Source organism: uncultured Parabacteroides sp. (genome assembly GCF_947855115.1).
Lineage (GTDB): Bacteria > Bacteroidota > Bacteroidia > Bacteroidales > Tannerellaceae > Parabacteroides.
Genome location: NZ_CANTZW010000013.1, coordinates 57,672 through 114,155, shown reverse-complemented (window position 1 = coordinate 114,155; position 56,484 = coordinate 57,672). Strand labels below are relative to the sequence as shown.

Annotated in this window: 41 protein-coding genes (1 of these 41 cut by a window edge); 12 read left to right on the top strand and 29 right to left on the bottom strand. The window is 47.5% G+C overall.

The genetic code is table 11. The features are described from left to right. Window positions 1–723: 723 nt before the first annotated feature. From Q0110_RS09995 to Q0110_RS09980, 4 genes are all read right to left on the bottom strand, one after another. Window positions 724–2,922, bottom strand: coding sequence for a glycoside hydrolase family 3 C-terminal domain-containing protein (locus Q0110_RS09995; RefSeq protein ID WP_297906003.1), 2,199 nt, complete (start codon window positions 2,920–2,922; stop codon window positions 724–726). 22 nt (window positions 2,923–2,944) lie between these two features. Beyond that, a complete protein-coding gene (locus Q0110_RS09990) occupies window positions 2,945–5,518 on the bottom strand; it encodes a sugar-binding domain-containing protein (RefSeq protein WP_297906006.1) in 2,574 nt (857 codons plus the stop codon). 158 nt (window positions 5,519–5,676) lie between these two features. Next, on the bottom strand, window positions 5,677–8,523 hold the full coding sequence (locus Q0110_RS09985) for a TIM-barrel domain-containing protein (protein WP_297906002.1): 2,847 nt from the start codon (window positions 8,521–8,523) through the stop codon (window positions 5,677–5,679). Window positions 8,524–8,754: 231 nt separating this feature from the next. Beyond that, window positions 8,755–12,858: a two-component regulator propeller domain-containing protein gene (locus tag Q0110_RS09980; RefSeq protein WP_297906001.1), complete on the bottom strand. Its 4,104-nt coding sequence runs from the start codon at window positions 12,856–12,858 to the stop codon at window positions 8,755–8,757. Between the two features lie 241 nt (window positions 12,859–13,099). Between Q0110_RS09980 and Q0110_RS09975 the strand changes: the two genes are divergently transcribed. From Q0110_RS09975 to Q0110_RS09965, 3 genes are all read left to right on the top strand, one after another. Next, window positions 13,100–14,035: a bifunctional riboflavin kinase/FAD synthetase gene (locus Q0110_RS09975; RefSeq protein WP_297906000.1), complete on the top strand. Its 936-nt coding sequence runs from the start codon at window positions 13,100–13,102 to the stop codon at window positions 14,033–14,035. 129 nt (window positions 14,036–14,164) lie between these two features. Next, entirely contained in the window at window positions 14,165–15,220 is a 1,056-nt protein-coding gene (locus tag Q0110_RS09970; RefSeq protein ID WP_297905999.1) for a M20 family metallo-hydrolase, read from the top strand. Between the two features lie 7 nt (window positions 15,221–15,227). Then, window positions 15,228–16,511: a polysaccharide biosynthesis C-terminal domain-containing protein gene (locus Q0110_RS09965; protein WP_297905998.1), complete on the top strand. Its 1,284-nt coding sequence runs from the start codon at window positions 15,228–15,230 to the stop codon at window positions 16,509–16,511. On the opposite strand, the gene Q0110_RS09960 is transcribed toward Q0110_RS09965, so the two are convergent. The 8 genes from Q0110_RS09960 to Q0110_RS09925 all read right to left on the bottom strand — a co-directional run bounded on the left by Q0110_RS09960 (window position 16,506) and on the right by Q0110_RS09925 (window position 26,293). Continuing rightward, window positions 16,506–16,955 (bottom strand): VTT domain-containing protein, encoded by a 450-nt coding sequence (locus Q0110_RS09960; RefSeq protein ID WP_297905997.1) that lies wholly within the window; start codon window positions 16,953–16,955, stop codon window positions 16,506–16,508. The two genes, Q0110_RS09965 and Q0110_RS09960, sit on opposite strands and share 6 nt — an antisense overlap. Then, window positions 16,940–17,956 carry a hypothetical protein gene (locus Q0110_RS09955; RefSeq protein ID WP_297905996.1) on the bottom strand — a complete coding sequence of 339 codons (1,017 nt, stop codon included), beginning with the start codon at window positions 17,954–17,956 and terminating at the stop codon, window positions 16,940–16,942. The genes Q0110_RS09960 and Q0110_RS09955 overlap by 16 nt, the downstream gene beginning before the upstream one ends. Window positions 17,957–18,039: 83 nt before the next feature. Further along, window positions 18,040–19,311 carry a phosphoribosylamine--glycine ligase gene (purD, locus tag Q0110_RS09950; RefSeq protein ID WP_297905995.1) on the bottom strand — a complete coding sequence of 424 codons (1,272 nt, stop codon included), beginning with the start codon at window positions 19,309–19,311 and terminating at the stop codon, window positions 18,040–18,042. Between the two features lie 35 nt (window positions 19,312–19,346). Then, complete coding sequence (locus Q0110_RS09945) at window positions 19,347–21,548, bottom strand: S9 family peptidase (RefSeq protein ID WP_297906005.1); 2,202 nt, start codon at window positions 21,546–21,548, stop codon at window positions 19,347–19,349. Next, window positions 21,529–23,076: a THUMP domain-containing protein gene (locus Q0110_RS09940; protein ID WP_297905994.1), complete on the bottom strand. Its 1,548-nt coding sequence runs from the start codon at window positions 23,074–23,076 to the stop codon at window positions 21,529–21,531. The genes Q0110_RS09945 and Q0110_RS09940 overlap by 20 nt, the downstream gene beginning before the upstream one ends. A 135-nt stretch (window positions 23,077–23,211) precedes the next feature. After that, window positions 23,212–24,111: a serine acetyltransferase gene (locus Q0110_RS09935; RefSeq protein WP_297905993.1), complete on the bottom strand. Its 900-nt coding sequence runs from the start codon at window positions 24,109–24,111 to the stop codon at window positions 23,212–23,214. A 480-nt stretch (window positions 24,112–24,591) separates the two neighbouring features. Then, window positions 24,592–25,800 (bottom strand): hypothetical protein, encoded by a 1,209-nt coding sequence (locus Q0110_RS09930; RefSeq protein WP_297905992.1) that lies wholly within the window; start codon window positions 25,798–25,800, stop codon window positions 24,592–24,594. Between the two features lie 13 nt (window positions 25,801–25,813). Next, entirely contained in the window at window positions 25,814–26,293 is a 480-nt protein-coding gene (locus Q0110_RS09925; RefSeq protein WP_297905991.1) for a pyridoxamine 5'-phosphate oxidase family protein, read from the bottom strand. 116 nt (window positions 26,294–26,409) lie between these two features. Between Q0110_RS09925 and Q0110_RS09920 the strand changes: the two genes are divergently transcribed. The 5 genes from Q0110_RS09920 to Q0110_RS09900 all read left to right on the top strand — a co-directional run bounded on the left by Q0110_RS09920 (window position 26,410) and on the right by Q0110_RS09900 (window position 30,592). Further along, complete coding sequence (locus tag Q0110_RS09920; RefSeq protein WP_297905990.1) at window positions 26,410–27,219, top strand: head GIN domain-containing protein; 810 nt, start codon at window positions 26,410–26,412, stop codon at window positions 27,217–27,219. A 20-nt stretch (window positions 27,220–27,239) separates the two neighbouring features. Then, complete coding sequence (locus tag Q0110_RS09915; RefSeq protein WP_297905989.1) at window positions 27,240–28,064, top strand: head GIN domain-containing protein; 825 nt, start codon at window positions 27,240–27,242, stop codon at window positions 28,062–28,064. A gap of 157 nt (window positions 28,065–28,221) precedes the next feature. Then, entirely contained in the window at window positions 28,222–29,010 is a 789-nt protein-coding gene (locus Q0110_RS09910) for a head GIN domain-containing protein (RefSeq protein WP_297905988.1), read from the top strand. Next, the gene (locus tag Q0110_RS09905) at window positions 29,007–29,771 is read left to right on the top strand and encodes a head GIN domain-containing protein (RefSeq protein ID WP_297905987.1); all 765 of its coding nucleotides are present in this window, start codon (window positions 29,007–29,009) and stop codon (window positions 29,769–29,771) included. Before Q0110_RS09910 ends, Q0110_RS09905 begins: the two co-directional genes overlap by 4 nt. Window positions 29,772–29,791: 20 nt before the next feature. Beyond that, on the top strand, window positions 29,792–30,592 hold the full coding sequence (locus Q0110_RS09900) for a head GIN domain-containing protein (protein ID WP_297905986.1): 801 nt from the start codon (window positions 29,792–29,794) through the stop codon (window positions 30,590–30,592). Window positions 30,593–30,594: 2 nt separating this feature from the next. On the opposite strand, the gene Q0110_RS09895 is transcribed toward Q0110_RS09900, so the two are convergent. The 9 genes from Q0110_RS09895 to Q0110_RS09855 all read right to left on the bottom strand — a co-directional run bounded on the left by Q0110_RS09895 (window position 30,595) and on the right by Q0110_RS09855 (window position 40,744). Further along, window positions 30,595–31,602, bottom strand: coding sequence for an NAD(P)-dependent oxidoreductase (locus Q0110_RS09895; RefSeq protein ID WP_297905985.1), 1,008 nt, complete (start codon window positions 31,600–31,602; stop codon window positions 30,595–30,597). A 5-nt stretch (window positions 31,603–31,607) separates the two neighbouring features. Next, window positions 31,608–31,814, bottom strand: coding sequence for a hypothetical protein (locus tag Q0110_RS09890; protein ID WP_297905984.1), 207 nt, complete (start codon window positions 31,812–31,814; stop codon window positions 31,608–31,610). Between the two features lie 26 nt (window positions 31,815–31,840). Beyond that, window positions 31,841–32,602 (bottom strand): metal ABC transporter ATP-binding protein, encoded by a 762-nt coding sequence (locus Q0110_RS09885; RefSeq protein ID WP_297905983.1) that lies wholly within the window; start codon window positions 32,600–32,602, stop codon window positions 31,841–31,843. Further along, complete coding sequence (locus tag Q0110_RS09880; RefSeq protein WP_297905982.1) at window positions 32,586–33,470, bottom strand: zinc ABC transporter substrate-binding protein; 885 nt, start codon at window positions 33,468–33,470, stop codon at window positions 32,586–32,588. The genes Q0110_RS09885 and Q0110_RS09880 overlap by 17 nt, the downstream gene beginning before the upstream one ends. A 70-nt stretch (window positions 33,471–33,540) precedes the next feature. Then, window positions 33,541–34,374, bottom strand: a complete 834-nt coding sequence (locus Q0110_RS09875) for an FkbM family methyltransferase (protein WP_297905981.1) — start codon at window positions 34,372–34,374, stop codon at window positions 33,541–33,543. A 125-nt stretch (window positions 34,375–34,499) separates the two neighbouring features. Next, window positions 34,500–35,789: a S28 family serine protease gene (locus Q0110_RS09870; RefSeq protein ID WP_297905980.1), complete on the bottom strand. Its 1,290-nt coding sequence runs from the start codon at window positions 35,787–35,789 to the stop codon at window positions 34,500–34,502. 6 nt (window positions 35,790–35,795) lie between these two features. Further along, window positions 35,796–36,746 (bottom strand): tRNA epoxyqueuosine(34) reductase QueG, encoded by a 951-nt coding sequence (queG, locus tag Q0110_RS09865; RefSeq protein WP_297905979.1) that lies wholly within the window; start codon window positions 36,744–36,746, stop codon window positions 35,796–35,798. Window positions 36,747–36,868: 122 nt separating this feature from the next. Then, the gene (locus Q0110_RS09860) at window positions 36,869–37,480 is read right to left on the bottom strand and encodes a polysaccharide deacetylase family protein (RefSeq protein ID WP_297905978.1); all 612 of its coding nucleotides are present in this window, start codon (window positions 37,478–37,480) and stop codon (window positions 36,869–36,871) included. Between the two features lie 6 nt (window positions 37,481–37,486). Further along, a complete protein-coding gene (locus Q0110_RS09855) occupies window positions 37,487–40,744 on the bottom strand; it encodes a DUF2723 domain-containing protein (protein ID WP_297905977.1) in 3,258 nt (1,085 codons plus the stop codon). A gap of 195 nt (window positions 40,745–40,939) precedes the next feature. On the opposite strand from Q0110_RS09855, the gene Q0110_RS09850 reads away from it, so the two are divergent. From Q0110_RS09850 to Q0110_RS09840, 3 genes are all read left to right on the top strand, one after another. Beyond that, a complete protein-coding gene (locus tag Q0110_RS09850; RefSeq protein WP_297905976.1) occupies window positions 40,940–41,239 on the top strand; it encodes a GNAT family N-acetyltransferase in 300 nt (99 codons plus the stop codon). A 16-nt stretch (window positions 41,240–41,255) separates the two neighbouring features. Next, on the top strand, window positions 41,256–41,480 hold the full coding sequence (locus tag Q0110_RS09845) for a (4Fe-4S)-binding protein (RefSeq protein WP_297905975.1): 225 nt from the start codon (window positions 41,256–41,258) through the stop codon (window positions 41,478–41,480). Between the two features lie 145 nt (window positions 41,481–41,625). Further along, a complete protein-coding gene (locus Q0110_RS09840) occupies window positions 41,626–44,448 on the top strand; it encodes a M16 family metallopeptidase (protein WP_297905974.1) in 2,823 nt (940 codons plus the stop codon). Window positions 44,449–44,587: 139 nt separating this feature from the next. Here Q0110_RS09840 and Q0110_RS09835 read toward each other — a convergent pair whose 3' ends face one another. The 3 genes from Q0110_RS09835 to Q0110_RS09825 all read right to left on the bottom strand — a co-directional run bounded on the left by Q0110_RS09835 (window position 44,588) and on the right by Q0110_RS09825 (window position 47,159). Continuing rightward, the gene (locus tag Q0110_RS09835; protein WP_297905973.1) at window positions 44,588–45,484 is read right to left on the bottom strand and encodes a YitT family protein; all 897 of its coding nucleotides are present in this window, start codon (window positions 45,482–45,484) and stop codon (window positions 44,588–44,590) included. A gap of 560 nt (window positions 45,485–46,044) precedes the next feature. Further along, the gene (locus tag Q0110_RS09830; protein ID WP_297905972.1) at window positions 46,045–46,191 is read right to left on the bottom strand and encodes a hypothetical protein; all 147 of its coding nucleotides are present in this window, start codon (window positions 46,189–46,191) and stop codon (window positions 46,045–46,047) included. Further along, window positions 46,188–47,159, bottom strand: coding sequence for an aldo/keto reductase (locus Q0110_RS09825; RefSeq protein WP_297905971.1), 972 nt, complete (start codon window positions 47,157–47,159; stop codon window positions 46,188–46,190). Before Q0110_RS09825 ends, Q0110_RS09830 begins: the two co-directional genes overlap by 4 nt. Before the next feature lie 173 nt (window positions 47,160–47,332). Here Q0110_RS09825 and Q0110_RS09820 point away from each other — a divergent pair, with 173 nt between their 5' ends. Beyond that, entirely contained in the window at window positions 47,333–48,238 is a 906-nt protein-coding gene (locus Q0110_RS09820) for a helix-turn-helix domain-containing protein (protein ID WP_297905970.1), read from the top strand. A gap of 256 nt (window positions 48,239–48,494) precedes the next feature. Here the strand turns inward: Q0110_RS09820 and Q0110_RS09815 are convergent, their stop codons facing one another. The 5 genes from Q0110_RS09815 to bglX (Q0110_RS09795) form a co-directional block, all read right to left on the bottom strand. Continuing rightward, complete coding sequence (locus tag Q0110_RS09815; RefSeq protein ID WP_297905969.1) at window positions 48,495–49,286, bottom strand: prolyl oligopeptidase family serine peptidase; 792 nt, start codon at window positions 49,284–49,286, stop codon at window positions 48,495–48,497. A 151-nt stretch (window positions 49,287–49,437) separates the two neighbouring features. Beyond that, window positions 49,438–49,929 (bottom strand): transposase, encoded by a 492-nt coding sequence (locus Q0110_RS09810; RefSeq protein ID WP_297905968.1) that lies wholly within the window; start codon window positions 49,927–49,929, stop codon window positions 49,438–49,440. A 174-nt stretch (window positions 49,930–50,103) separates the two neighbouring features. Continuing rightward, window positions 50,104–51,897 carry a family 43 glycosylhydrolase gene (locus Q0110_RS09805; protein ID WP_297905967.1) on the bottom strand — a complete coding sequence of 598 codons (1,794 nt, stop codon included), beginning with the start codon at window positions 51,895–51,897 and terminating at the stop codon, window positions 50,104–50,106. Between the two features lie 256 nt (window positions 51,898–52,153). Then, window positions 52,154–54,430, bottom strand: a complete 2,277-nt coding sequence (gene bglX, locus Q0110_RS09800) for a beta-glucosidase BglX (protein WP_297905966.1) — start codon at window positions 54,428–54,430, stop codon at window positions 52,154–52,156. Between the two features lie 14 nt (window positions 54,431–54,444). Continuing rightward, window positions 54,445–56,484: the 3' portion of a beta-glucosidase BglX gene (gene bglX / locus Q0110_RS09795; protein WP_297905965.1), read on the bottom strand. It continues 210 nt past the right edge of the window; 2,040 of the gene's 2,250 nt are visible here — the last part of the coding sequence; its start codon lies off the right edge, out of view — the gene reads right to left on this strand; the stop codon is at window positions 54,445–54,447.

Below are 56,484 nucleotides of genomic sequence, written 5' to 3'. Positions count from 1 at the left end.
GACATAGTCTTATCAGAACCAAGTACAAGATTACAAATAAGTATCCAAATATAAACAAACATCGTTACATATCACAAATGTACAAAAAAATGTAAACCATTAATGCATATCCTTGAAATCTAGTTAATTTAATTTGTGTGAGAAAAGGATGATCTCATTAACTTTCCTATTTATATATAATATATTGATAAAGATTGGAATGGTCGCTTTTATTAATTATCCTATAGGGTGGCCACATTGACATGCCTAAGAGAGACTTATTGTATATTTCCATATACACTTTTACTACCTGATCAGGTTTCTGGAGAAACACGTATGTGTTTTTCAAAAAACATGTACGACCTTTTCGGAAAACATGTACGACCTTTTCGGAAAACATGTACGACCTTTTCGGAAAACATGTACGTGTTTTCCGGGAAATATAATCTTGTTTTTTGCAATTGATTTTCAATAGTTTACAATTCTATTTCGTTTATATGCTTATTGTTTGGAATTTTTGGGGGAATATAATGAAAATGACCTAGCGGTTATTTTTGAATATCTGGTTGAGAGATATAGCGTGCTGCGTCTCCTTTGTCTGATAGTGATTTAAGGGAAGAGACGGGGCACGCCCCGTCTCTACAAATAGGAGATTATTTTATAAATGGATGATTAATAAATGAGTGGTTATTTCATAAATGGATAGTTATTTTATAAATGAGCGGTTATTTTATAAATGGGTGGTTATTTTATTTCGATGTTAACCTTTTGTTTGATGTCCGAGGCGGAGGCTCCTAGTTGGAGGATGAATTCGCCGGGTTCTACGACGAATTGGCCTTGGGACTCGCTATAGAAGGCTAAAGAGGATACGGGGATGTCTAATGTGACTTGCTGGCTCTCGCCGGGTTTGAGGAAGACCTTTTTGAAGCCTTTTAATTCCTTGACCGGACGTAGTACGGAGCAAACCGGATCACTGACATACAATTGGGCAACCTCGGCACCTTCACGGTCTCCGGTATTGGTTAAGGTGAAAGTCGCTTGGATCGTGTCCGCTTGATCGTAAGTCTTTTTATCCGTATTCAGGTTGGAATAGCTGAATGTCGTGTAGGATAAGCCGTAACCGAACGGATAAACGACCGGGAGACCTTTCGTGTCGAACCAACGGTAACCTACCAAGATATCTTCCTCATAATTCACCTTCAAATCCCTACCGGGGAAGTTTCCCAACGCATGCGCCGGAGATTGATCCAAGCTCACAGGAGTGGTGAACGGCATCTTACCGCTCGGGTTCACTTTGCCGGATAATACATCCACCAAGGCATTTCCTCCTTCCATACCGTTGAACCAAGCCCAAACGATAGCGGGGGAACAAATATCCACGGCAGCCATATTCAGCGGCGAACCGGCGATCATGACCACGATCGTACGAGGATTCGCCTTTACCACCTCTTGAATCAACTCTACCTGCCCATATGGGATGTCCATGTTCAGGCGGTCGAACGACTCGGTATCATAATCATGGTTCAAGCCACAAACCAAAAGAGCCACGTCACTCGTACGGGCCATTTCTACCGCCTCTTTCAATAACGCGTCGCTTTCCTGTGTCTTGGAAGAGAAAGTACCGGAGCTCTGTCCGTTATTACTTCCTTCGATGAAGGTAGAGAGTTTCTCATAACCTTGAGCAAAACGGATATCCACCTTATCCCCCCATTTCGCACGAAGGGCCTCCAGCGGAGTTACCTCGTAAACCGCCTTGATCTCGGAGCTCAAGCCACCATTGGAATGCTTGCGGGTAGCGTTATCGCCAATTACCGCCAGGCTCTTGATAGAGGAGAAATCCAACGGGAGAAGATTATCCTGGTTTTTCAACAGTACGATGGCTTCGGCAGCCGCGTCGTAAGTGGCCTGCTGATGCTCCTTCGTGTTCATGGAACCGGGGCCGAAACGCTTCTCCGGGTCCAAGACATTCGTCTTGATCATCACACGTAATACATCGCCTACCTTCTCGTCCACCAAGCTCATAGGAACCTTACCGGACTTAACGGCCTCGATCAAGGGATTGGCATAATACCAATCCTCATACTTGTCGATCAATGTACCCATTTCCAGATCCAAACCGGCTTCCATGGAAGGAACCGTGCTATGGGCGGCTCCCCAGTCGGTTACGTATACACCATCGAATCCCCATTCATCACGAAGGATCTTACGAACCAAGTAGTTATTCTCCGCGCAGAATTCCCCGCGGAATTTATTATAAGCGGCCATTACCGTCAAAGCGCCTCCCTCCTGTACCGCCGCCTTGAAAGCGGGCAGATAAATCTCACGCAAGGCACGCTCGCTACAGTCCACATCAATGGTCGTACGATTCGTCTCTTGGTTGTTCACGGCGAAATGCTTTACGCTACAAGCCACGTCACGGCTCTGCAAACCCTTGATATAAGCGACCGCCAATACGGAGTTCATATAAGGGTCCTCGCTCATATACTCAAAGTTACGGCCACAAAGCGGAGAGCGAATGATATTCACGCCCGGGCCCAGCAATACGTCCTTCTTACGCCAACGGGCCTCCTCGCCCAACACCTCGCCCCGGCGATAAGCCAACTCCGGATTCCAAGCGGCGGCAAAAGCCGTGCCGGTAGGAAAATAAGAAGCGGAATCGTTCGTCCAACCCGCATACGCCCAGTCATGGCGATTAATCTCCGCACGTACCCCGTGAGGCCCGTCGCTCAAGCTCCACTCTGGAATACCCAGACGCTCCACTCCGGCAACATAGAATTTTGAGTTGCCGTGCAACAACCCGACCTTTTCCTCCAAGGTCATTTTCTTAATCAGTTTCTCGATACGTTTCTCCATTTGTACCTTCTCTTTATCCGTGACCTGCGAGCTCGCGGTAGCCGCGCTCAAGAAAAGCCCGCAAGCAATCACACTCATTATCTTTTTCATTTCTTTTATATTTACAGGTTCTTTATTGAGCTTGAATCGTTATTGTCGCCTCGGGCAACCCCTCGGCTACAGCTTTTAAATGGATGTCGCCTTTTCCACCCTTGCTCCGGATCACGGCCAAGGCTTTTCCGTAGTAAGCTTGCCGTTTCGGTTTCCGCAGGCTGTTCGGGTCATTCGGATTTCCGTTGTCCGTTCCGGCGATCTCACCCGGTCCCTCTACGGAGAAACGGATCAATGGGGTAGCGTCGGGAACCAGATTACCGTCGATATCACATACATCTACAGTAATAAACGATAAGTCCGAACCATCGGCCTGGATGACGCTACGATCCGGGGTCAAGACCAAGCGGGCCGGTTCGCCTGCCGTATGGATCTCTTTCACCAAGACCTCCTTACCCTTCAAGCGAGACACGGCTTTCAAGGTTCCGGGCGTGAAAGGCACACGCCAAGAGACATGGTAGGTACTATCCGTTTTCTGCCGTACGCCCAGGCTCTTCCCGTTTAGGTATAATTCTACCTCATCGGCATTGTTATAATACGCCCAGATATCCACCGGTTCGCCTTCTTCCCAATTCCAATGCGGGAAAAGGTGCAATACGGGCTCATCCGTCCATTCGCTCTTATACATATAATAGATATCTTTCGGGAATCCCGCCAGATCCACGATACCGAAGAAACTGCTCCGGCTTGGCCACCAATACGGGGTAGGTTCTCCCAAGTAATCGAAACCCGTCCAGACGAACAGGCCCGATACATGCGGAAGCGTCTTCACGAGATGCCAAGTCTTCTCGTGCGTAGAACCCCAAGGTACGTGGCAATTATCGTAAGAGGAACAAACATGCTCGGGAGCCTCGAAAGGCTTGTCCCACGATTCCGGACGGATATAAATATGATCGGAGGGCATCTCATAATAACCACGGGTCATCAAGGCCGAGGTAGATTCGCTCACGATCAGTTTCTTCCCGGGGAAATTCCGGAGGAACGGCTCGAAATATCGCTCATGGTAGTTGAAGCCCAGCACATCCAAGGCATCCGAGCGAAACAAATGGTTCTCCGGGTTCACCTCGTTATTGCCGGCGGTAACGACCCGGGAGGTATCCAGACGCTTCACGATAGCCGCCAAATGACGGGTGATCAAGGATTGGCGGCTAAGGGTAGTATCCTTCAGCAAAGCGGGATCAATGGCATGACCGGCATTCAAGATCAAGTTCGCCGCTTGCAGATCCAGTTCCGTAGCGTCGGCATGGCTCCATTGCTCAAGTACCTCATTACCGATACTCCACATGAAAATAGAGGCATGATTCCGGTCGCGTAAAATCTCGTCCGTCAAATCCCGCTCGTGCCACTCATCGAAATACCGGGCGTAATCATACGGAGACTTGCGGCGTTCCCACATATCGAAAGATTCATCTTGTACCAAAAAGCCCATACGGTCGCAAAGATCCAGCAACTCGGGGGCCGGGGCGTTATGGCTGGTACGGATCGCGTTCACGCCCATCTCCTTCATGATCTGTAGCTGACGTTCGATAGCCCGTGTATTCACGGCGGCGCCCAGACAGCCCAGATCATGATGTAGGCAAACGCCTTTTATCTTCAAGGGCTTATCATTCAAATAAAAGCCGGTAGCGGAATCCCAACGGAACGTACGCAGCCCGAATACCGTCTCGTAACGGTCTACTACCCTACCGGCCACTTTCACTTCCGTGACAGCCGTATAGAGCGTGGGAGAATCGGGACTCCAAAGTTCAGGGTACGGGATCGAGAACCGATGATCCACAGATGCTCCCCCATACGGATGCCGGATGCCCTCGTATACGGAATCCGGACGCTCTTGTATACGTCCATCGTATGCCCCCGTACACGGTATCCGCAAACAAGCATTTACGGGCGGTGTAATCGAACGTCTCGCGTTGTCGTAAATAGAGGTGGATATCTCGGCCTCCACATCTTCCGTCCCATTATTTCGTACTCTTACCTCCAAGGCGAAGGTAGCCTCCTCCGACGAGATCTTCATATCATGCACGAAAGTGCCCCAGTTGTCCACATGCACCGGATTCACCTTAACCAGCCATACGTTGCGGTAAATACCGGAGCCGGAATACCAGCGGGAATTCGGCTGCTCGCTATTATCTGCCTTCACGACAATTACGTTCGGCTGGCTTCCATATCTCAAATAAGGTGTCAAGTCATAACGGAACGATACATAACCATTCGGACGGAATCCCAGCGAATGTCCGTTGATCCAGACCTCGCTATTCCGGTAAACCCCGTCGAAATCAACATAGATAACCTTACCTCGATCCGTTTCCGGAAGGGTAAATGTCTTTCGGTACCAACCTATCCCACCCGGTAGCGCGCCACCGCCCGGGGTAGACGGGTTATCGAGAGAGAAATCTCCCTCTATGCTCCAATCATGGGGTAAGGATAAGATACGCCAAGTGGAATCATCGCTGTCCGGGGATGAATAATCCTGAACGCTATCCGACAAGGCAAATTTCCAGTTGTCATTCCATGAGCTACGTTCACGTACCTGTTCCCCTACAGAGGAACAGGCCGTGAACAATAAGCCCAGAAGCCAAACGAATGGCCAATTCATCAGTGGTCTCATTAGCGATTATATAGTTTAATTGATACTACCTACCCAGTTGTAGAGACGGGGCGTGCCCCGTCTCAGCACAGACTGTCAGCACAGACTGATAGGTATTATTTACTGATAGGTATTATTTACTGATGGATATTATTTAAAGTTACCATTTAGAGGGGTTGAGACGGGGCACGCCCCGTCTCTACAACTAGAGGTTTGCCTTGGTAAGATATTGTCACGTTCTTGCCTGCGGGGTTCTCCGGCGTGATGAGACGTACCGTGATCTGGCGTTCGCGGATCATGCCCGGATAGTTACCCTCTTGGGCACCGATCGTGAGCGTTCGCCTCGCGTCATCATAAACAAACGGGATGGTAGCGTAATTTCCTTTCTCGTAATCGTAGGTCACGCCATTATCCTCATATAAGGTGAAGGAGCCGTCGGCACCGGCGTAAACAGAGACGGTCAGGTCTTTCTGCTCCTCTTTCGTAGACTGGATTACCTTTCCGGTCGGGACGATAGAACCGGCTCTCACGAACAAAGGCATACGCTCGTAAGGAGCATCCACGTTCATTGTCGTCCCGCCTTGTATACGCTTGCCGTTGTAGAAATCGTACCAAATGCCTGCCGGGAAGTACACCTCACGGTTACGAGCCTTATACTCATACACCGGACATGCCATGAAGGCCGGGCCAAACATGAACTGGTCGTCTATATCGTAAGTATTCTTATCGTTCGAATAATCCATTACCAAGGCACGCATGATCGTATAATCCTCAAAATACGTCTTCGAGGCCAAGCTATAGATATACGGCATCAGTTGATAACGCAAGTCCGTATAATATTTCATCGATTGGTAAGTAGGTGTTCCCTCCGGGGCGATATTATAAATCTCACGGCAGGGATATTGTCCATGGCTACGGAACAACGGGCAAAAAGCCCCGAATTGATACCAACGGTTGTTTAACTCCCGCCATTCCTTCAGATCCTCGCTACCTTCCTTGGCACTCATATAACGGTTCTCCACGCTGAAGCCACCGATATCCATCGTCCAATAAGGAATACCGGACATGGCGAAGTTCAAGCCGGCGCTGATCTGCGCTTTCATATCCTCCCAGCGAGTACCGATATCGCCACTCCATGTAGCGGTAGAGTAACGTTGCTGGCCGGCAAAACCGGAGCGGGTCAACAAGAATACACGGTCATCCGGATTTACGCTACGTTGCCCGTCGTAAATCGCCTCGGCGTTCTCCAAGGCATAAGCGTTGAAGTATTTCGTGGAAGGGCCCAGATAAGTCGGTCCGCAAAGCGACTTACGGTATTCGATATCCGTATTATCCTGTACGTTCGGCTCGGAAGCGTCCATCCACCAAGCGTCGATACCCAAGGAATACAGGTGCTCGTTCATCTGTTCCCAGAAAAGCTTGCGGGCTTCCGGGTTGTACGCATCATAGAAAGAACCGATATAACCCGGATAAATCCAGTCGCGGATACTGTCCTTGATCGCCTGCTGGTACATGGCGCCCAGCGCATCCAATTCCTTATAATGCTCTGTCGTATAATAGAACTTCGGCCATACGGAGATCATGATACGGGCATCCTTATCGTGGATTTCCTGGATCATGCCTTTCGGGTCCGGGAAGCGTTCCTTATCAAACTCATGGCTACCCCATGCGTCTACCGGCCAATAGCTCCAGTCTTGAACGATCACATCCAAGGGAACCTGCCGTTCGCGGTATTCGTTCAAGGCGGTCAACAACTCCTCTTGTGTCTTATAACGCTCGCGGCTCAACCAGAATCCCATCGCCCATTTCGGCATGATCTGGCTCTTGCCCGTGACCGTGCGGTAACCGCTGATCACCTTATCCATAGAAGACTCTCCATTGATGAAGTAGTAATCGATATCATCCCCCATCTCCGACCAGAAAGCCAACTGCTCTTGCTCCTCCTCCGGTAACGGAGACAGAACCTTCAAACCGATATAGGAGACATCGCCATCCGGCAACCACTCGATCCGGATCGGGTAACGTTTACCCTTTTCCAGATGGGCCGTAGCCTTGTAATCATTCGGGTTCCAGGCCGCACGCCAACGTTCGGGAATAATCTCTTGGTCATCCACAAATACCTTGGTATAACCGGCGTAATGCAACTTGAAATGGTAAGTACCGGTCTCCTTTGCCTCGATCTCGCCCTCCCAAGTGGCAGAAGCGCTCGGTTTCGGGAAACCTGCCGGCAACTTCTTGATGGTTTTCAGATTCTCATAATCTACCTTATCCTCATCCCGTTTGATCAAAACGGAATTCCTTGTCTTATCCTTATAGTAAGTAGCGGTCAACGCCCCTTCCTTACCATCTTTTCCGTATAGACCAAAGACATCGCCCAAATCAACATACGGACGCTTGTCTCCGAAACGGCTCAAGGAATAGTTATGCCAAAGCACGCCGTAGCCTTTTGAGGAAACGATAAACGGCACGCTCACCTTCGTGTTATATTGGAAAAGCTCCTCATTCTTACCTTTGTAGTTGAACTCATCGCTCTGATGCTGTCCCAGGCCGTAAAGTCCTTCTTCGTCCTCGCTCTCAAATACCTGACGCAAGGTATAGCCTTTGGTTCCTTCCACCTCGATTGGCGTAAACTCCTTGCCTCCGTTTGCTTTCTCACGGAGGATCGTGCGTCCGTTGGCATCGGTAAAGCGAACTTCTCCGGTTTCCCGGGAAAGACGGGCTTGTGTAGTCCGCGTACTTACGATGATCGTATCACCCGAGGTCGTTATCTGAAACGATGGGACGGGCAACGATCTCGTATCCTCGATCAAGTTTATTTGGTTGGAGAACTTACCATCCGGGGAAGCGATTACCCGGATAATATTATCGGAGATTACCTCCAGTTTAACAGCTTTCGCCTGTCCGGAACGGATATCGGCTACCAAACCGTTCTCTACCTTCCGGTAAGCGGAATCAGTCATACAGGAAGTCAGCAGGGAAAGCCCTAACGTGAATACCGCGATGTGTTGTTTCATATTCTATAGATTCTTTAATATTTCCGATTAGCGATGAGTCCGAACAGGTTTTTCCATACAAGAAAAAATGGTTCTTCATTCGTTGGCAAAATTAAAGGGTTCACCGCAGACAGGAAGCTACAAATGTTTTGAGTTACGGGGAGAACCGTAAAAAGACAGGGGGAAGAATGTTTATTTTAAGGGGATATTTTGTTATATCCCCTGATTATGTGACGCTTATTAAGTAAAAGCTTACTTATGATAGTCTGAGGGTAACCTTCCGAACTCATCCTTAAAATACTTCCGGAATAGCTTCACGTCATTGAAACCACACTCCAGAGCGACCTCGTTCACCCGCATCTGGCTCTTCTCCAACAACTGTGCCGCATGCTTTAAGCGAACCGTACGGATCAACTCCACCGGAGTCTTACCCGTGATGGAAAGACATTTCTTGTAGAAGTTCACACGACTCATGCCCATTTCCCGGCTCAACCGCTCTACGGACAACTCCGGATTGGCGATCTGCTCCTCGATATAGGCGATGGCCTTACGCATCAACTCCTCGTCTATGGAGCTAGCTTGTACCTCTGTCAGGGCGATACCCATGGTAGAAGACTGCATAAAGGCTTTTTGCATCTTCTTCCTCATCTCAATCAAATGCCGTATCTTCAAGAGAAGCATCTCCATATTGAAAGGTTTGCCGATATAATCATCCGCACCGGCTTCCAGACCGACTAGTTGGCTGTCTTTAGCCGACTTTGCCGTCAGCAGGATCACCGGGATATGGGAAGTCCGGATGTCTCCCTTTATCCGGCGGCACAAGGTGATGCCATCGGTGACAGGCATCATCACATCGCTGATAACCATATCCGGCAGTTCCTCTAGAACGAGCTTCCACGCATCTTCCCCATCCACCGCCGTAAGAACCGAATAAACATTACTCAAACTTAATCTCATGAATTCCCGGAAGTCCGTGTTATCGTCTACGACCAGCAATGTTGGTCTTCCCACCGGAGACGTATCTTTATCAATCCCCCTTTCCTCAACCGGAGATCGCACATCGCCTTCGGCAACTCCTTCCGGGGCAGAAATGATATCTTGATTATCCAAGGGGATCACCGGTAGCGTAACCGTAAAGGTACTGCCCGCTCCCGGTTCGCTTTTCACGGTTATCGTCCCATGGTGCATCCGTACGAATTCCCGGCATAGGTGCAGGCCGATACCCGTACCGACCGCGGGATTGTCTTTATCCGGGGAAACCACCTGATAAAAGCGGTCGAATATAGCTTCTTGTTTATCTACCGGGATGCCGATACCGCTATCCGATACCTCGATAACCAGTTTGTTCTGGCCTTCCTCCTCCAATCGTAAGCTAAGCGTCACCGAGATGGTACCACCCTCCGGCGTAAACTTAAAAGCGTTACTCAGTAAATTAGAGACAATTTTAAAAACCTTATCCGTGTCAAACTTCATCGAGAGAGACGTGAAGACCGAAGAGAAAGAGAAATGAATCCGCTTTTGCTCCGAAAGCTCCTTGAAAGAATAAGCCACATCACGCACGAACGGGACGATATCGCCGGTAGACAGAACCAAGCTATCCCCTTGCACATCGATCTTGCGGAAATCTAATAGCTGGTTCACCAATTTAAGCAACCGATCAGCGTTCCGATAAATCAATCCCAATATTTGTTGAGACTCCGGGTTTTTCTCCGTTTTCATCAGTTTCTCCAATGGGGTTATGATCAATGTAAGCGGCGTGCGGAACTCGTGGCTCACGTTCGTAAAGAAACGAAGCTTCATCTCGTCTACCGCATGCTGCTGGCGTACCGCGGCCCGTTCTTGCTCTTCCTCCAGCTTCTTTTGCTGAATACGGAAAACAAAACGTATCGCGCCCCACACCAGTAATATACCGGCTATGATATACAACGCTATCGCCCATCCAGTAGCCCAAAACGGGGGCAGGATCGTGACCCGCAAGCTCACGGCCTCCTTGCTCCAGATACGGTCGTTATTCATCGCCCTTACCTTGAAAGTATACGTACCCGGATTTAAGTTCGTATAGGTGATACGCCGCCCCAAGGCATCCACGACAGTCCATTCCGGATCAAAGCCCTCCATCTTGTACGCATATTTATTCTTCAAGGGAAGGAAATAGCAGCAAGAAGAGATGGTAAAGGAGAAATTACGTTCCGTATAATCCAGTTCTAACAGATTGGTACAGGTGATATCTTTATCCAAAATCACATGCCCGTCATACGCCTCTCCCGCCATAACCGGGACATTATTCACCATAAGCCCGGTAATCACCGCCGGTGGAGCATAGCTATTGTAACGTATCCGGGCAGGATCAACGAAAGTAAGACCGTTTGTCCCGCCAAACGCCAACTCTCCCGTTTCCAGCCGGCAAGCGCTATTCACGTTAAATACACGTCCTTGAACTCCTTCATTCTCATCATAGCTATTCCAGTCGAACTTATAATTATTGTCCGTGTCTCGGTTCGGGATGATATTCAACAAGCCATTCTTCGTTCCAACCCAGATCGTATGGTATTTATCCTCAAGGACAGACATGATATTGTTATCCGGCAATCCGGAGGAATGGTCTAGCAGGTACATCTTATCATTTAGCCTATCATATATATGTAACCCGTGATTGCTCCCGATCCAGACCAACTGGCGGCTATCGCAAAATACGACATTGATGATCTGGTCTTCGAACACGGAACGTCCGTCTTTCGTACCGTTAAAAGAAGTAACAGTCCCAGTCTCCGGATCGATCCAGTTCACTCCCAAAGAAGTTCCAACGACAATATTCCCCTCCTCATCCCCGGAAAGACTATAGACGATATCCGAGTTAATCGCGTTCTCCTTATCCCCCATACGGTAATACGTCCATTTCCCGGTAGATTGATCCAAGCAATCCAGCCCGCCTTCCAACGTGCCGATCCACAAGCGGTTCTTGGCATCCACATACAAGCTATACACGCTATTATTGGATAAACCATCCTTACTGCCCGGAACATCCCGATAATGCTTGAAACGCTTCCCGTCAAAGCAAGTCAGCCCGTCCATATAAGTACCCAGCCATAACTTGCCATCCAGATCCTTCGCCATACTAATCACGACATTGCCGGAGATAGCGTTCTCGCTTTCCCGACCCGCCCGGTAACGGACATATTCCTCGGTTTGCCGATCGTAACGTAACAGGCCGTTCCCACTCGTACCGATCCACAGATCTCCCTCCTTATCTTCTACGATACAATTAAAGTCATTATTAAATACATCCCGCATCAGTTCCAAAGGATACCGGATGGTCTGGAACTTAAAAATACTTTCATGATAATAGTTGATACCGTTCTTATAAGTGCCGGCCCACATGATTCCCGTATCATCCCGGTACAAGCAAATCACGCTATTCTGGCTCAAACTTGTTTGGTTAAACGGGTTATTCCGTATATAGCGCATCCGGTCCAAGCGTTTATCCAAGATATTGATACCGCCATGATCGGTAGCGATCCAGATATCGCCGTTTATATCTTCTGCCACGTCGCGCACCATGATAGAAGATAAAGCCACCGGGGTATCTGTCGTATAATGCTTCCATTCCTTGCTCTTGGGATTCAGGCGAAAAACTCCTTTACTATGCCCGGGATTTAAGAAAAACCACAGTTCCCCATCACTATCGGCAAATATATAAAACAGTTGGGCATAAGCGTATTGGGCCAGGTATTCATCCCGATAGACAGATTCCCCGGATGCCTTATCTATTCCTTCTACCACTCCCGAGGAATGGACCACATACAGACGATCGCCCACATCGCTCATATCGCAAACCCGGCCATCCTCTTTCCTCAGCGGGTAAGTGTAAACTTTCCCTCTCGCCTGGTCGTAACGACAAAACTCATTCGTATATGTCGCGAAATAGAGTAACTTATCATTGTCTACAAACACCTTGGCGGGAGAACTTTCCAGACGCAAACTATCTAGTACCTCCTTCTCCGGGACAAAGCGGTCGTTGCCAGGATCATATACGCAAAGTTGGTTTGTATTATAGGTTATCCAGATATGTCCGTCGGCGGTTTCTTGAAGCTCGGAGACATGTTCTTCCCTAAAAGGCAACCCGCTTTCTTTGTATTTATAATGCTTAAACTCATACCCATCAAAACGGTTTACCCCCGAGGTAGTACCCAGCCACATGAATCCCTTCCGGTCTTTCAATATACAAGTGATCTCATTGGAGGACAGGCCGTCTTGTACCCCCAAGCGATTGAATAGAATATCTTCCGTCGCAAGTCCGATCCCTGATACCCCGAAAAACAGGAGAATTATGATAAAGAGTAGAGTTTTCGTTCTCATATTTAGCAAATATAGATATTTCCCAAGAACAAACCAAACCAACCACATATCTAATTCCACGGCAAGCGGGATGCAGTGCCATCGCACCGTACGTACAGCGCTACTGCGACAAGCGTACAATAACGCTGCACGTGCGGGCTACAGTAAACTTACACGTAAAGTATCCATATATAAGAACATGATTATTAAAAATTATCCCGTACATTTGTCATCCGATTGGAATTGAAATGAATAAGGCGCAATGATTGTTGTAAGAGATTTTGACAGACTGATAGGAAAAGAACTGGTGGCTACGATCGGATTTTTCGATGGAGTACATATAGGACACCGTTTCTTGATCGATGAGATGAAGGAGATAGCCAAAGCACGTAACCTGCCGTCGGCCGTGATTACCTTCCCGGAACATCCCCGGGCCGTACTGCATGCGGATTACCAACCGAAACTACTAAATTCTTTCGAGGAGAAGTTACAGCAATTAGAGACTACCGGAGTAGATTTTTGCGTCGTGTTGGATTTCACGATCGAGTTGTCACGGCTTTCGGCCAAGGAATTCATCACCTCTATATTAGCGAAAAGCTTGCACGTAAAAACCTTATTGATCGGATATGACCATCGTTTCGGGCACGATCGGACGGATGGTTTCGAGCAATATGTGGTTTATGGAGCCGAATGCGGTATCGAGGTGCTGAAAGCATCTCCCTATGATGAAGGGAATACGGCCGTCAGCTCTTCCGAGATCCGGAAATTACTACAAGCCGGCGATGTAGCGAAAGCCGCTTATTTATTAACTTATCCGTATCAGTTGCAAGGGCATATCGTCAGTGGCTATAAAGTGGGACGTACGTTGGGATTTCCCACGGCGAACATACAGGTAGATGGGCCTTTTAAAGTCATTCCGGGTATTGGCGTATACGCCGTATGGGTGGAAGTGGAAGGCAGACGATATAAGGGGATGCTTTATATCGGTGACCGCCCGACCCTAAATAATGGAACGAACATATCCATGGAAGTCAATATCCTGGACTTCTCCGGAGATATCTACAATGACAGTATTCGTGTCTCATTCGTCCAATACATACGCGGAGATATCAAATTCGATTCCTTAGAGGCGTTGAAAGCCCAACTGGAGAAAGACAGATGCACCGTAAATAATTTACTGTCCGCTGTAGAGACGTAGCGTGCCGCGTCTCCCACTATCCGATAGTAACTAAATACCCTATTTCAAGAAAGAGACACGGCACGCTACGTCTCTACAACAGAAATGACGATAAAGACAACGAGAACTATAAAATCCCCAAGATAGAATATGGAAAGATATTATGAAGCGATCGATTTATTAAAAGGCATGATCTCCCGTCCGTCTTTCAGCCGAGACGAGACTGCCGTAGCGGACTTCCTGCAAGCAGAATGGCAAAAGGCCGGGCATAAGGTATTTCGTAAAGGCAACAACCTATGGATCATCGCCCCGGATTTTGATTTCGGTAAACCGACTCTTTTGCTTAACTCCCATATAGACACCGTCAAGCCCGCCTCCGGTTGGACTAAAGATCCGTTCACTCCTGAAGAAACCGATGATGACAAGCTATACGGCCTCGGAAGCAACGACGCAGGCGCAAGCGTAGTCTCCCTTTATGAGGCTTTCTGTATCTTAAGCCAAAAGAAACAGCCCTACAACCTAATCTTCTTAGCCTCCTGCGAAGAAGAGGTATCCGGGAAAAACGGTATCGAAAGCGCATTGACCGAACTTCCTCCCATAGCCTTCGCCATCGTAGGGGAACCCACGGGTATGCAACCCGCCGTAGCCGAGAAGGGGCTTATGGTACTGGATTGTACCTCTACCGGAAAGGCCGGGCACGCCGCCCGTAACGAAGGTATCAACGCCATCACGTTGGCCATGAAGGAGATCGAATGGTTCAGTACCTATCAATTCCCGGAAAAAAGCGATTTCCTCGGACCGGTGAAGATGACCGTCACGATCATCCACGCAGGGACACAGCATAATGTTGTTCCCGACAAATGCGAGTTTACCGTGGATATCCGTACCAACGAGTTCTATACGAACGAGCGGCTGTTTGAGTTGATCCAGGAAAAGGTGCATTGCGAGATCAAAGCCCGCAGCTTCCGTCTCAGCTCCACCCGCACGGAGCTGGATCATCCATTTGTCCAACGGGCTATCTTAATGGGCAAAGAACCTTTTGGCTCTCCTACGCTCAGCGATCAGGCGCTCATGCGTTTCCCTTCCGTAAAGATAGGACCGGGAAATTCGGCACGCTCTCATTCTGCCGACGAATTTATCCGAGGCATGGAAATCCGGGAGGCGATCGATACATATGTACGATTATTAGAGGGTTTACAACTGTAATAGTTTTATGCTGAAAAAGATACTGGGAACAATCGGGACACGCTATCTGATAGCCCTTCTTAACCTGGCGCTAATCTTTATCAACGCAAAGGCACTAGGCATACAGGGAGTCGGTATGGTTGGCTTGATTGTCGCATCGGTAAATATCGCCGTAATTTTCAACGGGATACTTAGCGGGGGCACGATCGTTTATTTCATGAACCGCTATTCCATGCGGACGATCTTTCTTCCGGCATACCTTTGGACTTTCGTAGGCTCTGCCATCGCTTGTGTGTTCATGTATTTCACAGGACTTTTACCGACTGCTTATTGGCTGGATATCTATCTGTTGGCGATATTAAACTCGATCGTCGCCGCCAATGCCCGGTTTCTATTGGGAAAAGACAATATCAAGGGGTTTAACCTGACCTTTATCCTACAGGGAGGATTGCTGTTTTTCATCCTCCTCTATCTTTATTATGGGGCAGGCCGGCAAGGGGTACAATCCTATGTGTGGGGACTATATACCACGAATGGCATCGCTTTAGCGGCCAGCTTGGTCATGCTTGTACCTTATCTTTTCAAAGAGACTCCTCGACCGGCAGGAAAACCTCTCTATAAGATATTAAAGGAAATGTTTGCCTATGGCCTATGGGCAGGCGCAGACGGATTAGCGGAGACTTGTACCACCCGTTTGAACTATTTTCTTATAGAACGTTTCAGTGGGTTGGGAGGCGTAGGCTTGCTCGACGCGGGAACAAAAATATCCGAAAGCGTATGGCATATCAGCCGCAGCGTAAGTTTCATAGAATATAGTAATGTAGCCAAGACCACGAACGTGGCCGAGCAAAAGCATATTACCCTGCAACTCTTAAAATTAACTTTCTGCGCCATGACATTTGTAATGGGATGTATTTTACTCATTCCGGAATGGGTATACACAGACTACCTTTTCAGCGCCGAGTTCAAGGGGATACGGAATGTTATAATAGGTTTATCGGCAGGTATTGTCACATTAGGCTGTAACAGCATTGTCGGCCATTATTTCATAGGTAGCGGCAAAATACGATATAGCGCCGCAAGTTCCTGTGTCGGGTTGGTCACATTATTAATAGCCGGATCTATCTTGATTCCTCTTTATGGTATAACCGGGTCTGCTGTCAGTACCAGCATCGCCTTCACGACCATGCTGATCTTTTCCTTGAGCGTATTTATGCGGCAAACCTCAACTACGTTCACGGAGCTTATCCCCAATCGCAAAGACTGGGAATATCTACGACTCAAGTATAAGGAGCGGAGAAAGGTATCATAACATAGACTGCACCTTATAGACAAACTCCATCCAAACCCAATAACGAATCGCTTTTCCCAGGAACATAGAGATCGCGACGATCCATATATTAGCCCGCAGGAAACCCAAAGCGACAGCGATAAAATCACCGATACCGGGAAGGAAAACGAAAAATCCCATCCAAGAGCCTTTTCCTTTGATCCAATCTTGCACCTTCTGTAGTTTCACCGGGTCTAGCTTCAGGTATTTCTCGATCCACTCTACCTTTCCCAACATTCCCAACCAATAGCAGCTCATCCCTCCCAAGAAATTACCAAGCGTAGCGGCGATCATGCAAGGCCAATAGGCCGAACCCGCCAGCAAAACACCTGTCAACACGACCTCGCTGCTGAATGGCAAGATCGTAGCCGCTAAGAAAGAGGCGATAAACACCCCAATATACCCGTAGGCTATAAGAAATTCCATATACGTATAATTAATAGTGCGATAAACATAGCTATCGAGAAATGGAAAAGCCCAAAGATATATTTCCCCCGGTTCACCGTAAAGAAATGGGCGATCAGGATAGACGCCGGTACACAGGCCATTTCCAGAAATTCCTCGGACGATTGCTCATAGATAAAGAACAATCCAAACGACCAAATGGCCATAGCGATCAAAAAAGAAAGAAACTGACGGGTACGCAAATTATCCTCATACTCATGCGTAATGATGTTTAGCGAGGCGACAACCGTTAATCCCGCCACTAAAAAAATCGGTATCCAATCTATGATCCCCGCTCCCAGTAAGGTAAGGAAACGGATCTTGAACAATGAAGCGAAAGGTATGGTAAACGCAGTGAAATCCCGTACCCAAACGCACCAGCCGAAAACAAACCAATAAACGGTCAGGATCCCTAGCAGGGAAGCGACAAACGTACGGACATTCAAAGTCCTGAAATTATACATCCCCAACCAAAACAAGGGCAGGAACCAAAGGATGTGTATCCACAACAGGCTCCCGACACTGATAATCAAGGATGCGTTATAAGCTTTATCCGTAGCGTCCGGGGCATGATAAGAGGTAAACAATTGGTAAAGGGCCAATATCAGGCAAAATACCCCGACCGAGGTCGATTTCAACGGGAAAAAATCCGGATTTGTACTTGTCAACAAGGCATAGAGAAGAAAAGGAAGCAATGTTTTCTCACGGATCAACATCAAGGCATAGTTTGCCCGATGTACCAGGAACGCACCGCCAGCCATCAACAAAAAACCTATCAAATAAGTAAATAACTTACCCGGAAGAACCAGACAAAGAGCATTCCATAAAGGAGGAGCCGTTACCTCTCCATACACGGGATACCCTACCGAATCCACATATCCCACGATCCAACAGAAAATACAAGCGCAAAGCATGTACAAATGGGTCACAGGTGTCGCTATCGTATATTTACGTCCGTAATATGAAGTTGTTCTTCTCGCCATGAAATCTCTTTTATTTAGGGAGTTTTTACGAAAGTACTCTCGCAAGGCATCAAGAGTACTCTCGTTTATTCATGAAATCAGGGTTATAAATCAAACCCGATATCCCGGCGGAAATACTTCTTGTCGAAATCGATTTGCTTGGCTCCGGAGAAAGATCGGGCCAAGGCCTCTTCCTTATCGGCTCCATACGAGCTGACCGCGATCACACGGCCGCCATTGGTCAGGATCTGGCCGTCTGCCAATTTCGTACCAGCATGGAATATTATATTTTCCGAGGATATTTTATCCAAGCCCGTGATTACCTTATTTTTCTCGTAAGCCTCCGGATAACCGCCGCTTACCAGCATAACCGTAACCGCCGCACGAGGATCTTGCACCAACGTACGACTCGCTAAGTTACCTTCCGCCACACCTTCCAGCAAATCCACCAAGTCACTTTGGATACGAAGCATTACCACCTCTGTCTCCGGATCACCCATACGGCAATTGTATTCTATAACCATCGGCTCATTCTTTACGTTGATCAAGCCTAAGAAGATGAAACCTTTATAGTCGATATTCTCCGCTTTCAATCCTTCTATGGTAGGACGGATAATACGCTCGTCCACCTTCGCCATAAATGCCTCATCAGCGAAAGGAACCGGGGAAACGGCTCCCATACCCCCCGTATTCAAGCCCGTATTGCCCTCGCCGATACGCTTATAATCTTTCGCGACCGGAAGCACTTTATAATCGTTGCCGTCCGTCAAGACGAATACGGAGCATTCGATACCGTCCAAGAACTCCTCGATCACTACCGTCTTGCTCGCGTCGCCAAACATTCCGTCCAGCATATCCCCCAACTCTTTCTTGGCTTCCTCCAAGCTATCGATAATCAACACACCTTTACCGGCAGCCAATCCATCCGCTTTCAATACATAAGGAGCGGGAAGAGATTCCAAGAACGCATAGCCTTCCTCTAAATTCTCCGCGGAAATACTCTTATAACGGGCGGTCGGGATATTATGACGCATCATGAACGCCTTGGCGAAATCCTTGCTACCCTCTAGTTGGGCACCTTCCCGGCTCGGGCCGATCACAGGAATAGAGCTTAACGCCTCATCCTTCTTGAAATAATCATAAACACCCTTCACCAACGGATCCTCGGGACCTACCACGACCATATTCACCCGGTTCGCCAACGCAAAATCCTTGATAGCGGCAAAATCATCCGCTTTGATATCCACGTTCGTTCCTGCCAACGCTGTCCCCGCGTTACCGGGAGCGATAAATAACTTATCTACTTTCGGGCTTTGAGCGATCTTCCAAGCGATCGCATGCTCACGCCCGCCAGAGCCTAATAACAAGATATTCATACCTATTCTAATTTTCAATTTTCAATTCTCCATTTTCAATTCCCAAGGTAATCATCGAAATACCTCGTAATCTTCTCATGCAAATGCGGGCGGTCCTTACCGATCACATTATGCTCATGACGGGGATAAACGAAATAGTCCGGATAGGTATCAGCCTCTACGCAAGCCTTCAAGAAACCAAGACTATGTTGCCAAACCACCACCGGGTCGATATCCCCATGTATCATCAGCAGATGGCCTTTCAGGTTGCCGGCCTTCAGCTTCAGGTTCGCGTTCTTATAGCCTTCCAGATTATCCTGCGGGCGATCCATATAACGTTCGCCATACATGATCTCGTAATTGCTCCAGTCGATAACCGGCCCCCCGGCTACACCCACCTTAAAGATATCCGGATAAGTCAGCATCAAGTTCGTCGTCATAAAACCGCCATAACTCCAGCCATGCACCCCGATACGGTCGGCATCCACATAAGGCAAGGTTTTCAAGAACTCGACCCCCTTCACTTGGTCTGCCATCTCGTTGACACCTAAATTACGATGAATCACGCTCTCAAAAGCATGTCCGCGATTTGCCGATCCGCGGCTATCCACGGTAAACATCACATAACCTCTCTGCGCCATATAGAGATCCCAGCCGCGAGCCCCGTTTTGCCAGTCGCCCGTAACCAGTTGGGCATGCGGTCCTCCGTATACATAGACAATGGTTGGATATTTCTTGGTCTCATCCAAATCCGGCGGTAAGATCAACCGGTAATTCAAACGAGTCTTGCCATCGGCGGCAAGAATATGGCCGGTCTTGATCCGCGGCATCCGATACGACTTAAAAGGATCCGGAGCGGAAAGCAAAGTAGCTATCACCTTCGCGTCCTTTACACGGACCAAATCAATATCCCTTGGGGTAGAAGGCGAACTCACGTAATCAATCGCATATTCGCCGGAAGGACTAAGCGACCAACGATGTACACCTACTTTCCAGCTCAAGCAGCTCATGATATCATCCGTTCTCAAATCTACCTCCCAAATATAACGTTGCATCCCTGTCCCCTGCATACCCGGAGATACGGGATGAGGCGCCGTTCCCTCGAAAATCACCTTATTCCCGTCTTTGCTAAAGCCCAGCACCTTAGTAACCACCCATTCTCCACCGGTCAGTTTCCTCAATTCCTTTCCGGTCGTATCATACAGATATAAATGGTTGTAGCCATCCGCCTCACTCTGCCAGATAAACTTATCCGGATCGTTCGGCAAGAAAAGCACGGGATGCTGTGGCTCCACATAGCAACGATCCGTCTCGGTAAACAGGTCAGCCTCTTTCTTTCCTGTCTGAGCGGAATACCGAACCAAGCGCATCTCGTTCTGCTCACGATTCAACTCGGCGATATAAATACTCTTCTCATCCGGGCTCCAAGCGATATTCGTCAAATATTTCTCTTTCGGCAACCCCGTTTCCAACCAGACTGTCTGCCCGCTAGACACGTTATAAACCCCCACCGTGACCTCATGGCTTTTCATCCCGGCCATCGGATATTTGTGAGGAACCGGCGTGGCGCAACGGGTATCGATATTCACCAACGGATAAGCCGTCACCATACTCTCATCCATACGATAAAACGCCAAAGCCGAGCCCTTAGGAGACCAGAACGTACCCTTTGTAATCCCGAATTCCCGCTGATGAACAGCTTGTCCACATACGATCCCATCTTTCGTCTCGTGTGTGACAACCGTATTTTGTCCATCCGGGGACAGAATATGCACATTGTTTCCCTCCGTGAAAGCCAAGTTCCCCGTAGCCGGGCAAAAATCATAATTCGCCCAGTTATTCCTCAAAGCGTAATCCGCTACTACCTCATTTTTCTTATAATCATAATGAACGCGGTGTTGCTTACTCGTAAAAGCCAGCACCGAGCCACTTTCGTACGGAACCGAGAAACTAGGCAAGGAGCTAACCGTCCGCAAGTTCGCCGCCGCCAAAGCCCCGTTCAGTTTCTCCAACGAAAAAAGGACTTCTTCTTTTTTCCCCGGCTTAGCCCCCAGCACGCTATCACCTTTAACGTATAGATACTCCTCCCCGCACCAACGCAGCTGTTTCAAGTTGCGAGGCACGAAGCGGCTATACGTTTTTCCTCCCGGTATCAAGTCGTGCAAGGTTAATTGCTTATCTTGGGCGGTAATCGACATCGCGAATAAAATCAGGCAGAGGTTTATGAATAGAGAAGATCTAACTCTCATAATCATTATACCCTCTCCGTTTTATAGGTTTATTAAACGAACGCTTTCCGTCGCGTTTATGATCGCCGAAATTCTTCCTGCGATCATCCTCGTCCCGGTAACGCATTTTCACCGGGCGATCTCCTTTCGGCTTGATCGGCTTACGAACCGGGGTATCCCCGAATTTCTTGCGGACCGGACGCTCATCCCCCCGATCATCCTCAAAGACGCGTCTTCCCGGAAGGAAAGGCAGACGGTCATCCTCGTCCTCGCTGTGAGCGGCGGCGAAACGGCGTTCCGGACGATCCATACGCCCCGTATGGAAATTCGGGCGGTCATTCCCTCTGCGCTCGAAAGAATCGTCCGATCTGCGCGGGCGTTCCGGACGCTCGTCATTCCCGTTCAAAGCCTTCTTAAAGTCCTTATTGGTTCCCTCAAACAACTCATAGCAACGGTATTCGCACTCCAAGGAACCGTTCATCAACTTGATCTTCTCGCTCGGACGCAAGCCGATCTTGTCGAAACACTCGTCTTTATAACTCAATATCCAAGCCTTATACCCCACAAACACGTGCTTCAAACGCTCACCGATCATATTGTACAATCCGAGCAGGTCACGAGAGGATATACGCTCGCCATACGGCGGGTTCGTCACCAATATACCCGGCTGGGGAGCCTCCGTATATTGCTGGAACGGTTTTACCTTCAGGTCGATATACTTCATCAAGCCTGCGCTACGGATATTCTCCAAAGCAATGTCGATAGCGGCCTGGGAAATATCCGAGCCATAGCAATGGAAAGTGAACTCACGCTCCCTGCTTTCATCGTTGTAAATACGGTCGAACAAATCCTCGTCGTAGTCTACCCATTTCTGGAAAGCGAACTCCTTGCGATGGATACCCGGGGCGATATTCAAGGCGATCATGGCAGCCTCGATCAGCAACGTGCCGGAACCGCACATCGGGTCTACGAAATTAGAATCTCCCTTCCATCCGGTCTTCATGATCATACCGGCGGCAAGCACCTCATTCAACGGAGCTTCCGTTTGATCTACCCGGTAACCACGTTTATGCAACGACTCGCCGGAGCTATCGATAGACAAGGTACAATCATTGTGGGAAATATGAATATTGATATATAGATCCGGATTATTGACGCGGACAGACGGACGTTTCTTCAGCTTCTCGATGAAATAATCCACGATAGCGTCTTTGGTTCGGTAAGCGACAAATTTCGAGTGATTGAAATCCTCGGAATAGATCACCGAATCGATCGCGAAAGTCTTATCCAACGACAAATACTTCTCCCACTCTACTTTTTTCACCTCTTTATAAACGGTATCAGCATCTTTGGCCTTGAAATGATAAATCGGTTTCAGTATACGCAAGGCAGTACGACAGTGGAAATTCGCCTTATAAAGCAATTCCTTATCACCAGTAAAGGAAACCATACGACGACCTATTTGCAGGTCGTTGGCTCCTAAAGCTAATAACTCCTCGGCCAAGATTTCTTCCAACCCGTACAGGGTTTTGGCCACCATTTCAAATGTCTCGCTCATGTTAATTGAAAATTGAAAATTGAGAATTGAAAATTATTCTCAATCGTAGCATTACGCTGTTTATTATTAATTGTTCTCATTTCTCTCTCTAAACGTTTTTTAAATTCCTTTACCGGCCTACCCATTTGATAATTCTCAATTCTCAATTTTCAATTGCGTAACCGTGGCTCCTGCCGGTACATCTTCCGCGATCCAGACGTTACCACATATCGTAGCCCCTCTGCCGATCCGGATCTTACCGATCAAGGTGGAATTAGAATATACCGTCACATGGTCTTCCAAGATGGGATGACGGGCCACGCCACGGATAGCGTTACCGTTCTCATCGGGAGGAAGTTTCTCTCCCGCCAAGCTGACTCCCTGAAAGATACGTACATGATGGCCGATCAAGCTCGTCTCGCCGATCACCGTACCCGTTCCGTGGTCTATCGAGAAATGATGGCCGATCTCGGCGCCCGGATGGATATCGATACCGGTCTCGGAATGCGCCATCTCCGTAATCATGCGGGGGATATAAGGAACCCCGAGCTTATACAATTGATGGGCGATCCGGTAATTACCGATCGCCCGGAAACCGGGATAACAAAATATAACCTCACCTAGATTCTGAGCGGCGGGATCGCCATTGAAAGTCGCCTCCACATCCGTAGCCAGCAGTCCGCGGATCTCAGGAAGCGTAGAGATGAAAGCCTCCGAAATAGCCTCTGCCTCAGCGGAGATCTTCTCTTCCGCGCAAGTCGCGCAAGAGGTATCGGCAAAACAAAGCCCCGCATAAATCTGCTTGGATAATAAAGCATGAAGTGTCTCGACATTTACGCCCGTATGAAAACGGATCGTCTGCTTACTGATACGGGCATTCCCATAATAACCGGGAAACAGGATCGCACGGCATAGATCGATGATTTCCTTCAGCACCTCGCCCGAGGGCAGTGCCTCCTCATCTCTGTACGCATGGAACAATTGTTTATACGATGCCTCATCCGATAGCTTCTCCACCGTATCGCCCAATACGCTACTATGCCTCTGTATATCCATTATTTGCGGAATATTCTTTATAATGCGCAAAAATAGTATTTTATTTGAGAACGCCTCCACTAAGAGGCATCAAAAATACAACCAACAACTCATATTACCTTCTATAGCGCTAAATACCACGCCAACCTTTATCAACTCACGTCCATCCGCTCGATAGGGTATCTTTGTGGTTGCACCCCTAAGAATCGAAAGAGATTGATTTTATCGCTATCTGGCGAAATGCTCAATAAGAAAGCATGAGCAGTAGTACTAAAAAGGCCGACGAAGTATATATCCTATACCACTTGAAGTATATATCTAATAAGGTTACCCAAAACACGTACGTGTTTTTACAAATTCTCGTACGTGTTTCCGGAAAAACATGTACGTGTTTTTCCGGAAACATTATTAACTTTTTATCAATCTGATTATAAAGATTTTACCACTAAGTATATTGTAAGCTCTCAAGGTATTTTTTTCTATCGACAAAAGGTCTTATAGTCATGATTTTTGAAGCTCCAGAAAGGCTTTATATACGAGCGTATCGACTTCCTTATACAGTCGTTGTATTTCCTTTGTATCCAATCCATTTTGCTCCCACTCTGTCTTATGGGCGTCGAATAAATCGAAAATCCGGTTCTCTACCGTATGAAGCTGTTGGATATAACCGGTTTGACCATCATTCCATAACAATTGCCAATGCAGGTACTTTTGTCCGTTGCCACGATGTATGGAATAGACTTTCTTCTGTAATTGAACGGAATACCAATCCAACAGGGCTGTTTTATAAGATGCGTCGTAAGTAACCAAAGAGCTTTGATCCTTTCCCATTTTCACCCAAAGAGGAATAGCGACAGAGGTAGGAGGATATCCCAAGGCAGTCCACATCGTTGTCAGTTCCGGGTTCATGCCGGAGCTCACGCCTTGGATTACGATAGAGGCCGTACTTTCCAGGCGGGGGATGAAATCCTGCTCCACGAACCAACCCGTGCGATTGTTCGGGCTTTGCTCCTCGTTCATCAAATCGATATCCAGCAAGCTATTATAAAAAGAGCGGGAGGCCTGTTGGAAGATACGCTGAGGAGTAAACCCTTCGTTCCGCATCTCCTTAAAGATCTTTTTAGCGTTCTCATAACGTACATAGCCTTTACCCTCATCCGCACGACCCTCGAAAGAGAAGTTCGTATAAATCAAGTAGCCTTCCGGCGCAAGATTCGGATCATTCGCGTCTTTCTTATAATATCGCTTATTATTCGTCTCGAAATAAGCCGCGCCGCCATAAGCGTCGATCACGCCGAAATTAGCCTCCACCCGCATCGGACGAGGCAAGGTATCCAAAAAATGCTCGAAATCCTGTACGGTCTTACAAACCCTCAAGGCTTTCCGCATCAGGTTCCCTTCCTGATCCATCTTCTTTACGTTATCGTCTTTCAGGTTGTACGAGGCGGTATTCATGATAGAGAAACCCGTCTCGTTACTGCCGGTCCATACGGCGCCCTTAGGATCGTCGCTGTTTACCAGCCCCAAGAAACGGTAGCCCCCCTCGTCAAAATAACCGATGTGGTTATAGGGAGCGCCGGTATCCCGGTGTTTCCACATCAACGGACGGCCGTCGGGAGTAGCCTTTCCTGCGATAATAATTGAGGTACACGCTTTGTCGGCCACCGGAAAACAAAGGCACAGGGCGAATAAAAGGAGTAGTTTTTTCATATTGTTTATTGATTTAATAAGATTTCTTATGAGGAGCGCCAAATTCCTTGCAGCTAACCTTGTCTATAGCTACCGTCCAAATCTTCACGTTACGGACCGCCGGATCGCTATAACGGAAAGTCTTGTCGGAATATTGCCTCATGATGATGTCCAAAGCTTCCACCTTCTTGTCGAAATCCTCTTCGTAGGCAACCTTTCCCCAAGCGATCACGCTCTTCGAACGCATCCGGTAGCTGCAAGCCACTTCCGGATGCTGGAAAACCAAGGCGTGGTCTACGCTGAAGGTAATACAGACTTTCGGATTCCGTTCCAATATAGAGATGCTCCGTCCTTCCTGCGCCGAGTGCAAATAAATCACGCCGTCCTTATAGCCGAAATTCATCGGCAATACATAAGGTGTCCCGTCCGTATCCGCCATCCCCACAAAGCAGACATCACTCTGACGGATAATCGACTCTATCTGTTCCTTATCCGTATGTATAAGTGTCTTCATATTCCTCTCCGTTTAAATTTAACCTGACGCGAATTTAAAAAAATTTCGCCCGTTTCTGCAACCCTTCACCATCCACCTTCGTCTATTAAGACAAAGAACCTAAAAAAATAAACGCGATGAAAACAAGAGTATCACTTCTCATATTCTGCATACAGATGATCACTGTCTGCGGATTTGCGGCAGACAGACGTATCGAAGGGAACGGGAACCCGGAAACCCGAGTGATAAAAATCAGCGATTACGACGAGATCACGTTCATCGGTTCCGCCGATTTCGAGTACGAGCAATCGGATAAGGCTCCTTATCTATCCGTGACGATCGACGAGAACTTATTTGATTACCTCGTGGCCGAGGTCAAGGGAGGCACGTTAAAAATCTACCCGAGATCGACCAGGAAAGGTTTCAGCAATAACTCATACGACTTGAGGCCGACCGTATTCAAGATAAAATCCAACTCCAAGGAGCTAAAAGAGCTGAGCACGGTAGGTTCCGGAAATTTCGTCATCCGCAAACTGATGAAGATAAACAGGATGGAGATCAATATGGCCGGTAGCGGAAGCGTCGAGCTGAGAGGCCCCGTAAAAGGACACAAACTAGAATGCAACATGGCCGGCAGCGGAAATATTCTCGCCAAGGACATAGAGCTGGATAACCTGTCGTGTGGCCTCGCCAGCAGCGGGGAAATCAAAGTAGCAGGAACCGTAGACCGCGCCTCGTTCAACGTGGCGGGAAGCGGTGAGATAAAAGCCTCCGACTGCCAGGTGCGTAAGGCCGAATGCAATATCGCCAGCAGTGGAGAGATCAGGGTATACGCCACGCAAATACTAGAGGCCAATATCGTAGGCAGTGGCGAGATACATTACATAGGAGATCCGGAGATCAGCAAGTCTATCATGGGTTCCGGCTCAATCCACAAGATCAAATAAACATTAAATACATACAGGCAATGAAAACAAGATTATTAGTGGCGATAGCCTTCATTTTTTGTACGCTCGCGGCGGAGGCCAGCAAGGTGAAAGGCAATGGTAACCTGATCACGAAAGAAATATCGGTAGATAACTATAGCGAAATCGAGCTAGGCGGGAATATCGAATATTCCGGCAATAATCGCTGGGGGAATAAAGGCGACAAGCAATTCCCGATATTCAAATATACCCATGGGAGAAACGCTTCCCTGAAAATCACGATCGACGAGAACCTGCTCTCGTTCCTCTCGATCAAATCCAAGAACGGACGGTTGTCTATCCGCATACAGGAAGGTACCCGTATCAAGCCGACCCGGTACGTGATCGAGGGAAGCTCGAAAAACCTGAGGTTCATAAAAACATCCGGCCCGATGGATTTTGAGGCCCAGAACGCTTTTTCCGAGGATCAACTGGAAATCAAGATATCCGGTTCCAGCGACGTGATATTTCCACACAACGTGAAGTTACGATCAGGCGAGTTCTCGGTATCTGGCTCCGGCGACTTGGTTTTTGAGAACTTGAGCTGCAAGACCCTAACCAGCAAGGTTTCCGGTTCGGGAGACATCACTTTGAGAGGGAAAGCGGACGAAGCCCGGTATTCCGTATCCGGTAGCGGAGACATAAAAGCGTACGATCTATCTGCCAATAACCTGAGTTGTTCGGTACATGGTAGCGGAGATGCCCGTGTCTACGCCAAAGACAACATGGATTTGTCTGTATCCGGCAGTGGGGACATCCGGTATAAAGGCCCGGCGAAGGTGAGCAAATCAAAATCCGGCTCGGGCTCCATCCAAGACGCGAATTAATCACTATATACCTATTTATTTCAAGACACACGCATTATCAAATTCAAAAAAGCTACTAGATGTGACATCCGGTAGCTTTTTCTTGCTATTTTTGTAACCAACTCTTTATTTACAGAGTCTGAATTAAAAAAGTAGAATCACAAAAAAAACGATACGTATGAGAACTAAGGCTATCTTATTAATGGCATTTTTCCTAGGATGGGTCGCTACCGGCTGGGCCGTGGATCACGTAAAGGGCGATGGTAAACTAACCTCTAAAAAAATCTCTATCGCCGATTATAACGAGATTAAAGTGGATGGCGTAATCGATTTCAATTACGAGCAATCCGATGATCCCGCCACCGTGGAGGTCACCGTAGACCAGAACCTCCATCCTTATATCAATATCGAGGTGAAAGATCGTGTACTGACCATCGGTTTCAAAGGGGCTAAAGTAGATCATTTCACGAAGTTTATCGTAAAAACGAACTCAAAATGGCTCGCCGCCGCAAAAGTCTCCGGAAACGCCAACCTCATGGTAAACAGCCCGCTTACCGGAGACGAGACCGTTATCAAAGCGAACGCCAACAGCTTGGTGCAACTGAAAGAGACGGTTACGGTCGGCAAACTGGATTTGAACGTATCCGGTAGCGCGAACATGGTCGTCAGCCACCTGGAAGCCGACAAGATTGAATGTGACATCGACGGCTCCGGCTCCATAACGATCAAGAAAGGCAACGCGAAGGAAGGAGAGTACAGCATCGTCAGCAGCGGGGATATACATGCTTTCGGGCTAGCGGTTCCCCAGCTAAGTTGCAAGGTGACGGGCAGCGGATCGGCAGAAGTACACGCTACCGATAATTTGAAGGCCAACGTGATCGGTAAAGGAAGCATCCGCTATAAAGGCCCGACAGCAGTTCAACAACGAATAATCGGCAAAGGAACCGTAGAAGAAGTAAAAGAATGAGAACGGGAATATATTTATGCCTGCTAATGGCCTTCTCCATGGCAGGGTGTACCGCCCAAAAGGGCATCAACGGTGATAAGAATATCGTTACCCGCACTATTCCGGTAGATGATTTCGAGGAGATATACCTTGGGGCCAATATTGAAAAGGCGAAAGGTATCAACCCGTTCAACAAGAAAAACCGTACGGCCTGCAATTATACCCAAACGGATGGCGCCTCCTCCCTGGAGATCACCATGGACAAGAATTTATTCGACTTGCTGGATATAAAGAATAAAGACCATAAACTAATCATCAAGCCCAAATCCGGCAAGAAAATCTGCCCGACCCATATGGTACTGGAGGCAAGCTCCAAGAACCTGAAGGAAGTGGAAGTCAGCGGCTGCGTAGACTTTATCTCCGATCAACCGCTACAATTGGCAAACACGTCTTTTCATATCAATGGCATAAGCGACGTAAAACTAGCCGACTTATCCTGCGACACCTTCAAGGTGGATATATCCGGCATCGGGAATATCTATCTGAATGGAAACATCAAGGATGGTAAATATTCCGTATCCGGCGTTGGGCATGTATATGCGTATGATTGCCCTGTCGAGAACTTGAAATGCGACGTATTCGGCGTTGGGGGGATGGAAGTGAACGTTACCGGAGAACTGGATGCCAACACTTCCGGCGTAGGTAGCATTAAATATAAAGGAAATCCGGAGCATACGCGGAAATCCGCGTCCGGTGTCGGTAAAATCAAGCACGTAGATTAACCTTTAAACAATACAATTAAATGAAAAAGATATCATTCTTATTCCTTATAAGCGGCTTATTCCTACTAAACGGCTGCATTCCCACACAAACCATAAAAGGAGATGGTAATATCACCACGGAAAACATCCCGATATCTACGTATGATTGCCTGGAAGTAGAAGGAGAAGGCATCGTCGTGAATTATACGCAATCCGACGCGCCTGAAGGCTTGCAAGTAAAAACGGACCGGAATATTTTCGAGAAGTATGAATTCAATGTAGAAGATCATAAACTCAAGATCCATCCGAAAAAAGAGTTCAGGAAACATACGAATTTCCGTCCGACCGAATTCATGGTTACGGCCAACTCCCGTAACCTGGCGACACTAGAGGCGGCCGGAAATAACCATATAAACATAAATTCGCCCTTACACGCCGAAAGCTTCAAGGCTGGATTAGCCGGTAGCGGGATCATCCAGTTACACGACACGGCCTCCTTCACGAGCTTAAAGATAGAGATAGCCGGTAGCGGAGATTTTGTGGGGCATAAAATCTCGTGCAAGGAATTGGATGGAGAGATGGCCGGTTCCAACACCATCGTCTTAGGAGGTAACGCAGGTATAGCGGAATTCTCGATCGCCGGTAGCGGCACGGTACGCGCTTTCGAGTGTACCATGGATGAGTTGGAATGTAATATCGCCGGTAGCGGAGACATAGAAGCCTCCGTAGCGAGCAGGATCCACGCGAAAATAGCCGGTAGCGGCTCTGTCAAGTACAAGGGAGATCCCCAAGATATCCAAAAGGACATAATGGGCTCGGGTAAGATAGAGAAGGTGGAGTGATTCTACAACCACCCCTCCTTTTTATACCATTCGATACTTTCTTCCAAGCCCTTCCGTAAAGGATAGGCCGGAACAAAACCTAAATCGTCTTGAAGAGGCGCGACATCGCAAATCCAGTTGCGCTGCTTCAAGATGATATATTTATCGCTGTTCAACGTCATGCTTTTCTTCAATAACTTGCCGATCCATTCGGAGCAATGGCAAGCCACACGCACCAGCCCCAACGGTATACGGGCGTGGAATACCCGCTTCTTTCCTAGGATATCCTGTATCATGCGGGCAAAAGACTCATCCGTGTATACGTCTCCGTCGGCCACAAAATAATGCCGGTTCTTTATCTCCTCTTTCTCTAGAGCAAGGAAAGCCGCTGTCGCTAGGTCTTTCACATAGATAAACGTGATTCGCTGGGGGATAGCGCCTACGGCGAAGTCGAAACCCGACTTTACGCTTTGTATCTCCATGAAATAATCCTTCTCACCCGGGCCGTATACTCCCGTAGGACGCAAGATCACGTAAGGGAAGTAGGTTTGCTTACGGACATGATTCTCCGCCTCTAGCTTACTCTGGCCGTAAGCCGTGTCCGGTCGTTGCGGATCATCTAGGCGAATGGGGCGGAAAGTCTTCTCATCGCCTCGTCCATAGCTACTCAGGCTACTCATCAACAGGAATTTCCCAGGTTTGCAGTCGGAGGCGGCTAAAGCCTCGATAAACCTACGTGTGTTCCCGGAGTTCACACGGAAAAAGTCTTGTTTATCCAATGTCTTCGTCAGCCCGGCGTTATGGATCACGTAATCCCACGCTCCATACTTGCGGGCAAAATCCGAGAGTTGCGCGGTAAGCGCTTCCTGATCATCATACTTCAAGTCGATGAAATGAATCCGCTTATCTCGCAGATGTGCCTTACTGCTACCCGCACGGATACCCGCCCACGTCTCATAGCCGCAGCGAAGCGCCTCCTCCACCAAGAAACCACCGATGAAACCGCTCGCGCCGGTTATCAATATCTTCATATCGTTCATTTTTCTTTCATATAAAATGTATAATAATACCACAGTAACCCGATCCAGTTCAAGAATACGATCGTCAGCATCCAAAGAATCTTTTGTTTCTTACCGATAAAAGGATTTTGGGATACGGCCTTGCACCCGAACAGGATCACGGCAATGCCCACGATATAGCCGATCTCCGGCAAGCTTATCCAGCAAATGATTTGTGGTATCATAAAAATAGAGTTATTCGTGAAAAGAATTATTCGTGTTGGTGTTTTCTCAAAACCCGGTGCGGCAAATCACCATGACCGACCAACTCGATCGGGCAAGCATATTTCTCGCCCAGCCATTCCTCGGAGACATTCGTTCCCGGGTGATAATGCAAAGTCTCGTTTACGCAGGCGATATTCTTCACCATCGCCAAGACCGTGCCGATATCATGGGAAACCAAGATGATAGCGCTCTCTTTATTGATCTCTCCCAAGAGTTGATAAAAACGAGACTCGAATCGTTTATCTACATAAGAATTAGGCTCGTCCAAGATCAATACCTGCGGGCGAGAGACGATGGAACGCCCCAATAAGACCCGCTGCAACTGACCTCCGGAAAGCTCACCGATGGCCCTGCCCGCCAAATCTTCCAAGCCCATCTGTACGATCACCTCGTCTACACGCTCCTTCTGGGCATTATTGAATGAACGGAACAAAGGTTTCTCGGCCGATAAACCGGAAGAGATCACTTCTCGTACCGAGATCGGAAATTTCTTATCGATCAGGCTCATTTGAGGTAGATAACCGATCTTCAAGGAAGGGACTTCCACGTCGGTATCGTAAAAACGAATCGTTCCGGAAATAGGAGACAACAACCCTAATATCACCTTTAAAAGCGTCGTCTTCCCACCGCCGTTCGGTCCGATAATACCCAAGAAATCATTTTTCCACACATCCAGCGTTACGTTACGTAAGGCGATCTTATTACCGTATCCGGCGGTAATCTCTCTCAACTCAATTAACTTGTCCATCGGCCAACGATTTTGCGATATGAATCATTTCCTTACTCCAATTATAATCCAGCGGATTGATCGGGACCAGACGGCAACCGGTCTCTTTAGCGATCAACTCGGCGTTCTTCTGGTCAAATTCCCGTTGGATAAACACGACCTTCGCGTTATGTTCCCGGGCGATCTCGACCAGTCTCTTTAGTTGCGCGGGAGACGGCTCCTTCCCGTCCATCTCAATGCAAAGCTGGGTCAAGCCATATTCGGCGGCCAAATAGGTCAAGGCCGGATGGTAAATAATAAATGTCTTATTGTCAAGAGAACGTAACAGATCGGAAACGGTCTTTTCCGTCTCTCCTATTTCTTTCGTCAGTCGCTCATAATTCGCTTGGTAATATTCTTGATTCTCCGGGTCTAAAGAGACAAAGGCCTCCAATGTGTTCTTGGCGATCACTTTCGCTCCGGAGATAGAGCTCCACGTATGCGGATCGACGCCTCCGGGATGGTGATGGTGGTGATGATCATGCCCCTCTTCTTCTTCCGGGCTTTTAAGCAGATCGATTCCTTCGGACAGGTTAAAAACCTTGAGCCCCGGGTTATTATCCCGGATATTATCCATCCAAGCCTGTTCGAACCCGATCGATCCGATTCTTAAATAACCTTGGCTTTTACCCACTTGTACCATTTGCTGGGGCGTAGGATCGTACGTCTCCGGACTTTGCCCCACAGGTACTACACAATTAATCTTAAATTTATCTCCGGCTATCTTTTCCGCGAAATATCGTTGCGGCTCAATCGTCACGGAAACGATCTTCTCATCTGTCCGCTTATCTCCACAGGCCATAAGTATCAAGACAAAAAGAGCCGATATCAATACCTTAAATTCTTTCATACCACATATATATTTTCGCAAAGGTAACGAATATCGGGTAATAAGGCAGTAAGGAGGCGATCCAAAGTTATCAGGAACCAGCCTGGCAGCTTCCCCGGACAAGGCATTTGCGCAAACTATGTTTTACGAACATATAGCCATCGGTAAATGAATAAGAACAATTAAACCGGTCTAGAAATGCCGGGATTTGAACGACATCGGTTTCTTTATGGTACGTACAGATCGCAAAATCCAAATGGTCTGCCTGCTCGAATAACGTCATACAACCCCGCAAGGCCATACATTCCGCGCCTTCTATATCCATTTTCAGGAAGATCTCTTTCCGCAACTTGTCTTTCAAGAAATTATCTAAGGTGGCATTACTGTCATCATCATGATCGCTGACGTATTTTTTTACGATCACGGTCTTCTCTTTCCACGGCTCAAAAGTAGCCTGAAGCGCCTCGATCCATTTATCCTCATACTCAAAAAGATAAACAAAACGAGTGACCTCAATGGTATCTAAAGCGGTAAATCCCTCCGCGGAACCAACATCCAAGAGTGTCTTTCCCCTGAACTCCTCCACGGAATCCGCATAATGATGCGGGTGTCTGACATCTTGTTCGATTAACAAAGCCCGGTAGCATTTCTCGATCCTAGAGGTACTATATTCTCTCGGAAAATATAATCGTTTGTTTCCCCGATGCATCACATAGGGCAATTCTTTTTCTTTATCCCACTGAACGATGATCGGCATCTCCAGATATTCCGCGGCGAAATCATAAGGATAACGTGTATATCCCTTTTTTCGGAAATAGTCGTAATACACTAATTTAGGAGAGGAGGATTTGAACACCTTAGTATAGTAAAAAGGCAAGGTCCCATATAATACACTTTTCAATTTCATCATCGCATAGGTAAACATATCATCAAGATTTATATTAACGGGCGCAATATACGAGAAATATTTTAATATACACACAAATCCCCGTATTACTACTTATCGGTTGTAATACGGGGATTTATAAGAGAAAACAGATTACTCTATTTTTATTCAGCCAACCATTTATTAATCTGCGTAAGGATTTGTTCCTTCATATCTTCCGGCATATTACTGATACGGGCACGGTGGCTACCCCGGGGCTGGATGTAGATTTGCTCGTTCTTCTTGCCCTTGAAAGCGGGAACCATGGCCGCACTCCACGGGTCGATCTCGCCATAGATGAAGATCATTTTCGGATCGTTGTCTTTCAAGAAGTTATAGATCTTATTGTAAAGAGCCGGACGGAAGTCTACTTTACCGACCAGTTCCTCGGGAAGCATGATACGATTCAAATATCCACGGGCACTATCGATCGTGAGGTATTTCTTGAAAGGTTTCACGTCGTAACCATAATAACCGAGCTCACGGGCGGCTTGCACGAAGAAAGAGATGTTGGGCTGGTTCTCCGCAAAATAATCAGGGCCGCTGATTTCCATCAAATGATCGAAGAGCACCTGGTTGTCGGCAGACTTGGAAGGGATCGTACTCACCGAGGTTCCCCACTGCCAAAGAGCGAATGAATATTCCAGTACGCAATAATCCAATACCTCGGGCATCGAGATACGGAATGTTAAGTTCTTACTCTTACAATAATTCTCCAATAAAGGAAGCATATCAGACTTACGTTTCAAGACTTCCAATTGGAAATCCTGTATCTTCTTGCGTTCCGCTTTCGTGCCGACCTTGCGTAAGAAAGGCTCGTGGCGGCCATCTTCTACACCTTTACATAACGGGCCTACATAGGGAACGGAGAAATCCACGTCGTCCGGGAAAAAGGCACGGTAGAGCATCGTAGTCTGCCCGCCCTTGCTGATACCGGTACTGATCCATTTTTCCGGATAGATCTGTTTAAAGGTATTCCGGACGTTATGTAAATCATACGCAGAATTCTCGGCGGTCAGATAATCCCAGTTCTTTGGTTCCGGCGTTGACTCCAAGAAATAACGGTACTCTACAAACACCAAGTTCGCGTTTAATAGCTTAGATAACTCTTCCTGATATTTCGGATTGAGCGCATAGGCGGCTCCATACCCTTCGGTTACGATAATGGTAGGACGATCATAGCCTACATGCCCGACAATAACCCGTTGCGTGAATGTTCCGGCAGCGGGGTCTTTCGGATCGACCTGTTGAGTGATACGTACCACATATTTCTCCGGATAATAATCGGATTGAAGTTTCTCAATGCCGCTGATTCCCTTTAGGGCGGCAAGCTTTTCTTGTAAATTTCCGGGGGCGGCCATTACCGTCATCACCGACAGGAAGAAAAGAAGCAAGAAGTTAAATGTTCTTCTCATGGTAATTTAGTCTTTTAGATATTGTATTGTTCGTAATAATCCCTCATATTTGGCGCGTTTCACCGCCGAACGCGCAAAGATACGATTATAATCCTCACGACTCAAAGCCTTGAGGTCGTCTTTTTTAAGGGAAAGCAATGAAGGGCTGGGGTGAAAAGCCGCTATTTCCGTAGGCAGGGCGAAGCGATTCCAAGGACAAACCACTTGGCAGGTGTCGCAACCATAGATACGGTTACCTAAAAGGGCGGCTTGCTCAGCGGGGATTTCCCCACGATGCTCGATCGTAAGATAGGAGATGCATTTGCAGGCATTCAAATGTCTCGGTCCTTCCAGAGCTCCGGTAGGACAAGCGTCCAAACAGCGGGTACAGGAACCGCAGCGATTCTTTTGGGGGGAATCATAGGTATCGACTTCCAAGGTTGTCACGATCTCCCCAAGAAAGAAGAAAGAGCCTTTACCGGGGATAATTAGATTCGTATTCTTTCCGATCCATCCCAAACCGGCTTTCCAAGCCCAGTAACGCTCTAACAGAGGGGCTGAATCCGTGAATACACGGGCCTCCGGGGGTAGGCTATCAGATTTACCACAGGTCTTATCGCGGGAAGGATAATACTCGGTTATCGCTTTCCATAATTGGCGAAGTTTATCTTTTACGACCCCATGATAATCTTCTCCATACGCATAATAGGAGATATAAGGTTCCACCGGATTCCGGAGAACTTTCGGATAATAATTCAAAGCTACAGAGATAACAGATCGGGCACCTTCCACCAAGCCTTCCGGATTGAGACGGATATCCCGGTGATTCTCCATGTATTTCATTCCCGCATGGCAACCTTCCGCGATCCATTGGTCAAAATAAGCCTCCTCGCTTGCGGCTTTCGCTACCTTAGCGATGCCGCAAGCGGAGAAGCCTAATTCCATTGCCTTATCTTTTATGAATCGGGAAATACCCATAATCAATATCTTGATTTTGTTGTAGAGACGGGGCGTGCCCCGTCTCCCACCATCTGATAGTATTTTTAAATTACCATTTTGAGAGGATGAGACGGGGCACGCCCCGTCTCTACAACTAATCACTATTCAAAGACTTTGAATTCGTAGCCTTCCTTTAGGAGCCATTCTACGGCCCGGGGCATTGCCTCACGCATATTGCGCTCGGCTTTCAGGGAGTCGTGGAAGACGATGACGGAACCATTACGGGTATAGTTCTTTACCACATTGAAGACACCGTTCGGAGTCATATGCGGACTATAATCACGGGTGACCACGTCCCACATCACGATATGATAATGGCGGCGAAGCCACACCACCTGTGGAAAACGCATATGCCCGTGAGGAGGCCGGAATAAATTACTGGGGATATACTCTGCCGCCTTCTCTACGTTCGCCAAATAATTCCTCGTCCAAAACTTGATGCCTTGGATATGATTGAACGTATGGTTACCCACACGATGCCCGCGATCTATCACCATTTGGAAGACCTCGGGATGCTTGCGCACATTATCCCCTACCATAAAAAAGGTAGCCTTGATCCCATACGTATCCAATATATCTAAAACCCAAGGGGTAACCTCGGGAATAGGGCCATCGTCGAAGGTGAGATACACACACTTCTTCTCTGCCGGTATTCGCCAAGTTACCCCCGGGAACAGTGCCCTGTAAAACCAGGGCGGTTGTTCTATAAACATACTTTGTTAGTCTTTTGCCACTGATCCGTATGCCATACGGTAATTATCAAATTCTTCTTGATAAGGCTTAGCGAACTCCGGATTGTATTGCTTGCTTACACGCAACACTTCTTGAAGAACCGCCAAGTTATGCCCTAAATCACTTTCAACAGATGATAATTGACCCGGACGCAAACGGAAATACCAGTTTATGGTACGCAACGCATTGTCCGCGATACCCGTATAAATCTTCTCTGCCTTCTCTTTCTGGCCCAACTCGTAATAAAGCTCGCCTAAAGAAAGAGCGCTGTAATCCAACGGAACATTCTCGGGAGGCAATACTTCCATCGCCTTATCCAATACGTTCAATGCCTTATCATTTTTACCTTCAGCGACCAAAGCGGCAGCCAGCTTGCTAAACAACGCAATACGATAGCTCTTGCACATCCGCATTACATTCTCATCCAAGTACACACCCGGAGTATCGACACCACCCCATTTGAACTTATTCATCACGTTGTCGTACATCTTCTCCGTGTTGATCGAACGAACGGTTCCCTGCGTCTCCATCGGGACGATCTGATAAGCCATACCGGTTTGTTGGAAATATGGATCCAGTTTCACGAACTGATCCGGGCTCACGGTTATCGCATAATAAATCGGACGGTTCCAGTTGTTTGTCTGCAACATATCCAAGATAATCAACTCTTGCTTACCCAAGACGTCCTTGCCATTCAAGTCGATCTTCATCTCCTTTTGCAAATGCGGCAAATTGGCGGTATCGATTACGCCGGCAGCCATAACCGCAGAGGAATCTACCCTCATTGTTAATGTCTGCGCCGGAATATAATCCAATTCTTGATTGATTCCCGGTATCTTCTTAAACTTCGGATCGTTGCTGCGAACGAAATCAAGAGCGGTCTTCAAATCGATCGGCTTGTCCGTCATCGGGAATACATAAGCGGCATCGCGAGTACCTTGCACATAATCCTCCGGTTGCCAAGAAATCGGAAGCGGAGCGGATTCGTACGCTTGCTTTTTCATCTGGTTGATATACCAGTCGGTTTGCAAATAACTCGTATTACATACACGTACATCCGTACGGATACCTTCCACCTCTTGGGCGTACCATAACGGGAAGGTGTCATTATCACCATTCGTAAATATGACAGCGTTCGGCTCGCAAGACTCCAAGTAGTTCGCGCCGAAATCACGGCAAACATAACGGTTCGAGCGATCATGATCGTCCCAGTTCTGCGCGCCCATCTGGATAGGAACCAACAAGCACAATACCGTAGCGACAGAACCCGCTACCACCGGAGATAACTTGCCATACCCCTGCAATCCTTTCGCCAAGGCCGCCACACCGAAACCAATCCATATACAGAACGCATAGAACGATCCGGCATACGCATAGTCTCGCTCGCGAGGCTGATACGGTGTCTGGTTCAAGTAAAGCACAATCGCGATACCCGTCATAAAGAACAAGAAGAAGGTGATCCAGAATCCTTGAATACCTTTCTTTCCGGCGTATGCTTGATATAAAAGTCCCAAGATACCCAGCAGAAGCGGCAACATATAATATACGTTATGTCCTTTATTATTGATGATATCAAACGGCATATCCTCTTGCGGGCCCACTAAAACCTCATCGATAAACGGGATACCGGTTATCCAGTTACCATTCGAGACCTCGCCGTTACCTTGTATATCGTTCTGCCGTCCGGAGAAGTTCCACATGAAATAACGCCAGTACATAAAATTCAGTTGGTAAGCGAAGAAATAACGCAAGTTCTCGGCGAACGTGGGCTTCATCACCGTCACCATCTCACCGCAACGGTTGAACTTCACCGGTGTACCCTTTACCTGCGCCCATTCCTTATAAGCCGCCACATGACGCCCGTCGCTGCTATACATACGCGGGAAAAGCATGCTCAACTCGTCCACATATTCGTATTCCGTATCGTAACGAGAGATATAATAACGATCCTTCTCATTCTTATCTTTCTTAATGACACGACTCCAAGTCGGCTCACCCTCTTTCGATACAGGCACGCAAGTACCACCTTGGTTCTCGCGTTTCACCTCGGAGACATAGGTCTGTCCGTAAATCAACGGAGTCTTACCGTATTGCTCGCGAGCCAGATACGTACGCAAGGTAAAGATATCGCTCGGAGCGTTCTGGTTCATAGGCGTATCGGCTGTCGCACGAATCAATGTCAAGGCATAGGATGAATAACCCACTACGATTACCATCAAGCAAACCAAGATCGTATTCAGCATCTTGATATTTACCTGCTTGCTCATGAACAAATAGGCCGTCAAAGCCGCCGTAAGGATCACGGCGACCACGTAACCGCTACCGATAAACGGAATACCCAGCAATACGATCGAAAGGATAAAAGAGATTTTCATCCGCACCGGATGGACCTCGTCTTGCATCGTCTCCCAGATCGCCCAGATCAAGGATGCTGCCAAGATAACCACGAACGCATATACACCCGAGTTATACGGCATACCGAACGTATTGACAAACAACAGCTCGAAATAACCGCAAACCTCAACCAGACCTTGTACGACACCGTACATCATTAATCCAACGATAGCGAACGACACCAACAAAGCGATCAACGTACCCTTCATCGTAGGATCCGGGAATTTCTTATAATAATACACCAGCACGATAGCCGGGATACACAATAAGTTCAGCAAATGGACACCGATACTCAGACCCATCAAATAAGCGATCAACACGATCCAACGATCGGCGTGCGGACGATCGGCGGCTTCCTCCCATTTCAAGATCAACCAGAACACCGAAGCGGTAAACAAGGAAGAGTAAGCATATACCTCGCCCTCCACGGCGCTAAACCAGAATGTATCGCTAAACGTATAGGCCAAAGAACCTACCAAACCGCAACCCATGATCGTGATCATCTGTCCAAGAGACATCATCTGACCGTCTTCCACGATAATCTTACGAGCTAAATGGGTTATACTCCAGAAAAGGAATAAGATAGTGAGGCCACTAAAAAGGGCAGACATCGTATTAACCATCACCGCCACCTTGGAAGGATCCGAGGCGAACTGTGTAAATAAATTGGCTGTCAACATAAAGAAAGGCGCTCCGGGCGGGTGGCCTACTTCCAATTTGTATGCCGAAGAGATAAACTCACCACAATCCCAGAAACTGGCGGTGGGTTCCATTGTCATCAGATAAACGGTAGAGGCGATCAGAAAAACGACCCACCCCAACACGTTGTTGATTAGTTTGTACTTTCCCATACTTTGTATAAGTGTGATAATTAATTGTTTCTATTCGCATACCCACACGGGCAGTCAGCCGCGAAGGTAATCATTTACGTTTAATACCTAACGTTCCATTCCCTTATAAATTATATAGAATAGATTAGAATTATATTAAACAAACCTTACTCCTCAAGTGTTAATAGAATAGTTGAGTATTAAAATTATAGAGAGATGAAAGAAAATTATGAACTAATTGATAATGAAGAACGCCACCAATATGAATTCCATATAGAAGGATACGTACCCAGAATAGAATACATAAAAAACAAGAATGGGGAAATCTATCTCACTCACACTGAGGTTCCCGTAGAGTTTGAAGGTAAAGGGATCGGTAGTCTATTGGTGGAGAAAGTTCTCTCGGATATCGAAAAGAAAGGCTTGCGCCTCGTTCCGTTATGCCCGTTCGTAACCGGATATATCCAGAAGCATCCGGATTGGAAACGTATCGTAATGAGAGGAATATATGTTTAATATTTATAAAAATAATATGAATAAGAAGATTGAATATACGAATGGTGAACTTACTATTATATGGCAACCGGAACTATGCCGACATGCCGGTATTTGTGTAAAGACTCTTCCCAATGTTTATAAGCCTGCGGAAAGACCTTGGATACAGATAGAGAACGCGACAACCGCCGAATTAATCGCCCAGATCAAGCAATGTCCGTCTGGCGCGCTGACATACCGGATGAATAAAGAGATGATATGAAGAGATGAAATAAGGCATTCCCCCGCCTGTTTCACTTTGATAGGAAGGAGTATTCGTGAGGGATACTCCTTTTTTCATCATAAAGGCCTCTTTCCATGATTTTTTGCTAGTTTTGTAATTTAGATTCACTATCAATGAAACAAATATGATAAAAAGACATTCCATCTTAACGGCAATCCTGCTCTGTTTTGTCGCTTTAACGCAAGTGATGGCACAAGAGATGCAGGAACCCGAACCGCTTCCGATCGATCCAAAGGTTCGATACGGGAAATTGAGTAACGGATTGACCTATTATATCCGTCATAACGATCAGCCCAAAGACCGGGCAGACTTCTACATCGCCCAAAACGTAGGCTCCATCTTGGAGGAAGAGAATCAACGGGGCTTGGCCCACTTCCTGGAACATATGGCTTTCGACGGCAGCAAGAATTTCCCTAACAACGGGATGGACGAATACATCGAGAGCGTCGGTATGCGCAGCGGGGAGAACTTCAATGCCTATACCTCTTTCGATGAGACCGTCTATATGATTACCAACGCCCCGGTCAACAAGAGTGGCGTGGTTGACTCCTGCTTATTGATCCTTCACGATTGGTCCGGGTTCCTAGCCTTGACCGACTCGGCTATCCTGAAAGAGCGCGGAGTCATCCGCGAGGAATGGCGTACCCAGCAGGATGCCCAGACTCGTCTATGGGAGCAACAACTCCCCAAGATGTATCCGGACAGCCGCTATGCGAATCGGATGCCGATCGGTTCGATCGACGTGATCGAGAATTTCAAACCGGACGAGTTGAGGGCTTACTACAAGAAATGGTATCGCCCGGACTTGCAGGCGATCATCATCGTTGGAGATGTAAATGTAGATCAAGTGGAGGCAACGATCAAAAAGATGTTCGCCGATGTCCCTGCCCCGGTCAACCCGGCGAAACGGGAGCAAGTGCCGGTTCCCGACAATGATCTACCTCTTATCTCGATCGCCAAAGACAAGGAGGCTTCCAACACGATCCTTTATATCTTCTATAAGCACGACAAATTACCCAACGACCTTAACAGTACCATCGCCGGATTGGTAAAGGATTATATCCAGCAAATCTGCGCCTCAATCATGGACGAGCGTTTCGATGACATCTTGCATCAGGCGAATCCCCCGTTCATCTACGCCCAGGCCTACGACGATGATAATTTCATGATCGCAAAAAACAAGGGGGCGTGGACCGTCGTCGCGCTAGCCAAGGAAGGCGAGATCGACTCTACGCTGACCACGCTCGTGAAAGAAACCCAACGGGTAAAACAATATGGTTTCACGCCATCCGAATACGAGCGGGCACGCATCAACGTGTTGAAACAATACGAGTCTGCTTACAACGAGCGGAACAATCAAAAGAACGACGCTTATGTCCGCGAATACGTAAACCATTTCACCAACGGCGGTTACATCCCGGGAATCGAGATGGAATACACGCTGTTGAACCAAATCGCCCCGAATATCCCGGTAGAGCAGGTCAACCAATACATCCAAGACATGATCGGAGAAGACAATATCGTGATCGGATTGACCGGACCGGATAAAGAAAATATAAAATATCCGACAGAGGAGGACTTGCTCCGTACCTTCCTCAAAGCACGGCTAATGCCGGTAGAGCCTTATAAGGAGACAGTCTCCGACGAACCTTTAGTTCCGGCCTTACCGACTCCGGGGCAAATCACGGAGACAAAGACCGACCAGCGTTTCGGAGCGACGGTGCTCACCTTAAGCAATGGTGTCAAAGTGGTATTAAAACCCACCGAGTTCAAGAAAGATGAGATCATCATGACCGCCACCAGCCCGGGAGGAAGCACTTTATTCAGCACGAAGGATATCGATAACCTAAAAGTTTTCAATGACGTGATCGAGATAGGAGGATTGGGTAATTTCTCTGCCACGGATCTCAGTAAGCGTCTGGCCGGGAAGAAGGTATCTTGCGCCTTATCCATCAGCCAAGATAGCGAGAACGTGAATGGAATGGCCGCTCCTTCCGACTTACAAACCCTATTTGAGTTAATTTACCTCAGTTTCACGGCTCCTCGCATGGACGAGGAGGCATACGCTTCTTTCGAGACACGCATGAAAGCACAATTGCAGAACATGGAGTTAAATCCGATGGTGGCTTTCAGCGACACTCTGTCTAAAGCGGTTTACGGGGATAATCCCCGGGCGTCTCGTCTTCGTCCGCAAGACTTCGAGCATATCAGTTATCCTCGTATCATGGAGATGCGTAAGGAACGTTTCTCGGATGCCTCCGGTTTCGTATTCACGTTTGTAGGTAATATCCAGATCGATAGCATTCGCCCGTATATAGAGCAGTATTTGGCTACATTGCCATCTCAAGGGAAAATCGAGAAGGGAAATCCGGCAGAGGTTCCATCTATGCGTAAGGGAGACTATGTGAATCGTTTCAACCGTTCCATGGAAATCCCGAAAGTAACGGTAGCCAATCTTTATACCGGACAAATGGAGTATAACCTGGAGAACATCATTACCGCTACCGCGTTGAAGCAGGTCATGGACTTGGTATATTACGAGAAGGTGCGCGAGAAAGAGGGAGGAACGTATGGTGTCGGTGTATCCGCTAGAATCTCGTCTTTCCCGGAAGGAAGAACTACATTACAGATATTCTTCGATACGGACCCGGCTAAGTGGGAGCAGATGAACACGATTGTCCGCAATGAGTTGAAACGGCTTTCCGAGGTAGGGCCTCGTCAGGAAGATTTCAAGAAAACACAGGATAATCTGCTGAAACGCCATGCGGAAGTCTTGCAGGAGAACAGTTATTGGCTGAACGTATTGGATAACTATTATTACAAGGGATTCGATACCGACACGGATTATGAGTCTATCGTAAAGGCATTGACTCCCGGTAAGATAAAGGCATTCGCCCAAAAGCTTCTGGAGCAAGGAAACCGAGTAGAGGTCATCATGCAGCCGTAAGCTCAAAATGCCTGTTCATAATGGGCATTCAACATAATGGGCATTCAAATTGTAGAGACGGGGCGTGCCCCGTCTCATCCCCTCAAAATGGTAACTTAAAGATACTATCAGTCTGTGGGAGACGGGGCACGCCCCGTCTCTACTTTGATTTCTTTAGTTTAAAATGATCGAATCCTTCTCCATAAACTCCGATTACGGCACTTTGGGAAACAAAGGCGGTCGGATCAATATCATTGATGATACGGAAAATCGTAGTGGATTGCCGTTTTTTAGCGAGCACGAACATCATCTTCTGTTCTTGCCCCGTATATAGCCCGGTAGCGTCTATCACCGTAACTCCCCGATGCAACGCATTGATCTCCTTACCGATCTCTTGGTATTTCTTCGAGATGATAAAGAACTGTACGGACTGGCGGGCACTGTTCACGATCTGATCCAGCACGAAACTGCAAACGTACAACGTAACGAAGCCATATACCACTTTCTCCCAATCCTTCAACACGAAATAACTGGAGGTGATAATAATCATATCGCAGATCATCATGACCCGTCCCAGCGTTATATCCCGGTATTTATTGATGATAGCGGCGATAATATCCGTTCCCCCCGTACTACCGTTCGAGGAGAAAGCGATACCGATACCACTTCCGCAGAAAGAAGCCCCCAACACACATGCCATAAACGGCTGATCTTGCAATAAATGCACACCACTCGTCAGTTTCTGGATCAATGATAGGAAGAAAGTAAGCGTAAACACGGCGAAGATCGTCTTGATACTGAACTTAAAGCCCAATATCTTCAAGGCCAGCAACAACAAGAAAGCGTTAATAAGAAAATAAGTGTACTGAACGGGAAATCCCGTAGCCCAGAACACAATAGAGGCAATACCCGGTACACCCCCCGTCGTAATATCATTCGGCAGCAGGAAAACAGTCCATCCGATACCGTAAAGGATCATCCCCAGCGCGATCATCAAATAATCCTTCATCTCCCTGAGCATCACTTGCCTGGAAGTCACTAATAAAGTAGGTTTCATTCTATTCATTTATTTTTGCGGGCGCAAAGGTAGTGAAAGTTATCGGACAGAATTCATTCCCTTTACGATAAATCCTTTTGTCAGCGATAAAAATGATCTACAACCTTTTTGATCAGCATACGGCACATATCATGACAAGCCTTTTCAACCAAAGTCATCAAACAACAAAGAGAAGATGCCTATAAACGACGTTTTTTATAGACGAAGTATCCTTTTTACGCATAAATAGCCACAAAACCTTATGCGACAGGTCATGTCAGGCAACGCCGATACTCACGTTGGGCATCCTAAGTAGTCAGGAATAGGATCGTGAACCGTCAAGAATAGGCATTATAACCTCGTTACTTCACCTTCACGACCCCAGAAAAAGCCCTTCCACCCCATATAACATGAATCACGATGAATTAATTTCGCCAGAACAAAAAGGTGTTTTTAGATACTAGCCTATCAACTAAGCGATTATTGTTTTTTCCTTGCGTATTTGAGAACGGGTCGTACCTTCGTCCGGAGAAATCACCCCTACAGAACTTTAGTTTACAATTTGTCAATATGACATCCTGCTATTCGCTACAGTCCGCTCCTTCTTTATGCATACTTTTCAGACGAAAGCGATCTATAATCCAAGCCGGACGAACCAAGCCGGGCGAAAGCACGTCGTTTTCCTCATCTTCAGCCCGTACCGATTCCAAGGGCAATACATCTCTCAAATGCGAAACAAACCATTCTCATCAATATTCATCTCCAACATATAAGAACTCGTAGCTCGTTCTTTCGGGATGATGTTACTTATCCGGTCGAGATCTTCGGACGAAAGCAAGATATCCAAACTTCTCAACGTACTCTCCACTTGCTCCGGCGTACGAGAGCCTACAAGCGCCATAATATCCTCCCCTTGTGCCAACACCCACGCTATAGCGAGTTGCGCCAATGAAACTCCTTTCTCTTCAGCTATTTCCTGTAGTTTATCGGTAGCCGAGAGGTTAGTGCTGATAGCGTTAAAAGCCTGAGAAGAAACTCTTTTATTAATCATCGAAAGTTTCTCCTCGCGAGCGCTTCCCCCGATCAAACCAGCCAGAAGTACGCCGAAAGCCACTACACCGATTCCCAGCTCTCTAGCGGCAGGCAACAAATCATCCTCGATATGCCTATCCATCAATGAATAACGAACCTCCACCAAGCTTATCGGATGAACGGCATTCGCACGACGAAGTGTCGCTCCGTCTACTTCGGAAATACCGATATTCCTTACATAGCCCTTGCCTACCAAATCAGCGACAGCACCGATCGTATCCTCAACGGGGATATGTGGATTTATTCGTGCGGGTTGATAAAGATCCACGTAATCAGTACCCAATCGTTTCAATGTATAATGAAGATAATTTTCTACAGCTTGCGGACGTACATCGATACCATACAGCCGACCGTCGATTCCCATCATGGCCCCAAATTTAACCGATATAAAAACATCTTCCCTTTTCCGGTTCCTCAAAGCTTCCCTTATCAGCATCTCATTCTCGCCACTCCCATAGAAATCGGCTGTATTCAAGAAATTGATATCGTTATCCAGCGCCTTATGGATGGTCTTCACCCCTTCGCTCAAATTGCCCATTCTCATACCACCCAGTCCTATACGGGATAGTTTCCGGTCAATGAGCTGCTCTCTAGAAATGTTCATGTACTTCATATCCTATGTTTTTGTTATGTCGCGAAGTTCGTTGAAAGCCGGTAAACGCACCAGTGCCCTTTCCGTTTATCGTTGGTCAATATCCGTCACGTTTTTATTTCTCCCTTGAAATGTGTACTTTTACTATCACGAATCTAGTCACATAACGAATATAACGATACTTTATGAAAGAAATTCAAGAATTCAGCCTGTCGGATTACTTGGAAAAGACATTATCACAAGAAGTTCTGGAAGAGCGGATCATCGTGTTGACGTTGGACAACTCCATGAATCCGGCTGATAAAGCCGAAAGATATCCGATGCGGCTAAAAGCCTATTCTTTCGTATTAGTCCTTTCCGGAGAAATGGTCATCAAAAAGAATTACACGACGTACAAGCTCGGTAAAAACACGATCATGCAACTCTCGGCCGATGATATTATAGAGAGCACGCTCCATTCTCCCGATTTCATCGGATATCTTATGATACTATCCCCTGAGCTAAAATCCGAGATATTGAATATGACCGCCGGTATACGTTTACAGAGAACAGCGGAGTTAAAGCAAGAGTATCCGATCCTTACTCTCACTGATAACGAGACTGTAAAAATGACCGGATACATAGAACGGATAAAGGCACTCCTCACCGATAAATCGCACCTTTACCGACAAGTGATCATCAAAAACGAGATAATAAATTTCCTTCTTGACCTCAGCAACAGTCGTTGGCTGAAATATGGAAACAAGAAAGAGGATTTGTCTCGGAACGAGACATTATTATACAAGTTCAAACACCTGCTCGTCGCATATTGCCGTCAGCATCGTGAAGTATCTTTTTATGCGAAAGAACTATGTGTTACACCGGATTACTTATCTAAAGTGATCCGGGCTTATGACGGTGGCTCTACCATGAAATGGATCGCTAACGCAATCGTGATAGAAGCCAAGTTCCTTCTCCGACAACCAGGCAAAACTGTTTATGAGACCGCCCTTGATTTGAATTTTCCGGATCAATCAACCTTCGGTAAGTTCTTTAAGAGACACACGGGAATATCACCAATCATGTATAGGAAAGATTTAAATGTGCGTTGAGATTATAAATAAAGCTCCTTCTCGAAAGAGGCTCGATCTCCTTTTGTATTTAAGCTTATATGCAAAAAGTTACGGATTATAACTACAAGACCTGAAAAGAGTCGTATCAAGCTCTGTTTTGAGTAATGATACGACTCTTCTTTTTGCCTTTAAAGATGTTCAAGTTTCAAATCAAAAGCTCATCCAGACTAAAATTGAGTTTTGACATATCCTCATTATATTTGATAAGGATTATAAAAGCTCTACGGTTTAATAACTACAAACTATGCTGGAACATCCAGGCCAGATAATCCGGTTCGGCGAAAGCGTTGTCCCAACTGTTATGGTCTACGCCGGGATATTCTTTATAACGGACATCCGCACCTGCCTTTTTCAAGGCGTCATAAGCGTCGCGGGAGAATTGTACATCGACCACGCTATCGGAACCGCCGTGATAAATACTAAAAGCGGTCTTGCCCTTGAAGTTTTCCAGACGTTGCAAATTAGCTCCTCCGCAAATCGGGGTGGCTGCGGCAAACAGGTTTGGGTAACGCATCACGATATCGAACGTACCCATACCTCCCATCGAGAGGCCGGTTACATAGATGCGTTTCGTATCGACCTTGCCTTCCGCTATATAACTATCTAATAATTCCTTGACAGCGGCCATTGATTGTGTGGCCGGGGCGTTCAACGGATAGAGGCGTTTCCCTCCTTTGCCGGCGTTCAATCCTTTATATTCAGACCAAGTCTTCTCGGCCGGGCATTGAGGCGCTATGATGATAGCCGGATATTTGGTTTGATTCTCGAAAGAAGCGAACATATCGCCTCCATGTACTAATTGGGCCTCATTATCCGATCCTCGTTCGCCCGCTCCGTGCAGGAACAGGATTACCGGGTATTTCTGCGCCGGATTATAATCCCTCGGATACAGAACCCGATAATTCAATTGATAGCCATCGCGGGCCGTAAATTGCTTCTTCAAGAAGCTAGCCTTATCACCGGCATATCCCGCAACGGATAAAAGAAGGCAAAGAGACAAAAAGAAGATACCTCTAAGTGTTTTCATACGACATTATATTTAAGTTATTAATAAATCACACATTATTACTTAGTTGTAGAGACGGGGCGTGCCCCGTCTCATCCCAGCAAAATAGTAACTTAAAGATACTATCAGACGGTGGGAGACGGGGCACGCCCCGTCTCTACAACTAAGGAGATTATATATAGAAACAATCACTGGCCCAGTTTAGGGGATTGTTTTCAATGTAATCTGCTATACGATTCATTTCAGCATGATCACGAATAATGTGATCGTGGAAACGTGGTTGCCATGCAAAAATACGATTATTTTGATGCGCATATGCCGTGACAGCAGATTTAATGCCTCCAATCCCTATCGACAGCAATCCTTTATTCCCCAATGGCGTTAATACCTCATCCTCCGCTACAAAGACTACGGCATGTATATGATTAGGCATCACAACAAATAGGGGGATCTCAAGGTATGGATAATGGTTATTTGCGTGCTCTAAATTATCATGCGTGAAGTGGCCTAACGGATTCAACGACATTTGCCCGCCAAGTATACGACCAAAATAACATTGTTTATGTGCTGTACAGATCGTGATAAAATAGATACCTCCATTGTAATCGTGCCAAGTGGCACGGGCTGATTCGATACGGAAACGATTTTGATATAGGTTTGCCATAGTTATGTGTTTTAGTTAATTGTTTTTTATAGATACAAATATAGCATATATTCCGAAGCGAAAGAATATGGTAAAAAATATCTAGTTGTAGAGACGGGGCGTGCCCCGTCTCCCACGGTCTGATAGTATTTTTAGTTACCATTTTGCTGGGATGAGACGGGGCACGCCCCGTCTCTACAACTGGATGATTGGTTTTGTTGCTTCTGAGACACCGTTCTCGTTGAAAGCTTCGATGGTGAAATAATAAGGCTGGTCGGTGGAGAGGCTCTTCAAAAGTAATTCATTCTTTCCGTATAGGAGCCATGAGTTGTATAGCTTATCGGGAGCGATACCCCAACGGATGTTGTAGCCTTGGCTGTTTTTGACAGCGTCCCAAGTGATCATAGCGTCACGGCGATCCGCTTGGCGAACGACCTTGAAGTTCTTCACCATCGCTGGTTTCTTGCCTTCGCCGATGCCGAATACACGCAAATCCGAGATCGCCAGATGAGGCGTCGGAACCTCTATGTTTTTGTAACGGACATAGCGGACACGGGCCGGATTATCCACTTGCACGTAATCGTTCGGAACATCCTTATAACTATTCCGGCGATCCACCAACGTTACCCAATCCTGCCCATCCAAAGAACCTTCCACGGCATAACGATGGCGTAAGCCGGGGATACGGCCATACATATTCGATTGATAATCGTGATAATTCACCTGCACGGCATATACCGTAGCAGGAGCCTCCAGATCGATCTCTACCCATTCGGTATCGCCATTCGTACGAGCCATCCAGAACGTCTTGCATTCCTCATCCGTCAAATTGGCCGGAAGGAAATTGGCAGAAGTCTTAGGACGGTTCGAATCCGTGAATCCTTGCGCCGCGGGAGCGGAACCCTCCGCGTACGAGGAGGCTTTCACCGGCTTTTTATAAGAGAGCAACATCCATCCCGTGAATTCCCCCTTCTTTCCCGGCTCGGCGGGAGCATAATGCGGATAATCACCGAAGTTATTATCACAATACATAATACCCTCCTTATCGAAGAAAGCAGGATACATACAAAGGCGGCGCTCCCAATTCACCGTGGCCGAGAGAGACATAGAGGCGAAATGCCAATAATTGCCACCCGGCCCCACCAAGGTACTTCCATGTCCGGCGCCATTCATGAAACCACCAGGCTTATAACTTACCGGGTTATGCGATTGATATTTGTACGGGCCTAATGGAGAGTCCGCCACATAAACACCATCGGCATATACGTTGAATTCCGTACCGGGAGCGGCATATTGCATATAGTATTTACCATTGTGCTTGGTCAGCCAAGCGCCTTCCATATAGCCCCCCAATACCGTATCGGTATGGTTCTCGCCAAAACGTTCCCAGCCATGCTTCGGCATATCCAGGCCGAAAAGCTCGACCGTCTCGCCCTCGATCAAGAAACGGTCATCCTTATTCAGCTTCTTGCCCCGAAGCGGATAAACATTGGAAGAGCCCCAGAATAAATAAGCCTGTCCATCGTCATCGATGAATAAATCCGGATCTTGCAGGTCGTGGAGTATGGCAGGAGTAGCGTTCCAATCACCGGATTTCGGATCATCAGTATAAAGGACACTCATCGAGCCGGACGGATCACCCATTACATAAAGCACGGAATCCTTATAATTATGAGCGGCGGGAGCGTTGGAACCCTGAGGATACCAATTTTTGCCGGGAGTAATAAAATCCCAGTTCAACAAGTCTGTCGAATGCCAGTAGCCGTGCGAACGGGTTACGAACATATAATACTCGCCCCGGAATTCTACGACAGCGGGGTCTGCGCCCGAACGGTAAGACAGGTTGTTCGATGAGTTATAAATCATATACGTATAATCCACATTCAGCGGATTACAATACGTATTCGCCCGCATGGATTGAGCGGTGGTGGAGCCTCCGGAAGCGGCAAAGAGCAGAGCGGAAAAGATATATTTTGATAAAAGTCTCATGTTGATATGTATTAAGAAGAAACACTCATTTTATATAGGATGCCTATACAACGTTGTATAGGGTGTTTATACAGCGTTGTATAAGGTGCCTATATAGCACTGTATAGGGTATGTATACAACGTTGTACAGGATATGGTCCCAATAGGACACGCAGATGACACAGATAGGGCAGATAAACGCTGATTATTATATTGAAAATAATTATCCGCGGTCATCTGCATGATCCGCATCATCCGCATGCCATAACACTACCATTTATTGTAGAGAGAAAGAAGACTGATTCGCCTCATCAGCGGAATCCAAGCCTACCCAAACCGTGAAATCACCCGGCTCGGCTTTCTTCTGCATATCGATACCGTAGAAAGCCAGCAAAGACTCGTCAATCGTGAAAGAGACCTGTTTCTTCTCGCCCGCTTTCAAGGCCACCTTCTCGAAGCCTTTCAGCTCCTTAACCGGACGGGTCACGCTACCCGCCAAATCGCGGATATACATCTGGACAACCGTCTCGCCATCCACCTTACCCGTATTCTCTACCTCAGCCGTTACCGTAATCTTGCCCCCTTTCGTGAAAGAGTCCTGATCCAGCTTCATAGAATTCACGGCGAAAGTCGTATAGCTCAAGCCATAACCGAACGGATACAACGGCGTGTTAGGCATATCCATATATCTGGATTTATAATCCGTATCCGGAGCTTCCGGAGGAACCGGGCGACCTGTCGGTTTCTGGTTGTAATACAGGGGCAATTGACCCACCGTGCGAGGGAAAGACATCGTCAGGCGAGCGGACGGATTATAATCGCCGCTGATCACATCGGCCATGCCATGACCCGCCATCGTTCCCAGATACCAAGCCTCCAAGATACCATCGACATGCTGATCCTCCCAAGAAAGATCCAAAGGACGTCCGTTCACCAAGATCAAACCAAGAGGTTTACCCGTCTTTTTCAATTCCTTCAACAACGCTTGTTGAGCGCCCGGCAATTTCAAGTCCGTACGGCAAGCCGCCTCGCCACTCCAGTTGAAATCCTCGCCCATAGCCGCCAATACGATATCGGCACGACGAGCCGTAGCGATCGCCTCAGCGAATTTAGAGGAATCATCGGTCAAAAGATCACATCCCTCGGCATAAATGAACTTCACGTTCGTTCCGGCATATTTCTCGGTCAAGCCCTCGAACAAGGAGATACTCTCCTCACGCTCACCCCGGCCGGCCCACTCGCCATTCTGGTTGATCTTATCCTTTACCATCGGGCCGATCAAGGCTACCGTAATATGCTTATCCTTCGAGATCGGGAAGAAGTTATTATCATTCTTCAAAAGAACGATCGAGCGAGCGGAAGTCTCACGAGCCTCTCGCAAGAACTCCGGCTTCATGATCGTATTCTTCTCACGCTCATTGTCCAAGTAACGATACGGATCATCGAACAAGCCCAAGAGGAACTTCATCTCCAAGATACTTGCCACGGCACGGTCGATACTCTCTTCCGAAACCTTGCCTTCTTTTACGGATCGCACAAGATGTTGGCTATAAATACCTCCTGTCATATCCATATCAATACCAGCGTTCGCAGCCAGCTCTCCCGCCTCTTTATCATTCCGTACAATGCTATGGGCCACCATCTCATTGATACCGGTATAATCGGTGACCACGAAGCCATTGAAGCCCCAGTCCTTACGTAACAGATCGGTCATCAGCCACTTATTGCCCGTGCTAGGCACTCCGTTGATCTCATTGAAGGAGGCCATGAACGTAGCGACTCCCGCCTCCTTAGCCGCTAAGTAAGGCGGCATATAATAATTCATCAACGTATTTTGCGACAACTCGGACGTATTATAATCACGTCCGGCCTCGGCTGCCCCATAAGCGGCGAAGTGCTTGCAACAAGCCAAGACCGTATTGACATCAGCCAACGAACGCCAGTCGTTTCCACCTTGGAACCCCTCGACACGGGCCTTCGCGATCAGGCTTCCCAAATACGGGTCTTCACCGGCTCCTTCCATCACACGTCCCCAACGGGCATCCCGGGAGATATCCACCATCGGGGCGAACGTCCAAGCGATACCGGACGCGCTGGCCTCTTCCGCGGCGATCGCCGCGCTTTTACGCATCCGTTCCAAATCCCAAGAGCAGGATTCCGCTAGCGGCATCGGGAAAATCGTACGGTAACCATGTACGACATCGTAACCAAACAATACAGGTATCTTCAAGCGGCTCTCGGACAAGGCCATCTCTTGCATCTTACGCACACCGTCTACCGTATATACATTAAACAAGCTTCCTACGAGGCCTTTCTTCAGCAAAGTCTCGTAATCACCGGTCATAACCGGACCGGTAACATCCCAGTTACAAGAGTATTGGGCCATCTGCCCTACTTTTTCCTCCAATGTCATCAGGCTGAGCACAGAATCGACACGACGCTCGATATCCTTGTCGCCACTGAAACTCTTCCAGCCGCTTACAGCGGGTTGCCGGCATCCCCCCAAGGTAGCGGCAATGGCCGCGCCAGCAATAAAAGTCATTATCCTTTTCATTGTTCGTATATGTATTATTTGTTCCAAGTTACTTGCGCGGATTTCACGTCCCGGGAGTTCGTTCCTACATAGATATTAAACAAGCCTGGTTCCCAGACATATTCCAACGCGCTATTATAGAATTTCAAGTCCTCCGGGGTAATCGTAAAAGATACGTTCTTACTCTCACCCGGTTTCAAGGAGATTTTCTGGAAATTCTTCAACTCTTTCATCGGACGGGAGATGCTGGCCGCCGGATCGCCGATATATAACTGTACGACTTCCTCGCCCTCCAGCTTACCTGTATTCGTAACCTGCACGCTGGCGGTCAATACACCGTTCTCTCCTTGCACACTCGTCTTATCCAATTGAAGATCACCGTAAGAGAAAGTCGTATAACTCAAGCCATAACCAAACGGATACAAAGGATCGTTCGTGATATCCAGATATTTAGAGGTGAAATGATCATCCGGGTTCATCGGACGGCCTGTTTTCTTGGCATTGTAATACAATGGAATCTGACCTACGCTACGAGGAAATGTAGTCGTCAATTTACCGGAAGGATTCACGTCGCCGAACAATACGTCTGCCAATCCGCGCGCCGCGGCAGAACCTCCGTGCCATGCCTCAACGATCGCGGAGAATTGGCTATCCTCCCACTCTAAGGTCAACGGACGACCGTTCGCCAATACCAATACCACCGGTTTTCCGGTCTCCAACAAAGCTCTCAACAACTCTTTCTGGCTCTCCGGCAAACTAATATCCGCACGGCTGCAAGCCTCTCCGGACCAGTTATTCGGCTCACCCATCACGGCAATGATACGATCCGCGTCTCTCACCTCCCGGACCGCTTCCTTCACCAAACGGGTATTCTCCACCGGATCAACCTTCAAGCCGCTGGCTTTCGCCAACATCGGCTCGTTCGTCAAATTACATCCCTTGGCGAAAATCACACGGGCCTTATCGCCGACCGCTTCTTTCACGGCCTGTACCACGGAAGCCGATTTCGCCGTATCGATACCGCACCATGTCCCGAACAACTCAACCTTCTTATCCGCCAACGGGCCTACCACGGCGATCGTCCCTGTCTTTCGCAAAGGCAATAATCCCTTATCATTCTTCAACAAGACAATGGATTTACCGGCGATATGGCGAGCCGTATTCATATGCTCGTCCGTGAATGTATTCTTTTTCGCACGATCGGCGTCCAAATAGCGATAAGGGTCCTCGAACAAGCCCAATTTATATTTCGCCTCCAATATACGGCGGCAAGCCTGATCGATATCCGCTTGAGACACACGGCCCTCTTCCAACGATTTCTTCAAGGTCGTGATATAACCGTTTGTCATCATATCCATATCCAAGCCGGCGCGCAAAGCCAAGGCCGATACGGTCTGCGTATCGCCCAGACCATGATTGGTCATCTCGCCGATCGAGTTATAATCGGAAACGACAAAACCATCAAATCCCCATTGGCCGCGAAGCAAATCGGTCAACAACCAGCGGTTACCCGTAGCCGGAATAGCCTCCACCAGATTAAAGGAAGACATTGCCGTGGCGCAACCAGCCTCTACAGCAGCCTTGTAAGGAGGAAAATACTCATTAAACATCTGGATACGGCTCATATCCACCGTATTATAATCACGACCGGCCTCGGAAGCACCATACAAGGCAAAATGCTTCAGGCAAGACAAGATCGTGTTCTCTTTCGCCAGGTCATCTCCTTGATAACCTCTCACCATGGCGGCGGCGATCTTCCCACCCCACCAAGGGTCTTCCCCGCTACCCTCGGCGATACGTCCCCAACGAGCGTCGCGGGCGATATCCACCATCGGGGAATAAGTCCATGTTATACCATTGGCGCTGGCCTCGATAGCGGCGATACGGGCACTTTGCTCGATCAAGGTAGTATCCCAGCTACACGACAAAGCCAATGGGATCGGGAAGATCGTCTTATATCCGTGAATTACGTCAACCCCGATCAGCAAAGGGATCTTAGCGGGAGACTCCTCTACCGCGATCTTCTGTAACCTACGCAATCCTTCCATATCAGAGAACCCGGTCGCACCTAGCCA

Excerpts from the sequence above, each read along its gene's own strand:
- Q0110_RS09995 (WP_297906003.1), bottom strand. The coding sequence starts at position 2,922 with ATGAAAAAGATAATGAGTGTGATTGCTTGCGGGCTTTTCTTGAGCGCG.
- Q0110_RS09990 (WP_297906006.1), bottom strand. The coding sequence starts at position 5,518 with ATGAATTGGCCATTCGTTTGGCTTCTGGGCTTATTGTTCACGGCCTGT.
- Q0110_RS09985 (WP_297906002.1), bottom strand. The coding sequence starts at position 8,523 with ATGAAACAACACATCGCGGTATTCACGTTAGGGCTTTCCCTGCTGACT.
- Q0110_RS09980 (WP_297906001.1), bottom strand. The coding sequence starts at position 12,858 with ATGAGAACGAAAACTCTACTCTTTATCATAATTCTCCTGTTTTTCGGG.
- Q0110_RS09975 (WP_297906000.1), top strand. The coding sequence starts at position 13,100 with ATGATTGTTGTAAGAGATTTTGACAGACTGATAGGAAAAGAACTGGTG.
- Q0110_RS09970 (WP_297905999.1), top strand. The coding sequence starts at position 14,165 with ATGGAAAGATATTATGAAGCGATCGATTTATTAAAAGGCATGATCTCC.
- Q0110_RS09965 (WP_297905998.1), top strand. The coding sequence starts at position 15,228 with ATGCTGAAAAAGATACTGGGAACAATCGGGACACGCTATCTGATAGCC.
- Q0110_RS09960 (WP_297905997.1), bottom strand. The coding sequence starts at position 16,955 with ATGGAATTTCTTATAGCCTACGGGTATATTGGGGTGTTTATCGCCTCT.
- Q0110_RS09955 (WP_297905996.1), bottom strand. The coding sequence starts at position 17,956 with ATGGCGAGAAGAACAACTTCATATTACGGACGTAAATATACGATAGCG.
- purD (WP_297905995.1), bottom strand. The coding sequence starts at position 19,311 with ATGAATATCTTGTTATTAGGCTCTGGCGGGCGTGAGCATGCGATCGCT.
- Q0110_RS09940 (WP_297905994.1), bottom strand. The coding sequence starts at position 23,076 with ATGAGCGAGACATTTGAAATGGTGGCCAAAACCCTGTACGGGTTGGAA.
- Q0110_RS09935 (WP_297905993.1), bottom strand. The coding sequence starts at position 24,111 with ATGGATATACAGAGGCATAGTAGCGTATTGGGCGATACGGTGGAGAAG.
- Q0110_RS09930 (WP_297905992.1), bottom strand. The coding sequence starts at position 25,800 with ATGAAAAAACTACTCCTTTTATTCGCCCTGTGCCTTTGTTTTCCGGTG.
- Q0110_RS09925 (WP_297905991.1), bottom strand. The coding sequence starts at position 26,293 with ATGAAGACACTTATACATACGGATAAGGAACAGATAGAGTCGATTATC.
- Q0110_RS09920 (WP_297905990.1), top strand. The coding sequence starts at position 26,410 with ATGAAAACAAGAGTATCACTTCTCATATTCTGCATACAGATGATCACT.
- Q0110_RS09915 (WP_297905989.1), top strand. The coding sequence starts at position 27,240 with ATGAAAACAAGATTATTAGTGGCGATAGCCTTCATTTTTTGTACGCTC.
- Q0110_RS09910 (WP_297905988.1), top strand. The coding sequence starts at position 28,222 with ATGAGAACTAAGGCTATCTTATTAATGGCATTTTTCCTAGGATGGGTC.
- Q0110_RS09905 (WP_297905987.1), top strand. The coding sequence starts at position 29,007 with ATGAGAACGGGAATATATTTATGCCTGCTAATGGCCTTCTCCATGGCA.
- Q0110_RS09900 (WP_297905986.1), top strand. The coding sequence starts at position 29,792 with ATGAAAAAGATATCATTCTTATTCCTTATAAGCGGCTTATTCCTACTA.
- Q0110_RS09895 (WP_297905985.1), bottom strand. The coding sequence starts at position 31,602 with ATGAAGATATTGATAACCGGCGCGAGCGGTTTCATCGGTGGTTTCTTG.
- Q0110_RS09890 (WP_297905984.1), bottom strand. The coding sequence starts at position 31,814 with ATGATACCACAAATCATTTGCTGGATAAGCTTGCCGGAGATCGGCTAT.
- Q0110_RS09885 (WP_297905983.1), bottom strand. The coding sequence starts at position 32,602 with ATGGACAAGTTAATTGAGTTGAGAGAGATTACCGCCGGATACGGTAAT.
- Q0110_RS09880 (WP_297905982.1), bottom strand. The coding sequence starts at position 33,470 with ATGAAAGAATTTAAGGTATTGATATCGGCTCTTTTTGTCTTGATACTT.
- Q0110_RS09875 (WP_297905981.1), bottom strand. The coding sequence starts at position 34,374 with ATGTTTACCTATGCGATGATGAAATTGAAAAGTGTATTATATGGGACC.
- Q0110_RS09870 (WP_297905980.1), bottom strand. The coding sequence starts at position 35,789 with ATGAGAAGAACATTTAACTTCTTGCTTCTTTTCTTCCTGTCGGTGATG.
- queG (WP_297905979.1), bottom strand. The coding sequence starts at position 36,746 with ATGGGTATTTCCCGATTCATAAAAGATAAGGCAATGGAATTAGGCTTC.
- Q0110_RS09860 (WP_297905978.1), bottom strand. The coding sequence starts at position 37,480 with ATGTTTATAGAACAACCGCCCTGGTTTTACAGGGCACTGTTCCCGGGG.
- Q0110_RS09855 (WP_297905977.1), bottom strand. The coding sequence starts at position 40,744 with ATGGGAAAGTACAAACTAATCAACAACGTGTTGGGGTGGGTCGTTTTT.
- Q0110_RS09850 (WP_297905976.1), top strand. The coding sequence starts at position 40,940 with ATGAAAGAAAATTATGAACTAATTGATAATGAAGAACGCCACCAATAT.
- Q0110_RS09845 (WP_297905975.1), top strand. The coding sequence starts at position 41,256 with ATGAATAAGAAGATTGAATATACGAATGGTGAACTTACTATTATATGG.
- Q0110_RS09840 (WP_297905974.1), top strand. The coding sequence starts at position 41,626 with ATGATAAAAAGACATTCCATCTTAACGGCAATCCTGCTCTGTTTTGTC.
- Q0110_RS09835 (WP_297905973.1), bottom strand. The coding sequence starts at position 45,484 with ATGAAACCTACTTTATTAGTGACTTCCAGGCAAGTGATGCTCAGGGAG.
- Q0110_RS09825 (WP_297905971.1), bottom strand. The coding sequence starts at position 47,159 with ATGAACATTTCTAGAGAGCAGCTCATTGACCGGAAACTATCCCGTATA.
- Q0110_RS09820 (WP_297905970.1), top strand. The coding sequence starts at position 47,333 with ATGAAAGAAATTCAAGAATTCAGCCTGTCGGATTACTTGGAAAAGACA.
- Q0110_RS09815 (WP_297905969.1), bottom strand. The coding sequence starts at position 49,286 with ATGAAAACACTTAGAGGTATCTTCTTTTTGTCTCTTTGCCTTCTTTTA.
- Q0110_RS09810 (WP_297905968.1), bottom strand. The coding sequence starts at position 49,929 with ATGGCAAACCTATATCAAAATCGTTTCCGTATCGAATCAGCCCGTGCC.
- Q0110_RS09805 (WP_297905967.1), bottom strand. The coding sequence starts at position 51,897 with ATGAGACTTTTATCAAAATATATCTTTTCCGCTCTGCTCTTTGCCGCT.
- bglX (WP_297905966.1), bottom strand. The coding sequence starts at position 54,430 with ATGAAAAGGATAATGACTTTTATTGCTGGCGCGGCCATTGCCGCTACC.